Annotated in this window: 47 protein-coding genes and 1 pseudogene (2 of these 48 only partly in view); 18 read left to right on the top strand and 30 right to left on the bottom strand. The window is 70.9% G+C overall.

Annotated elements, in window-relative coordinates; all coding sequences use genetic code 11:
- The 3 genes in view from PZC42_RS07970 to PZC42_RS07960 are tightly spaced (at most 57 nt apart) and all read left to right on the top strand, a layout consistent with a single transcriptional unit that may run on beyond the window.
- On the top strand, positions 1-465 hold the 3' portion of the coding sequence (locus PZC42_RS07970; RefSeq protein WP_277209777.1) for a gamma-glutamyltransferase family protein. It extends 1356 nt beyond the left edge of the window; the window shows 465 of its 1821 coding nt (coding positions 1357-1821); its start codon lies off the left edge, out of view; the stop codon is at positions 463-465.
- A 57-nt stretch (positions 466-522) separates the two neighbouring features.
- A complete protein-coding gene (locus tag PZC42_RS07965) occupies positions 523-717 on the top strand; it encodes a hypothetical protein (protein ID WP_277209775.1) in 195 nt (64 codons plus the stop codon).
- Positions 718-728: 11 nt separating this feature from the next.
- The gene (locus tag PZC42_RS07960; RefSeq protein WP_277209773.1) at positions 729-1109 is read left to right on the top strand and encodes a type II toxin-antitoxin system death-on-curing family toxin; all 381 of its coding nucleotides are present in this window, start codon (positions 729-731) and stop codon (positions 1107-1109) included.
- 2 nt (positions 1110-1111) lie between these two features.
- On the opposite strand, the gene PZC42_RS07955 is transcribed toward PZC42_RS07960, so the two are convergent.
- The 6 genes from PZC42_RS07955 to PZC42_RS07930 form a co-directional block, all read right to left on the bottom strand.
- Positions 1112-2752 (bottom strand): ABC transporter ATP-binding protein, encoded by a 1641-nt coding sequence (locus PZC42_RS07955; protein WP_277209771.1) that lies wholly within the window; start codon positions 2750-2752, stop codon positions 1112-1114.
- Positions 2749-4437 carry an ABC transporter ATP-binding protein/permease gene (locus PZC42_RS07950; RefSeq protein WP_277209769.1) on the bottom strand — a complete coding sequence of 563 codons (1689 nt, stop codon included), beginning with the start codon at positions 4435-4437 and terminating at the stop codon, positions 2749-2751. Before PZC42_RS07950 ends, PZC42_RS07955 begins: the two co-directional genes overlap by 4 nt.
- A 3-nt stretch (positions 4438-4440) precedes the next feature.
- Positions 4441-5454 carry an ABC transporter substrate-binding protein gene (locus tag PZC42_RS07945; RefSeq protein ID WP_277209767.1) on the bottom strand — a complete coding sequence of 338 codons (1014 nt, stop codon included), beginning with the start codon at positions 5452-5454 and terminating at the stop codon, positions 4441-4443.
- Entirely contained in the window at positions 5451-6275 is an 825-nt protein-coding gene (locus PZC42_RS07940; protein WP_277209765.1) for an ABC transporter ATP-binding protein, read from the bottom strand. Before PZC42_RS07940 ends, PZC42_RS07945 begins: the two co-directional genes overlap by 4 nt.
- The gene (locus PZC42_RS07935; protein ID WP_277209763.1) at positions 6272-7402 is read right to left on the bottom strand and encodes a FecCD family ABC transporter permease; all 1131 of its coding nucleotides are present in this window, start codon (positions 7400-7402) and stop codon (positions 6272-6274) included. The genes PZC42_RS07940 and PZC42_RS07935 overlap by 4 nt, the downstream gene beginning before the upstream one ends.
- Positions 7403-7464: 62 nt before the next feature.
- A complete protein-coding gene (locus PZC42_RS07930) occupies positions 7465-8712 on the bottom strand; it encodes a CDP-glycerol glycerophosphotransferase family protein (RefSeq protein ID WP_277209761.1) in 1248 nt (415 codons plus the stop codon).
- Positions 8713-8915: 203 nt separating this feature from the next.
- On the opposite strand from PZC42_RS07930, the gene PZC42_RS07925 reads away from it, so the two are divergent.
- From PZC42_RS07925 to PZC42_RS07910, 4 genes are all read left to right on the top strand, one after another.
- Positions 8916-10037: a phospholipase D-like domain-containing protein gene (locus PZC42_RS07925; RefSeq protein WP_277209759.1), complete on the top strand. Its 1122-nt coding sequence runs from the start codon at positions 8916-8918 to the stop codon at positions 10035-10037.
- A 339-nt stretch (positions 10038-10376) separates the two neighbouring features.
- Positions 10377-12386 (top strand): acyltransferase family protein, encoded by a 2010-nt coding sequence (locus PZC42_RS07920; RefSeq protein ID WP_368860264.1) that lies wholly within the window; start codon positions 10377-10379, stop codon positions 12384-12386.
- 73 nt (positions 12387-12459) lie between these two features.
- Positions 12460-13395 carry a hypothetical protein gene (locus PZC42_RS07915; protein ID WP_277209755.1) on the top strand — a complete coding sequence of 312 codons (936 nt, stop codon included), beginning with the start codon at positions 12460-12462 and terminating at the stop codon, positions 13393-13395.
- Positions 13392-14477 carry an ATP-grasp fold amidoligase family protein gene (locus tag PZC42_RS07910; RefSeq protein ID WP_277209753.1) on the top strand — a complete coding sequence of 362 codons (1086 nt, stop codon included), beginning with the start codon at positions 13392-13394 and terminating at the stop codon, positions 14475-14477. Before PZC42_RS07915 ends, PZC42_RS07910 begins: the two co-directional genes overlap by 4 nt.
- Positions 14478-14522: 45 nt before the next feature.
- On the opposite strand, the gene PZC42_RS07905 is transcribed toward PZC42_RS07910, so the two are convergent.
- From PZC42_RS07905 to PZC42_RS07870, 8 genes are all read right to left on the bottom strand, one after another.
- Positions 14523-16721 (bottom strand): CDP-glycerol glycerophosphotransferase family protein, encoded by a 2199-nt coding sequence (locus PZC42_RS07905; RefSeq protein WP_277209751.1) that lies wholly within the window; start codon positions 16719-16721, stop codon positions 14523-14525.
- Between the two features lie 44 nt (positions 16722-16765).
- The gene (locus tag PZC42_RS07900) at positions 16766-18025 is read right to left on the bottom strand and encodes a nucleotide sugar dehydrogenase (RefSeq protein WP_277209749.1); all 1260 of its coding nucleotides are present in this window, start codon (positions 18023-18025) and stop codon (positions 16766-16768) included.
- A gap of 67 nt (positions 18026-18092) precedes the next feature.
- A complete protein-coding gene (locus PZC42_RS07895; protein WP_277209747.1) occupies positions 18093-20252 on the bottom strand; it encodes a CDP-glycerol glycerophosphotransferase family protein in 2160 nt (719 codons plus the stop codon).
- 175 nt (positions 20253-20427) lie between these two features.
- Entirely contained in the window at positions 20428-21513 is a 1086-nt protein-coding gene (locus tag PZC42_RS07890; RefSeq protein ID WP_277209745.1) for a sulfotransferase family 2 domain-containing protein, read from the bottom strand.
- Positions 21514-21646: 133 nt separating this feature from the next.
- Complete coding sequence (locus PZC42_RS07885) at positions 21647-22360, bottom strand: sulfotransferase family 2 domain-containing protein (RefSeq protein ID WP_277209743.1); 714 nt, start codon at positions 22358-22360, stop codon at positions 21647-21649.
- Between the two features lie 16 nt (positions 22361-22376).
- Positions 22377-23687, bottom strand: a complete 1311-nt coding sequence (cysN, locus tag PZC42_RS07880; protein WP_277209741.1) for a sulfate adenylyltransferase subunit CysN — start codon at positions 23685-23687, stop codon at positions 22377-22379.
- 3 nt (positions 23688-23690) lie between these two features.
- Positions 23691-24593 carry a sulfate adenylyltransferase subunit CysD gene (gene cysD / locus PZC42_RS07875; RefSeq protein ID WP_277209739.1) on the bottom strand — a complete coding sequence of 301 codons (903 nt, stop codon included), beginning with the start codon at positions 24591-24593 and terminating at the stop codon, positions 23691-23693.
- On the bottom strand, positions 24590-25489 hold the full coding sequence (locus PZC42_RS07870; protein WP_277209737.1) for an inositol monophosphatase family protein: 900 nt from the start codon (positions 25487-25489) through the stop codon (positions 24590-24592). The genes cysD and PZC42_RS07870 overlap by 4 nt, the downstream gene beginning before the upstream one ends.
- Positions 25490-25663: 174 nt before the next feature.
- On the opposite strand from PZC42_RS07870, the gene PZC42_RS07865 reads away from it, so the two are divergent.
- Positions 25664-26614 (top strand): sulfite exporter TauE/SafE family protein, encoded by a 951-nt coding sequence (locus tag PZC42_RS07865; protein WP_277209735.1) that lies wholly within the window; start codon positions 25664-25666, stop codon positions 26612-26614.
- Positions 26611-27834 (top strand): adenylyl-sulfate kinase, encoded by a 1224-nt coding sequence (gene cysC / locus PZC42_RS07860; protein ID WP_277209733.1) that lies wholly within the window; start codon positions 26611-26613, stop codon positions 27832-27834. Before PZC42_RS07865 ends, cysC begins: the two co-directional genes overlap by 4 nt.
- A 16-nt stretch (positions 27835-27850) precedes the next feature.
- On the opposite strand, the gene PZC42_RS07855 is transcribed toward cysC, so the two are convergent.
- Both PZC42_RS07855 and PZC42_RS07850 read right to left on the bottom strand, forming a co-directional pair.
- Positions 27851-28801, bottom strand: coding sequence for an ABC transporter ATP-binding protein (locus PZC42_RS07855; RefSeq protein ID WP_308199830.1), 951 nt, complete (start codon positions 28799-28801; stop codon positions 27851-27853).
- Entirely contained in the window at positions 28794-29801 is a 1008-nt protein-coding gene (locus PZC42_RS07850; RefSeq protein ID WP_277209731.1) for an ABC transporter permease, read from the bottom strand. The genes PZC42_RS07855 and PZC42_RS07850 overlap by 8 nt, the downstream gene beginning before the upstream one ends.
- 141 nt (positions 29802-29942) lie before the next feature.
- On the opposite strand from PZC42_RS07850, the gene PZC42_RS07845 reads away from it, so the two are divergent.
- The gene (locus PZC42_RS07845; protein WP_277209729.1) at positions 29943-31202 is read left to right on the top strand and encodes a CDP-glycerol glycerophosphotransferase family protein; all 1260 of its coding nucleotides are present in this window, start codon (positions 29943-29945) and stop codon (positions 31200-31202) included.
- Here PZC42_RS07845 and PZC42_RS07840 read toward each other — a convergent pair.
- Both PZC42_RS07840 and PZC42_RS22515 read right to left on the bottom strand, forming a co-directional pair.
- Positions 31192-32454 carry a CDP-glycerol glycerophosphotransferase family protein gene (locus PZC42_RS07840; protein ID WP_277209727.1) on the bottom strand — a complete coding sequence of 421 codons (1263 nt, stop codon included), beginning with the start codon at positions 32452-32454 and terminating at the stop codon, positions 31192-31194. The genes PZC42_RS07845 and PZC42_RS07840 overlap by 11 nt on opposite strands.
- An 18-nt stretch (positions 32455-32472) precedes the next feature.
- Complete coding sequence (locus tag PZC42_RS22515) at positions 32473-33942, bottom strand: glycosyltransferase (protein ID WP_277209725.1); 1470 nt, start codon at positions 33940-33942, stop codon at positions 32473-32475.
- Between the two features lie 112 nt (positions 33943-34054).
- Here PZC42_RS22515 and PZC42_RS07830 point away from each other — a divergent pair, with 112 nt between their 5' ends.
- Both PZC42_RS07830 and PZC42_RS07825 read left to right on the top strand, forming a co-directional pair.
- Positions 34055-35104, top strand: a complete 1050-nt coding sequence (locus PZC42_RS07830; RefSeq protein WP_277209723.1) for a hypothetical protein — start codon at positions 34055-34057, stop codon at positions 35102-35104.
- Positions 35101-36324, top strand: a complete 1224-nt coding sequence (locus PZC42_RS07825) for a DUF6716 putative glycosyltransferase (protein ID WP_277209721.1) — start codon at positions 35101-35103, stop codon at positions 36322-36324. Before PZC42_RS07830 ends, PZC42_RS07825 begins: the two co-directional genes overlap by 4 nt.
- A 91-nt stretch (positions 36325-36415) precedes the next feature.
- On the opposite strand, the gene PZC42_RS07820 is transcribed toward PZC42_RS07825, so the two are convergent.
- The 5 genes and pseudogenes from PZC42_RS07820 to PZC42_RS07800 all read right to left on the bottom strand — a co-directional run.
- On the bottom strand, positions 36416-37501 hold the full coding sequence (locus PZC42_RS07820; RefSeq protein WP_277209719.1) for a glycosyltransferase family 2 protein: 1086 nt from the start codon (positions 37499-37501) through the stop codon (positions 36416-36418).
- Positions 37494-38963: a polysialyltransferase family glycosyltransferase gene (locus PZC42_RS07815; protein ID WP_277209717.1), complete on the bottom strand. Its 1470-nt coding sequence runs from the start codon at positions 38961-38963 to the stop codon at positions 37494-37496. The genes PZC42_RS07820 and PZC42_RS07815 overlap by 8 nt, the downstream gene beginning before the upstream one ends.
- Complete coding sequence (locus PZC42_RS07810; RefSeq protein WP_277209715.1) at positions 38960-39931, bottom strand: glycosyltransferase family 2 protein; 972 nt, start codon at positions 39929-39931, stop codon at positions 38960-38962. The genes PZC42_RS07815 and PZC42_RS07810 overlap by 4 nt, the downstream gene beginning before the upstream one ends.
- A gap of 53 nt (positions 39932-39984) precedes the next feature.
- Positions 39985-40884: an N-acetylneuraminate synthase family protein gene (locus PZC42_RS07805; RefSeq protein ID WP_277209997.1), complete on the bottom strand. Its 900-nt coding sequence runs from the start codon at positions 40882-40884 to the stop codon at positions 39985-39987.
- Between the two features lie 63 nt (positions 40885-40947).
- A pseudogene (locus PZC42_RS07800) lies at positions 40948-42108 on the bottom strand (cytidylyltransferase domain-containing protein); the annotation flags it as partial.
- A gap of 198 nt (positions 42109-42306) precedes the next feature.
- On the opposite strand from PZC42_RS07800, the gene PZC42_RS07795 reads away from it, so the two are divergent.
- Entirely contained in the window at positions 42307-43185 is an 879-nt protein-coding gene (locus tag PZC42_RS07795; RefSeq protein WP_277209713.1) for a hypothetical protein, read from the top strand.
- Positions 43182-44120 (top strand): hypothetical protein, encoded by a 939-nt coding sequence (locus PZC42_RS07790; RefSeq protein WP_277209711.1) that lies wholly within the window; start codon positions 43182-43184, stop codon positions 44118-44120. The genes PZC42_RS07795 and PZC42_RS07790 overlap by 4 nt, the downstream gene beginning before the upstream one ends.
- Here the strand turns inward: PZC42_RS07790 and PZC42_RS07785 are convergent.
- The gene (locus PZC42_RS07785) at positions 44072-44848 is read right to left on the bottom strand and encodes a hypothetical protein (protein ID WP_277209709.1); all 777 of its coding nucleotides are present in this window, start codon (positions 44846-44848) and stop codon (positions 44072-44074) included. The two genes, PZC42_RS07790 and PZC42_RS07785, sit on opposite strands and share 49 nt — an antisense overlap.
- Before the next feature lie 79 nt (positions 44849-44927).
- Between PZC42_RS07785 and manA the strand changes: the two genes are divergently transcribed.
- On the top strand, positions 44928-46160 hold the full coding sequence (gene manA, locus PZC42_RS07780) for a mannose-6-phosphate isomerase, class I (RefSeq protein ID WP_277209707.1): 1233 nt from the start codon (positions 44928-44930) through the stop codon (positions 46158-46160).
- Between the two features lie 104 nt (positions 46161-46264).
- On the opposite strand, the gene PZC42_RS07775 is transcribed toward manA, so the two are convergent.
- The 4 genes from PZC42_RS07775 to PZC42_RS07760 form a co-directional block, all read right to left on the bottom strand.
- The gene (locus tag PZC42_RS07775; RefSeq protein ID WP_277209705.1) at positions 46265-47335 is read right to left on the bottom strand and encodes a hypothetical protein; all 1071 of its coding nucleotides are present in this window, start codon (positions 47333-47335) and stop codon (positions 46265-46267) included.
- 167 nt (positions 47336-47502) lie between these two features.
- Positions 47503-48639, bottom strand: coding sequence for a UDP-galactopyranose mutase (gene glf, locus PZC42_RS07770; protein ID WP_277209703.1), 1137 nt, complete (start codon positions 48637-48639; stop codon positions 47503-47505).
- 22 nt (positions 48640-48661) lie between these two features.
- The gene (locus tag PZC42_RS07765; protein ID WP_277209701.1) at positions 48662-50521 is read right to left on the bottom strand and encodes a glycosyltransferase; all 1860 of its coding nucleotides are present in this window, start codon (positions 50519-50521) and stop codon (positions 48662-48664) included.
- Between the two features lie 10 nt (positions 50522-50531).
- Positions 50532-52355, bottom strand: a complete 1824-nt coding sequence (locus PZC42_RS07760; protein WP_277209699.1) for a glycosyltransferase — start codon at positions 52353-52355, stop codon at positions 50532-50534.
- 105 nt (positions 52356-52460) lie between these two features.
- Between PZC42_RS07760 and PZC42_RS07755 the strand changes: the two genes are divergently transcribed.
- From PZC42_RS07755 to PZC42_RS07745, 3 genes are all read left to right on the top strand, one after another.
- Positions 52461-53774, top strand: a complete 1314-nt coding sequence (locus PZC42_RS07755) for a SpoIID/LytB domain-containing protein (RefSeq protein ID WP_277209697.1) — start codon at positions 52461-52463, stop codon at positions 53772-53774.
- A gap of 87 nt (positions 53775-53861) precedes the next feature.
- Positions 53862-54908, top strand: coding sequence for a glycosyltransferase family 2 protein (locus tag PZC42_RS07750; protein ID WP_277209696.1), 1047 nt, complete (start codon positions 53862-53864; stop codon positions 54906-54908).
- Complete coding sequence (locus PZC42_RS07745) at positions 54905-56260, top strand: polysialyltransferase family glycosyltransferase (protein WP_277209694.1); 1356 nt, start codon at positions 54905-54907, stop codon at positions 56258-56260. The genes PZC42_RS07750 and PZC42_RS07745 overlap by 4 nt, the downstream gene beginning before the upstream one ends.
- A gap of 21 nt (positions 56261-56281) precedes the next feature.
- On the opposite strand, the gene PZC42_RS07740 is transcribed toward PZC42_RS07745, so the two are convergent.
- Positions 56282-56482 (bottom strand): Trm112 family protein, encoded by a 201-nt coding sequence (locus PZC42_RS07740; RefSeq protein ID WP_277209692.1) that lies wholly within the window; start codon positions 56480-56482, stop codon positions 56282-56284.
- Positions 56479-57671 carry the 3' portion of a phosphomannomutase/phosphoglucomutase gene (locus PZC42_RS07735; RefSeq protein ID WP_277209995.1) on the bottom strand. It continues 256 nt past the right edge of the window, so 1193 of the gene's 1449 nt are visible here — the last part of the coding sequence; the start codon falls outside the window, past its right edge; it ends in the stop codon at positions 56479-56481. Before PZC42_RS07735 ends, PZC42_RS07740 begins: the two co-directional genes overlap by 4 nt.

The raw sequence follows: 57671 nt of genomic DNA, 5'->3' as shown, positions 1-57671 counted from the left end.
TGGTTGGACGATTCCTCGCCGTCGCGGCTGGAGCCGGGACGCAGGCCAAGGACCACGCTCTCGCCCACGCTGGTGCTCGAGCCGCGGGACGACGGCGGCAGCACCGCGGTCATGGCGTGCGGCACCCCGGGCGGGGACCAGCAGGACCAGTGGCAGCTGCCGTTCCTGCTGCGCGTGCTGGTGGGCGGGTACAGCCCGCAGCAGGCGATCGACGCCCCCACCCTGCACACGACCTCGATGACGGACTCGTTCTGGCCGCGCACCTGGGTGCCCGGCGGCGCGGTGGTCGAGTCACGGCTCGGCGCCGACGTGCTCTCCGGGCTGGCGGCACGCGGCCACGTGCTCACCGAGGCCGGGCCGTGGGCGCTCGGGCGGCTCTCGGCGGTGACGCGTGACCCGGCGACCGGCCTGCTCGGCGCGGCGGCGAACTCCCGCGGGGCGCAGGGGTACGCCGCCGGGAGGTGACGCAGTAGTACCGTGGCAGTACCACCCAGGCCGAGTACTCGCGTGAGGGAGGATCTCATGCCCCGGACCATCCGCTTCGAGCCGGAGACCGAGCAGGCGCTGAAGCAGGTCGCCCGCGACGAGAACATCTCGGAGAACGCCGTGATCAACCGTGCCGTGCGCGAGTACGTCCACAAGCGGACCGCGCTGCGCGACGAACTCATCCGCCAGATCGTCACCGAGGACAAGCCGCTGCTCGACCGCCTGGCCTGACCGGACGCGCCGTGACCACATACGTCGACGAGGACGATCTTCTCGCCGCGGCAGCCGCCGTCCCTGGTGGACCACCCGCCGTGCGCGATGCGGGGCTCCTGTCCTCGGCTGTCGGCCGCCCCCAGGCCAGCGTGCTCGGCACCGAGGCATACCCCGGAATCCACCAGAAGGCCGCGGCCCTGCTCGACTCCGTCGTCAAGAACCACGCCTTCGTCGATGGCAACAGACAGGTCGGCTGGGTCGCCGTACGGCTGTTCTACGCCTACAACGGCCACACGCTGCGCATGGACCACGACGAGGCGTACCAGCTCGTCATGGCGATCGCCTCGAGCGAGCCGAATGACGTCGCAACGATCGCAGCGCGCCTCTCCACCTGCGCGACGCCGGGCTGACCTCAGCGCACCGGCACGGGTTCCAGGGTGACCTGGCGGTCGGCGGCGGCGATCGTCGCGGGCCGGTGCGCGATCAGGAGGGTCGCGCGGTCCTCGGCCCGGCCGAGCAGCTCCATGAGGGCGGTGTCGGCCTCGGGGTCGAGAGAAGCGGTCGGCTCGTCGAGGACGAGGACGCGCGGCTCGCGCAGCAGCGCGCGGGCGATCGCCACGCGAGCGCGCTGGCCGCCTGAGAGCCCGCTGCCGTGCTCCCCGACCAGGGTGTCGAGTCCCTGCGGGAGCCCGGTGGTGACCTCCAGCAGCCCCGCCGCACGAGCGGCGGCGTCGACCATGGCGTCGGTGGCGTCGGGGTCACCGAGCGTGATGTTGGTGCGGAGGGTGCCGCGCAGCAGCGGCGAGGACTGCGGGACGACGGCGACGCGGGCGCGCAGCTCCGCGTCGGGCAGCGAGCGCAGGTCCGTCCCGTCGACCCGGACGGCCCCGCCGTCCGGGTCCCACAGCCGCAGCGCGAGCCGTGCCGCCGTGGTCTTGCCCGCACCTGACGGCCCGACGAGGGCCACGACCTCCCCCGGGCGGACATGCAGGCTGAACCGATCGAGGACCGGCCGCGCCGGGTCGTAGGCGAAGGTGACCCGGTCGAGGACGAGGCCGGTCTCGCCGGCTGCGGGGGTGCCGTCGTGCCCCGTCGTGCTGTCGTCCACCGCCGGCGGCATGTCGAGCACGTCGCCGATGCGTTCCGCGGAGGCGCGCAGGGTGCTGGCGCCTCGCAGGAGGTCGGCGATCTGCGCGGCCGGACCGAGCCCGGCGACGGCCACGGTCACCGCGAGCGGGATGTCGGCCGGGGCGATCGCCTCGCGGTCCAGCAGGACGATCCCGAGCGCCCCGAGCGCGGCGAGGGCGAGGGTGAGGTCGGCGATGCCGCGTTCCAGCCCCAGCCGGGCGGACTCCCGCACCTGGGTGCGGGCGAGCGCCCGCGTGTCCTCGGTGAGGCGGTCGAGCTGCGTACCGAGAGCCCCGGCACCGGTGAGCTCGCGCAGCCCGCGGACGGTGTCGAGCAGCTCGGACCGCACCGTGGCAGCGCCGACGGCGAGGGCGTCGCTGTCGCGGCGCGCGCGGCGCGCGGTCGCCAGCGGTACGGCGACCCCGATGACGAGCAGCGGGACCCAGACGAGCAGCAGCAGCGGGTCGAGGGTGACGGACACGACGGTGCTGACGGCGAGGACGAGCAGGGCGCTGAGGCTCTGGGCGGCGGTGTGCGCGTAGAGCCACTCGAGGGTCTCGATGTCGGCGACCGTCGTGGTGACGAGCTCCCCCGTGCGCCGGTGCCGGGTGCGGGAGGGCAACGCCCGGCGCAGGGCGTCGAAGACCCGGGCCCGCAGGAGCCCGATGAGCCGGTAGGCCAGGTCGTGGGAGACCCACGACTCGCGCCACGCCGCCGTCGAGGCGACGACGCCCAGCGCGCACAGCGCGAGGGCTGGCGCGAGCAGCGCCGGCGCCTCGCCCGCGACGACCCGCCCGACGACGGCAGCCAGTCCGAGTGCGATGGCGAGCACCGCCACGTGCGCGACGACGCTCCACACCACGGTCTCGACGAACCGGCCGCGGTGCGTGGCGACCACCGGCAGCAGGCGCAGCACCGCCCTCATCGGGCACCTCCGGCGACCATCGTGCGCGACGACGGCGCACCGTCGCCCGCCGCGACGACCGCCCCGCCCCGCAGGGCGATCCACCGGTCCGCCTGGGTGCAGGCACTCTCCCGGTGGGCGATGACGATCAGGGTGCGTGTGGCGGTGGTCGAGGCGACGGCGTCCATGACCCGCCGCTCGGTGTCGGCGTCGAGCGCCGACGTGACCTCGTCCAGGACGAGCACGGGTGCCGGGGACAGCAGCGCCCGGGCGATGGCGAGCCGTTGCCGCTGCCCGCCGGAGAGCTGTTCGCCGTTCTCCGCCAGCACCGTGCTGTACCCGGCCGGCAGCGAGCTGATCACGTCGTGGACGTCGGCGGTGCGGGCGGCCTGCTCGATCTGCGCGTCGGTCGCCCCCGGCCGGTACAGACGAAGGTTCTCCCGGACGCTCCAGGCGAAGAGCGTGGGGTCCTGCGGGACGACCACGATGCTGCGGCTGCGTGCCTCCGGGGTGTAGTCGCGCACGGGGACGTCGTCGATGCGCAGGTGCCCGCGCTCGGGATCGACCTCCCGTTCCAGCAGGCGCGCGAGGGTGCTCTTGCCCGATCCGGAGGGGCCCACGACGGCCACCGTCTCACCGGGGGCGACCTGCAGGCTGATGTCCGTCACGCCCGTCGTCGTGCCGGGATACCGATAGGTGACGTCGACGAGCTCGACGGAGCCCGACGCCGCAGGAGCCCGGTGCTCCCCGTTCTCGGTCACCGCCGGACGCAGCGACAGGAGCCGGTCCAGCCCGTCCACGGCAGTCAGGCCGAGGTACCCGGCGTGCCACGTCGTGCCCAGGTCCTGCACCGGGCGGAAGCACTCGCGTGCCAGCAGCAGCACGGTCACCGCCACCGACGCGCGGACGTCACCGGTGAGCACCGCGGACAGCGCGGCGACGACGGCCAGGACGGTTCCCAGGTGCATGGCCAGCGCGCTGACGACGGTCTCGACGAGCGAGACCCGGAGCTGGGACATGGTCGAGCGGCGCAGGTCCTCGGCACCCGCGGCGAGCCGCGCGGACACCCGGCCGGAGGCGCCGAAGGCCCGGAGCAGCGGAACCTGTTGCAACGCCTCGACGAAGCCCGCCGACAACCGGGCGAAGACGTCCCAGCGATCGCGCCCGTTGCGCAGCAGCCGGGCGTCCCAGACCCGGGGGGCGACGACCGCGACCGCGGCGGCGACCCCGAGCACGACCCCTGCCGCCGTCGAGCGTGCCGTCACGAGCACGACGACGGCGGCTGGGACGACCAGCACGACGACCAGCTGCGGCAGGTAGCGCGTGTAGTAGGCGTCCAGGCCGTCCACCCCGTCGATCACGGTCGCCGCCACCTGCCCCGCCTCCCGCTCGGCGGCGGGCACCGCGCCGAGCTGCGCGAGCAGCCGCCGTCGCAGCCGGATGCGCACCGATGCCCCGACCCGCGTCGCGAGCGGCTCACGCGCCCAGATGACGACGCCGCGGGCCGCGGCGAGCGCGACGAGCACCGCCAGCGACGGCAGGGCCGAGGACGGGGCGGCGTCGTCGCGCACCAGCGCCGCGATCACCGCACCAGCGGTGATCGCGAACGCGACGTGCAGGGCGGACAGCACGATGCCGACGCCGGCCAGGGCGAGGATCGCTCCTGGTACGGCACACGCGAGCTGGAGCAGACGGCGGTGGACCACCGGTCAGAACGCGTCGGGGTAGAGCTGCTCGGCGATGTCACGGACGATCGCGATGTTGCCCAGCGTCCCGGGGAACACGTCGGAGCTGGAGACGACGATCAGCCGGTCGTCCTGCACGGCCGGCATGTCCGGGAACGTGGTCGTCAGGTAGTCGCGGGTCGCGGCCTCGTGCTCCTCGTCGTAGACCGCGAACACCAGGGCGTCGGGCTCCTCGGCGGCCAGTGACTCCGGGGTGATCGTCGCGGCGAAGAACTCGGCGAACATCGGCTCGTCGGGGCCGTAGACGTTGTCGGCGCCGGCCAGCCCGAGGATGTCGTGCTCGATGCCGGCGCCGATGGCCTGGAGCGTGGTGCCCTCGACGTAGACCTGGGCGACACGCAGCGGCTCGACACCGTCGATCGCCGCGGCGACCTCGTCCAGCTCCGCCTGGCTCTCGGCGATGAGGTCGGCGGCCTCGGCCTGGACACCGAAGATCTCGCCGAGGTTCTCCAGGTCGACGAACAGGTCCGTCACCTCACCGGTCATGCGACGGTCGAAGCACCCGCCGGTGGCGACGTAGACGGCCGCGTCCGCCTGCTCGAGCTGCTCGATGCTCGCGAAGCCCTGCTCCGCGGTGAACTCGTACGTGGTGGGCGAGTAGACGAAGTCCGGCTCGACGGCGAGGAGGTCCTCCCGGCTCGGCGGCATGACGCCGCCGATCACCGGGACGTCCTCGGCGAGCGGGGCGACGTCCTCCGGCAGCGCCTGCGCCGCGGCCTGCGCCTGACCCGCGAGCCGGTCGGCCAGCCCCAGGCGCAGCAGCAGCTGCGTCTGGGCGGGGTGCATGCCGACGGCGGCCTCGGGGGCGTCCGCGATGGTCACGTCCCGGCCGCAGTTCTCCAGCGTCACCGCGGTGCCGGCGTCGGCGTCGCTCTGGCCCGCTTCCGGGGTGACGGAGGACCCGCACCCGGCCACCAGCAGTGCCGTGGTGGTCAGCGTGGCGATCGCGACGGAGCGAGGGAGAGGTCGGGAGGTCATGAGGAGATGCTGCTTTCTGCTGGGAGATCGATGGGTGGAGCGAGGGTGAGGTCGTCGGCCGTGTCGAGCCGACGGAACGCGAACACCGGGTCGTCGTGGCCGCCGAGCACCCGCACGTCGACGCGGAACGTCGAGCGGATCAGCTCCGGGGTGAAGACCTGCCGCGGCGGACCCGCGGCGACCACCCGGCCGCCGTCGAGCACGACGACGCGGTCGCAGTACTGGGCCGCGAGGTTCAGGTCGTGCAGGGCGGCGATCACGGTGCGGCCCAGGCCCCGCACCGTGCTCAGGAGCTCGTGCTGATGGCTGATGTCCAGGTGGTTGCTCGGCTCGTCGAGCACCATCACGCTGCTCTGCTGAGCCAGGGCCCGCGCGAGCATCACGCGCTGCCGCTGCCCGCCGGACAACGTCGCGACCATGCGGTCGGCGAGGTCGGTGACCTCGGCGCGGCGCATCGCGTCCGCCACCACCTCCACGTCCTCGGTGGTGTCCCTGCCGAACGAGGCGTGGTGCGGGACCCGGCCGAGCATGACCGTCTCCTCGACGCTGAGGTCGAAGTCGGTGGGCGGGTCCTGGAGCATCACCGCCACCGCCCGGGCCGCCTGCCGGCCGCTCAGGTCCCGGACGTCGCGCCCGTCGATCCGGCAGGCGCCGCGCCGCGGTCGCACCGCGCGGTAGAGCGCGCGCAGCAGCGACGACTTGCCGCTGCCGTTCGGCCCGACCAGGCCGACGACGGTGCCCGGCTCGACCACGAGAGAGGCCTGTCGCACCACGTCCCGGCCACCGAGGGCCACGGTGACGGCGTCGAACTCCACCCTCATCGGCCGAACCCCGCACGTTCCGCCCCGCCCCGGCGCATCAGCCACAGGAAGAACGGCGCGCCGACGAACGCCGTGAGGATCCCGAGCGGGATCTCGGTGGGCGACGCCACCGTGCGCGCCAGCAGGTCGGCTCCCATGAGGAACGCCGCACCGCCGAGGACCGTGACCGGCAGCATCCGCCGGTGGTCGGCGCCGACCACGATGCGGGCGACGTGCGGCACGACGAGCCCGACGAACCCGATCCCGCCCGCCACCGAGACCACGGTGCCCGTCAGCAGCGACGCCACCACCAGCAGCAACCCGCGCAGGCGGGTGGCATCCACCCCCAACGACACCGCCGACTCGTCCCCGGTCATCAGCGCATTCAGGGACCGGGCCAGCAGCGCGGCCACCACGACCGCCGCCGCCAGCGCGAGAACCGGGCCGGTCAGGCTCGACATCGTCGCCGCCGACACGCTGCCGAGCAGGAAGAACAGCACGCTCACGACGTTCTGGGCGCTGGTGGAGATCGTCAGGTAGCTCGTGATCGCACTGAACAACGTTCCCAGGGCCACCCCGGCCAGGATCATGCGCGTGGGCGACAACGCGCCGTCCTTGCGGGCCAGCGCGGCGACGCACAGGCACGCCCCCAGCGCGCCGGCGAACGCCGCGAGGTTCAGCGACAGCCCGCCGAGCGCGGCGGAACCGAAGACGATGACCAGCACCGCACCCACACTGGCACCGGACGACACCCCCAGGATGTAGGGCTCGGCCAGGGGGTTGCGCACCGTGACCTGCATCAGGGCGCCCGCCAGGGCCAGGCCGGCGCCCGCCAGGCCTGCCAGCAGCGCCCGGGGCAGGCGGAACTGCCACACCGCCTGGTCCTGCAGCGGGGTGAGAGAACCGTCCGACATCCACGGCATCCCGGGCACGAGGTGCCCGATCACGATCTGGGCGGCCTGGGTCGTGGTGACCGCCACCGACCCCACGGCACCCGAGACCACGACGAGCAGACCCAGGGCCAGCACGAGACCGCCGCAGACCAACGACGTCCGGCGCGTCAGGCGACGACGAGCGCTACCGGGGGCGGGGCGCCCGGCAGCGAGGTCGGCAGCGCGCGGACGTCGCAGCGAGAGTGGGGACGGCACGCGACGGAACCTTACGGAGAACGATTCTCATGCGCAACCAAACCCCGCTCCCCGCCTGGGTTCTAGTGCCGCCTGATGCCATTGGACGCCTCGCCTCCCTCGCGCCGTCCGGAACCGTCGTCACTCCTCACCTCGTCGAGCCGTTCCAGCTCATCCTCGTGACCCTCGATGGCTGCCTCACAGGCCATCACGAACCGCTTCAAGGACGCCCCCGGTGTCACGTCACCGAGGTAGTACTCGACGAGCCGACGACGTTCCTCCCGCCCTGGATCCTCAGCCGTCTCCGTGCGCAGCAGCGCGGCGACGTCCTCGACGTCGTCGACGCGCAGGCGGGGAGCGACCTGGAGCAACGGCGTCGATGCCACGGCTGCCCAGGGCGCCGCGACGTCGGTGACGACCAGCGGCCGGAGCGTGGGCAACCACTCCGTGGCCGCGGCCGAGATGTCGCAGACGAGCGCTTCGGCCTCGGCGAAGGCGGCAGCCAGCTCGCCCGTGGTGCGCACGGCGTGCCCCGCGCCCGGGTCCGCCGCGGCGGCTGCCGCGACGATCTCCCGCACCTCGGCGTCGGCCGCGGCGTAGGCCGGCGAGCGCACACCGGTCAGCGGGTGGGGCCGGTAGAGCAGCCTGAGTCCGGGTTCCGCGACCACCGCGCGGGCCAGCTCGGGCCCCAGGACGTCGATCGAACCGTAGGCCACCGAGGGGTTGGCGCCCTCCCACGTGGGCGCATAGAGGATGGTCGACCGTTCCGTCGACGCGCGGGAGACCGGGTCCGGGCCGAGTGCGTCGAGCTGCGGACGCCCGACGAGCACGCACCTCGCCTCGGCGTCGAAGTACGGCAGGTGGCGGGCGAAGCGGTCGACGGCGGCGCGGCCGGCCACGAAGACGAGGTCGTACGCCTTGTGCTGATTCGACACGGAGACCGTCTTGTCCGAGTCGCCGTGCAACAACGAGACGTGCACCAGACCACCAAAGCTCAGCATCGTGAAGTTCTGCGGGCTGTGGTTGACGTAGAGGGCGAGCCGCACGTCGCTGCCCGTGAGGATCTCGTCGAGGGTGGCGTGCTGCGCCACGACCACCACACGGAGCGAGGACTCGGCACGAAGAAGTCTGGCCGTCCGCGAGTCGCCCGCGACGACGACCAGGGGGACGCGCTGGTCCAGGGCCTCCAAGGCGGTGTACCACTGACGGATCTGGTACATGCTCTCGGGCGGGTCACCGAAGAACACCACCGCGCGCGCCGAGAGCGTCGTGCCCTGCAGCACCTCGTCCTCGCCCAGGCCGTCCGGCACGCCTCCCGGGAGCAAGCCCATCCGGCGGATCAGCCTGCCTCCGGTCGAGCGGAGTTTCCGACGCGCGTCCGAACCTAGCGGCGAACCGACCATGTGCACCCCTCACATCAACGGGCGACCATCACCCGGCCTTTTATCGTACGTCGACAACACGCCACGGCAGGCTCGCGCAGCCCATCGGTCGCCACTAAACTCTGGCCACCCTACAGAGGAGACCTCGAACAATGACGACGACGTCCCGAAAATCCATCGTCAGCGCAGCACTGACAACCACCCTCGCTCTTGCACTCGCCTTCACGACACCTCCCCCGGAGGCACTTGCAGATTCCGGCTGCTCTCGCAGTGGCGCCTACGAGACTTGCTTCACCGATCCGCCACCTGGCGGCGAGGATCGAACGATTGTTCATCGCCTGCGTGAACTCGTTTCGTCCACGAAGCGCGGCGACAAGATCCGCGTGTCGATGTATCTCTGGAACCAGACCGGAATCGCACGCGACCTGGTCGAGGCGAAGGACCGTGGGGTCAACGTCCAGGTCGTCGTCGACGACGCCGCCGAGCCGGAAAGGCCCTACAAGATCTTGCAGGCCGGGGGCGTGCCCGTTCGAGTATGCGTCGACGGATGCCTCGGCGACAAGATCAACCACACAAAGTTCTTCCTCCTCGAAATTGGCCCCGACCGGTATGTCGCGCAAACGTCAAGCAATCTCACGGACTCGATGCTCAAGAGAACCAACGACCTGGTCATCGTGAAGAACAACGCCTCGATCTACGAATTCTATCTCGGGTACTGGAACCGGATGCGAGGCGGATCTTGGACCCACGCGGGCGACACATGGTCGAACTCCGACCGCACCGCTACCGGAAGCCGGGTCAAGGCGTACGCGTTCCCGCGCACCGACTTCGACGTCTACCTGGCGATACTGAGGAACGTCACCGAATGCCGGGACGGCGACAAGAAGATTTGGGTTACCGCCAGCCTCTTCACAGGGCCCCGCGAGGAGGTGCGCAATCGCCTCGCGTACATGGAGGACGTCATGGGCTGCAACGTCAAGGTCCTCGTGCGCAAGCAAGACCACGAGCTGTGGGCTCAGGTCAACACCTCAGGCGGCTACAACCTCAACAACTCGAAAGTTCGGCGGGTGCCGAACCTGCACAACAAGATCCTTATCATCGATGCGAAATACAATGGTCGCTGGCAAGAGACGGTCATCACCGGATCGCACAACCTGACGAGCCCTTCGCTGCTTCGCAACGAGGAAGCGATGCTGCGCATCGAGGACAGCTTCGTCTTCAAGCGCTACCGCTCGTACTTTGACGACCTCTACGATGGATCGGTCAGCAGCTAGACATCAAGCGGCCCACCGATACCACGCGTCCAGGTCGGCCAGCGCGGTACCCTGACTACGTCACAGACCTTCGCCAGGTCACTGGATCGCCGCGAGCCACGGAGGGCCACACGGGCTCCTGCGTGGACCACCTTCCAGCCGACCGGCCACCTCGCCGATGGCGTGCACGGGTGCCCAGAGGGAACTTGTAGGATGTCGGGCGCACGACGGGCCGGGCGACGAGAGTTCCTGTCCGGTTGACCGAGCCAAGAGGATCTCAGCGACTTGACCAGTAGTGACACCAGTTCCGGTTCCGCCACTGGGCGACCGGCTAACGTCTTCCGGCCCGACATCGAGGGCATGCGTGCCATTGCCATCGGGCTCGTTCTCGTCTACCACGCAGGCGTGCGGCAGCTCCCGGGCGGATTCGTCGGCGTCGACGTCTTCTTCGTGATCTCGGGCTTTCTCATCACCGGCCTGCTGATCCGGGAGCTCGAGAGCACGGGTCGGATCTCGTTGTCGAGGTTCTACGCGAGGCGAGCCAAGCGGCTTCTGCCGGCGACCGGCCTCGTGCTCGTCGCCACGGCGATCCTCACATGGTGGACCGTCTCGGCCGTGGACTGGCGGGCTTTCGGGATGGACATCGTCTCGGCAGCCCTCTACGTGGTGAACTGGCGGCTCGCCGACCGCTCTGTCGACTATCTCGCGGAGGACGTCGGCGCCTCGCCCGTGCAGCACTTCTGGTCCCTCGCCGTCGAGGAGCAGTTCTACATCGTCTGGCCGCTGCTGCTCGTAGCGCTCGCGTGGTGGCTGCGCCGCCGGGGACACCTGCGACTCCGTCCGGTGCTGACGGTCGGCATCATGGCCGTGATCGTCCCGTCCTTCGCCTACTCGGTCTATCTGACGGCGAGCAGTCCGGCCACCGCCTTCTTCGTCACGCCCACCCGCTTGTGGGAGCTGGGGATCGGTGCCCTGGCAGCGATCGGGGCCACGACCTGGCAGCGAGTGCCCCGCCCTGCTGCCATCGCCCTCGGCTGGACCGGTCTCGCCGCGGTCGTGACGAGTGGTGTCGCGTTCACCACCAGTACAGCGTGGCCCGGGTACGCGGCACTGGTCCCGACACTCGGCACGGCGGCGATGATCATCGCTGGCTACACGTCGGGCCGTGCCGGGGTCGCCGGCATCCTCTCCTGGCGTCCCGCCGTATGGATCGGCGGACTGTCGTACTCGCTGTACCTGTGGCACTGGCCGCTCATCGTCACTGCAACCGCCTACTGGGGTGACCTCGGCGCACGCCGCGGCCTCCTCGTCGTCGCCGCGTCGTTCATCCCGGCCTACCTCTCGTACAGGTTGGTCGAGAATCCCGTCAGGTTCGCGCCTGCCTTGAAGTCCAACCGCCTGAGCCTGTCTGTCGGTGCGAACTTCACCGCGATCGGAGTGGTGGCCGGTCTGGGCCTCGTCCTCCTCGTCCCGTCGAGCAGCGGCGGTGGGGCCGACCGGCAGGCACAGGGAGCATCGGTGATCGGGTCCGGCGCTGAACCCGAGCCCGGAACCACGGCCAGCCTGGCCGCCGTCGACTGGTTCGTCCCCGACGCCGTCCTCGCCGTGGACGATGTTCCCCCCTACCCGCGGGAGTGCCAGGTCGACCAGGAGTCGCCTGACCCCGTGCCGTGCGAGTGGGGTGACGTCGAGGGCGACCTCACGATCGCCGTCGTCGGCGACTCGAAGATCATGCAGTGGTACACGGCCCTCGACGAGATCGCCCAGGACCAAGGCTGGCGGATCGTCTCCTACACCAAGTCGGCGTGCGGCTTCCACGACGGTATGCAGGTCAACAAGGGTGAGCCCTACGAATCCTGCGCCGCCTGGAACGATGCCGTCTTCGACAGGGTCGTCGAGCTGGACCCGGACCTCGTCCTCACCTCGCAGCGCGTCAACGACGTCATGGCTGACCAGGACGACGTCGAGAGCCGGTCCGTCGATGCGATGGTCGAGGCGATGGTGAGGCGATGGACTGCGCTCACCGAGACCGGCATCCCACTCGTCGTGTTGCTGGACAATCCGAACCCGAGCATGGCGGTGTACGAGTGCGTCACGGAGCATCCGGACGACCTCTCCGCCTGCGCCTTCGACCTGAAGCACGGCATCAGCCGTAGCGGTGCCCTAGCTCAGGAACCTGCCGCGAAACAGGTGCCCGGAACCCAGGTGATCGACATGCGCTCGGAGATCTGCCCCGACGACCCGTGCGTACCGGTCATCGGCAACGTCTTGCTCTACCGGCAGACCTCGCACCTCACCGACACCTATGTCCGCACACTGACCGACCGAGTACGCGCCGAGCTGGTTCCGATGGTCGAACAGGTCTCTTGACCTGGTCGGGACACCCTTCCCGCCAGCGACCCGCATCATGGAAGGTGCTCGTTGGCTGGCACCCTTGCTGATCATGAGCGGCACCGGACAACTGGGTGCGCTGTATCATGTGGCTTTCTTCGATACCGACGTGAGGTGGGAATTGCCGACCCGATCAAACAGGTTCCTGCGCTGGCTATCGAAGGATCGGCAGCAGTCCGCCGACTCTCGCAGCACTGTTCCGCCCATGCCCGACAACGAGCTGATCGAGACCAAGCAGCAGGTGACCGACGCCCGGGAGGAACTGTCTGCACTGGACGCCGAGCGATCGGAACTGCTGGCCGAACGACGTCGGCTCCAGCAAGTTCTCGGAGAACGCGCAGGCCGGCGGACGATGCCCCGCTCCCGGGTCGAGAAGACCACCGGCGTTCCCAGCTTCGTCGCCGGCGCACGGCTCTTCCAGCGCATCCACCGCCGGGCTGAAGACCCCTTGGCCGGGCTCGACGGTGCAGGCACGATCTTCTCCGACCCCGAGCGCACGGCGCAGTTCGCTCGATCCCACGGCGTACCGAGCAGAGTCTCGTCAGCGCCCGCGCCTGGCTCTCCAACGATCGTGGTGCACGCGTTCCACGGCACCGTCGGGCTCGTCGAAATTCGACAGGACGACCTCGTCCGGCACCTCGACAACATGCAACAGGATCTCGGCGACATCCGCGCCGCTTCGAACCACAGCCAGGAAATCCCCCTGATCGCTGCGGTGGCAGAGCTGTGCAAATGGTCCGCCACCTTGTCTCAGCACATCCCCCGGCCTTACGTGCAGGTGCTGTGGCACGAAGGAGTCGAGGGGCCCGTCCTCAGTCGCATCGACGTCGACCCCGACCGCATCCCTGTCCTGGTCCCCGAGTGGGATCTTCGACTCGGTCAACTCTTCGACAGCGCCCACGCCCGGATGCTGCTCCAGCCGTACCGCGCGGGCGCGTTGGACAATCGCGTGCCCGGGGGAACATTCATCCCAGAGGAGTCCTCGTGAACGCAGACAGGTCTCGTCCGTCGACGCTGGAACGTGCACGCGCGAAGCTTGACCGGACCCGTCGCGCGACGCAGCGGCGGCGCGACCAGATCGAGACTCTAAGGGCCCAGGTCACGATTCTCACCGAGGAGACCAAGTCGCCGATCGAGCGGACGGTCGGTGACGCGCCTGACCCGGAACTCGCGCTCGGCGTGCCGTCGTACTCTCTCGCAGCGCGTATGCACAGGCGGCACAACACACGGGGCGTCAACGACCGCGAAGGGCTCGACGAACCGATCCTGCAGCTCTACAGCAAGCTGACGGCCCAACGGTTTGCTGCTCAGCACGGCGTCCGCGTGCCACAGGTACTCGGACGATGGCCCGACCCTGACACGGTCGACTGGGACTCCCTGCCGGACCGATTCGTCATCAAGAGCAGCGTCGGCGGCGGCGGTGTGAACGTGTTCCCACTCGTCCGGGACTCCGCCGACGGCTATACGGACATGTTGACCGGCGAGCGCACCACGCGCGAGGAGGTCACCGGCAAACTGTGGGCCAAGCACCAGAGCCGCTCCCAGTACTTCGCCGAAGAGTTCCTCACGGCACAGGGCGCAGGTCCTGGATCGATTCCCAGTGATATCAAGGTCTTCTGCTTCTACGGAGAGCCCGTATACCTCGAAGTGCGCACCGGCGACTGGTCCCGCGCAAAGGAGGTGACCTCGCAGGCCAGAACCTTCCTCGCGGACGGCACCGAACTGTTCAACGTTCGAGCCCTCATCGACGCGGGTGACCAACTCCGGAAGCCGGCCGACCTCGATGAGGTCATCAACGTCAGCGCCAAACTCTCAAAGGCGATCCGACGACCGTTGGCACGACTCGACTTCTACGAGACCGACGACGGCCTCATCTTTGGAGAAGTCACGCAGAACCCAGGCCACCTGCCTGCCCTCGTGCCGGAGTGGGACCGGCGACTCGGTGAGGCTTATGAGAGGGCCTACGCCCGGCTCCTCCTTGACCTGTCCGCAGAGGGCGCTCTCCGCGTCGAGTTCGGGGACGCCGATCCCCGAAACACTGACGGTGAGCAGGCAGTCACCTCTCGCTGAGAACTCCGCGACGGACGGGAGATCTCCACGGTCACGCTACGGTCTTCACTGTTGCGCGACGTGCGAGTCGATCGCAGCGACGGTCCGGGCGCAGTTCTGCTGGTCCCGCGAAGGGAATGCGGCATTCACGCGTGCCGCGTAATACGAATCGGGCGCGCAACCCTGCTCCAGCAAGTGCTCGACCGCGTCCAAGGTCTGGTCGAGGCTGCGGACGACGGGGCCGAAACCATCGGTCTCGTAGTCAAACCAGGACGGCGACGAGTGCTTGGTCTCGAACTCCTCCTCGTCGAAACGGGCATAGACGATCGGTGTCCCCACATAGGCGACGTCGAAGTGCACCGATGAATAGTCCGTGATGAACGCGTCACAGCCGCGGATGAGATCTTGAAACGTCACGTTGTCGGCGTCCGCGATCTCGATGCGATCGCCAGCGACGGCAGCACCCTCAAACCGGGAGGCCATGTTGTAGTGCGGTAGGAACGTAAGCCGGTAGTCGTACTTTTCGAGCAGCTCATGCAATCGTCGACTCTCCAGGAAGCCCGTCATAAAGCGCTCGTAGGTCGAGCCCTCGTATGGCATCTCTCCCTCCTCTGCCCCGTCGAGAACCTTGGTCACGAGGTACTTGCGCCACGTCGGCATGAAGAGCAGAGTGCGGCTTGGCGGGGTGGGCGTCAGCGCGTCATAGCGGGGCATCCCAACTTCGACGAGCTGCTTGTCGTACCCGGACGACGCACGCAGCGCTGCAGTCTCTCCTGGCATGACCGTCAGGCACAGGTCGTAGCCGGTGGTCCCCCGCTTCACGGCGTTGGGGCTCAGGTGCACGCCGTGCTTGAGATACACCCGGAGCGCACCGACCCGCCAGACGAGGTGGCGCGTATAGCTGCCCGCACCCCAGCTTGCCGGGATGAGGTAGCGGATCGAGTAGGCATTAGCGAGCACGGCGGCGTGCAACATCAGCAACTGATGTTGCCAGGACGAGTGGGCGACGACGTTGCCGTACGTCGCCACACGCTCGTACTGCGGGCTGGCCCTGTCGATCACGTAGTAAACGGCCCGCTTCGGGTGCGCCTCGCGCATGTGCTTAAAGAGATGCAGCCCATTGTCCTGCGCGGTGTCCGTCCGCTCCCCGATCAACCAGATCTGTCGTCCGGCGAGGATGGGGCTGGTCACGAGCCGCACGAAACGCAGCCAGCGCATCTGCCGACGCTTGGGCCCACGAAGGATGAAACCCGCATCCTTTTTGAGGAGCGTCGCTGCCCAGCGGACCTTGGCGCGCCATCCGGTGCCGATCTGCGACGTGACATACGCGGCACTGCCGTCTCCGGTGGTATGAAGCAGGTAGCGCACGGTCACCGGGTGCTCGGAATCGCCACCCGGTGCGGACGGCACCGGCATGTGCACCGTGCGCGCGCTGATCAATGCACCGCGGCGGGGCCTGAGGTTCCGTCGCAGCCGCAGCAAGGGCTCCTCGGTGTCGACCTCGACGATGAACCTGCTGTGACCGTTGCCCGCGATGCTGAGCGAGAGGCTGGTCGTCAGCTCCTCCCACCGGACCACACCGCGAGAGTCGATCCGAGGGGTCAACCGCGTCGGCTCAGAACGGACGATGTCGCCAGCCGGGCCCGTGAGGACGAATCGGTACCGCCACGGTGGTTCCACCATGCCTGGAACAAACTGCGCCGCGAAGAAAGCCAGCACCTCGAGATCGCCGTCCCGCGGGTCCACCGCTTCGAGCAGGGGGGTGGCAGCCGCCAACGCCAACCGGCCAAGGTACGCGGCCAGGAGGGAGCCCTGCTCAACCCGCTGGCTCGCCAGCACTTGATGGACGTATTGCGCAGCGATCTGCTTGGTGCAGTATTCCGTCCAGACGAGCAACGGCACGTCACTCACCAGGGAGACCTGGTCAAGACGGTCGATCTCTCGCAGAAGCTTGCGCGTCCACGAGGGCACCTTCGACGGGCGAGGGACCACTGCAACGCAGGCATACCTCGTCGAGGCTTCGACAGCCCGCCCGACCGCTGTAGAGTCCAAGTCCGACAGCGCCACGGCAGCGTCGATTTCCCACCCCTCCTCCAGCATCTGTGCGGCATCGAAGCCGGGCTGGTGGACGATCGTGATCGGCACTCCCTGCAGCCTCGGCACCAGACGGAGGTTCTCGAGCACGCCCGACAAGGACTCGGCGTTCCATTCGTCCACGACGAGGACGAGCGAAACGTCCGCTACAGGTTCTTCGATGTCAAACAAGGCAACTCACAATGGTGCGGGGGGTGAAGACGGGCGTTCACGCGTCACAACCGGACGGCGCGAGGATCGCTCGAAGCCCCCTTCGTGTCGAAGAAGCGCCGAGACTGGGCCACCAGGGCGTCGACGTCGTACGCCGAGTGGTCCTGGACCAGGATGACCAGGTCGGCGTCGCGGACCGAGGCCTCGAGGTCATCGACGCGCGTCAGGACCGACCCGTTCACGTGCCACTCCTCGACCGCAGGGTCGTGGAAGCGCAGGTCCGCACCGCTGGACAGCAGAGCGTGAGCCAGCGGGATCGCCGGCGACTCGCGCTGGTCGGCGATGTTCCGCTTGTACGTCACGCCCAGCATGAGGACCTTGGAACCGCGCAGAGCCTTCGAGTCCTCGTTGAGGGCGTCCTGCGCACGCCGCGCGACGTACGACGGCATCGTCGCGTTGATCTCCTGGGCCAGCTCGACGAAGCGGAACGGGTACCCGAGCCGCGAACGCACGTTGTGGCTGAGGTAGTTCGGGTCGATCGGGATGCAGTGACCACCGACGCCAGGCCCCGGATAGAACGCCTGGAAACCGAACGGCTTGGTCTTCGCGAGCTCGATGACGTCCCACAGGTCGATGTCGAGCTCGTGGCAGAACCGTGCCATCTCGTTCACCAGCGCGATGTTGATGTGCCGGTAGGTGTTCTCCAACAGCTTCGCCGTCTCGGCCTCACGGGCGCCCTTGGCCTCGACCACCGTGTCGACGAACCGACCGTAGAGGTCGGCGGCGCGCCGCGTCGCCGCCTCGGTGGTACCTCCGACGACCTTCGGCGTGTTCTTCATCCCGTACACCGGGTTGCCGGGGTCGATACGCTCGGGCGAGTAGGCGAGCAGGAAGTCCGTCTCTGCGCTCAGCCCTCCCTCTTCCAGGAGCGGGCGCAGCACCTCCTCGGTGGTCCCCGGGTAGGTGGTCGACTCGAGCACGACCAGCATACCGGGGTGGAGCACCTCGGCGGCCGTGCGGGTGGCCGAGACCACGGCTCCGAGGTCCGGCCCACCGTCCGGGCTGAGCGGCGTGGGGACGCAGATGACGACGGCGTCGGTGTCGCGGATCTCCTCGATGTCGGAGGTCGCCGCGAAACCCGCGTCGAGCATCTCCTGCACGTCGTCGTCCGACAGGTCGTCCACGTGAGACTTCCCCGCGTTCAGCCCGTCGATGATCCGAGGACTCACGTCGAACCCGCGCACCGCGAGCCCGGCGCGCGCAGCCTCCTGGGCCAGCGGCAGACCGACGTATCCGAGACCGACAACTACGAGGTCAAGCGACATTTCTTGCTCCAGTCCTTGAAAGGCATGATGAGTTCCGGTGAGCGGCGAGCACGATCCGTCAAGATCGTTAGGTCGAGTCGTGGGCAGGATGCTCACGCGCTCCTCGCCGGTCTTGCAGCCGCCACCACTGCACGACCGGTCCACCCGCGCTCCGCACCGATGTCGCGACGCGCTCACAGTTCCGGCGGTCATGGTAACGAACCATGCTCTCGGAACGCTCCGCGTACTCCGGCTCCATGGCGAAGCCGGTGGCCACGACGCGCACGACCTCGTCGACCAGAGCGTCGACGTCCTGCACGATCGGACCAGGCAGGTCTCGCTCGAGGTCCAGGTGCGAGCCGTGGGGACCGAAGAACCGTTCCTGGTCGAACTGGAAGTAGACGACCGGACGATGCTGCAGAGCGAAGTCGAAGGCGACCGACGAATAGTCGGTGATCAGAGCAGCGTGGTCGCGCAGGAGTGTCTGGACGTCGATCTCTCCCTGCTGCAGCACCTGCACGCCGGGCGCATGGAACATGTCGGTGAAGTGACGCATGTTCGGGTGCAGGATGAAGGTCACCCGCAGGCCGCCACGTATCGCCTCGGCGAGCTGCGAGTGCGACAGGAACGCCTGCCAGCGGTCGCGGTACTCGCTCGACCCGAAAGAGTCGCGATGGCCCAGCCATTCGCGCCACGTCGGGATCACGAGGATCCCCGACGGCGAGTGGTCCGACGGAGCCAACAGCTGGTCGAACCGCGGGAGCCCGGTCACCCTGACCTGTGCGGGGCGGTATCCGAACTCTTTGATGGCGACCTGGCGTTCGCGGTCCGAGCTGACATGGAAACGATCCGTGAAGAAGCCTGGGGCGAACCGGCCGTAGTTGGCGACCATGTTCTTGGTGCCCGAGATCCCGTGCCGGAGGAACACCCGGATGCCGCGGGCACCGGCAATCACCTGGGGGTCCCTCGATGGCAACAGGTACTCCGCGTGGTGGGTGCCGACCAGCCTGCTCGCGAGAAAGGCGATACGCACGTGATCGCGGGAGTTCCGAAGGACCACGTTGCCCAGGCCCTCCACGCGCCCACGGTCGGGTGAGTCCGGATCGATCACGTAGTAGGCCGGACGCCGCGGGTGGTGCTCACGGATCCACCGGAAGAGGTGATACCCGTTGTCCTGCGCCTTGTACGGGAGCTCGCCGATCAGCCAGATGCCGAGAATCGGGCGTACCAACGGCAACCACGGTGCGAAGCGGGACCAACGCTTGATCTCGCGGTATACGTCCTCGCTCATCCGCTCGACGCGGTACGACCGGTTCGCCCCGCGGAACGTCGTGTGAGGGACCAGCTGGACCACCTCACTGCTGCGGTGCGTCGGACCCCACGGACGAGTCCGGTCATCGGGTTGACTCTTGATCCGCATCGACTGCACGTGGCCGTCCGCGTCCTCGACCTCGGTGTAGAGGTCCAACGTCTCGTCACGAGCATCGAGACGTGGCACGAGGTCGTCGACGTCGACGATGATCGACGCCGCCTGCACGAAGCGTCCACGGGCGGCACGTGACTCGTCGACGAGGTCGACGAGACGGCCGCCGTACGCGTATCGGTTCCCGCTCTCACGGGAGATGGCGACGACTCGGACGTCCACCGCGCGCCTGTCTCCGCAGCGGAGGACCACCTCGAACTCTGGCATGGGCTCGGCGTGCGGGCTCTCCCGGACCTCGACGTGGAACTTCCGGCGGGTGCGGTCGCCGAACGAGAGGCTCAGGTTGCCGTTCTCCGTGACGACAACCTGCTCCGACGCTGTTCTCGACTCACTCGGGCGCGCCCGACGCACCGTCTCCTCGAAGTTGCCGAGGCGTACCGGCCCCTGGGCCTCGGACGAGCTGCCCGGCGCCGCGTCCCGACCGTTCGGCACCAGGTGCATCCAGAGATCGGCGACGTCACCGCTGCGCGCCGCACGGTGGCGCAGCTCCACAAGGGGAAGCACGACGGCAGACTCGGTGTCACCGTCCACTCGTGCTCGAACCACCGTGCCGCTCTCACGCAGGACAGCCGAGACCTCGCCGACCCGCCACCCCTGCCGCACATAGTGAAACGTGAGGTGCAGCGCGTCGTCCGTCAGCGTGAGCTGAACGCTCCTCTTGCGCGATCGGCGTAGCGCGGTCGCGGGCGTGGCCCGGCGCCGCGCTCGGCCGGGCACGAACCTGCCGACCTGTCGCCGTAGCCACACGGAGAACGGTGCCGTCATGACGAGTTGCGCTCCGGTGCGGGCAACTCGTGGTTGCCCAGCCCTCGTGCAGAGCCGATCATTTCCCCATCCTTCTCCCCGTGTGCACCCGGTCGTGTTAGGCGGTTCATCATAATGTGCTACGCCAGGTCACTCGGCGGCATCGTCGGGAGATCGCACAGTGCATGAGTCGGCGTCAGGCGCCGGTAATCGTCCGGCGCACACGCCCAGCGACGGCACCGGGGAACCCTCGAAGTGTCCTGCGTTCCAGTGCCGCCTCGAGATCGGCAATCCTGGTCTGGAGCCGGCCGATCTCCCGCTGGTCCGCGCGCTGGGCCCTCTCCAGGTCACGGACGCTGTTCCTGAGCTGCTCCGCCCCCAGCGCAAGGTCCGCGATACGCTGCCCCGTCGCCACCCGGCCCGCGATGTCGCGGAAGGCTTCCTTCGACCACGTCGGGTCCTTGGCCAGCACGGTGTCGAAGTCCCAGAGGTGACCAAAACGCTCGATGTCGGCGGCATAGACGCTGTCCAGGACCTCCAGCACGTCGCTGCCGAAGACCCGACCAGAAACCGAGAGCGGCGTCTCGTTCTCTCGGGTGAGGCCGTACGTCCCCGGCAGGCCCTGACCTTCGAGATGGGTCCGCAGGTCCTCCAGCATCAGCGGCAGCTCGGCGACCTCGTACAGGTGGCTGTACGGGACCACGTCCTCGTTGAGCAGCTCGGTCTGCGGCTTGAAGTGGGAGTCGCTGAGCAGATCCTCACCGGCGGGGGTGCTCAGTGCCTGCACGAACCGGGTGAAGTCGTCGACGACATCGCCGTCGTTCTCCGGGACCCGAGGCATCCACGGAGCGTCGCGGAACTTGTGCCAAGCGTGCCGAGGGTTGCCGATGAGGAACTTGGACTGCCACGCGGACCAGAGCCTGAGCCGGGGATCTCGGACCACCCCGAACACGAACCAGCCGTTCTCCGGCGAGATCTCACCGAGAGTATCCTCGTCGAGGTCCGACAGCTTGGGCACCCCGACCCATGACGCGCGACGGTGGATCGTCTGCTGACGTGTCGGTGCCAGTCCCATCACGGAGTGGAAGGTGGCGGGGTCCTGACCGCTGATCTCGGCCGTCAGCCACTTCAGGCTCGTGCTCGCGTTCTTGGACACGTTGACGAAGACGACCCGGCACTCAGGCACGACCATCGAGTTCCATACACGGCCTGAACCCGCGGCGTTCTTCGGCCGATCGGGGGACAGCTCGACGCGTCCACGCTGGGCACTGCGCACTGACATGTTCTGTCGTACTCCTCTTCGTCGCCGCGGACGTCCCAGCGCTCGCGGGACCACGCGGGGTCAGCCTACGGCACCTGCTTCCTCCAGCGGGCCGAGAGCCCAGACCGAGAAGCGGGTCGCGGACGGCAGGGAATCAGCCGCGCTCCCCGCGCCCGGCCAGCCCGCGCGACGCCCGCTCCAGCACCCGTGTCGCGAGCGTGGTCACCGGGCTCGGACCGGGGACGTCTCGATAGCCGAAGCGCCGGAAGTCCTCGGCGTAGAACCTCTCGAGACGCGCGTCGAGAGTCTCCGACACCTCCACGTCCGCGCTCGAGATGCCTCGTGTCTTCTCGCTGGTGCGGACCTTCGCGATCTCGGTGGGCACACCGAGGTCGAACCGCGCGTTCAGGTCCTCCATCGCGGCGTCGAGCCCGTCCTCCAGCCGGTAGACCTGTGCCTTGCGGACCAGGAACTCGACCTGTGGCCGGATGTGGTTGTCGTGGACGAACGGATTCCGCTCGAAACGCTCGAAGCTGTGCTCCGCCCACGCCTCCACGGCGTCGGCCGTGGTCGAGAGCTCCTGCTTGTGCCGCATCACGTACTCGGACCGGAAGCGCGCGACGGGGTCACGGACCACCATGAAGATCGCGTCGAACCGACCGAGTCGTAGCGTCTCCTGCAGGAGCTGCCCGTGCATGTGCTGGGGCGTGCAGGTCCGCAGATAGTTGGGCTTGCCCTTGCCCATCCGGCCGTCGTGGTAGGACATCTCCCAGCCCGCGCCAACGAAGTGCTTCTCGACGGAGGAACCACCCGTCTTGGGCACATGGATGAACAGGACGTTGCGCTCGTCCTTGGTGAAGACCGGCATGCCGATGTATGTCCCGTCAGGCGCTGTGCGGCAGGCCGCCGACCATGCCTGCGGCGACGGTCTTGTTCGTGGACTCGTCGACCAGGATGAACGACCCGGTCTCCGGGTTCTGCTGGTACGGGTCGACGAACAGCGGCTGGGTCACCCGGAGCTGGATGCGACCGATCTCGTTGAGCTTGATCTCGGTCGCGTCCTCGTCCCGGTGCAGGGTGTTGACGTCCACGCGGTAGTTGATGTTCTTGACCATGGCACGGGCCCAGCGCGTGGTGTGCTTGATCGCGTACTTCTTGCCGACCGTCAGCGGGGCCGACTCGTCCATCCAGCAGATCTGCGCGTCGATGTTCTGCAGCGAGGCCGGCGTGTTGTTGGGGCGCGCGATCATGTCACCGCGGGAGATGTCGATCTCGTCGGCGAGGCGCACCGTGACCGCCATGGGCGGGTAGGCCTCCTCGACCGGGCCGTCGGCGGTGTCGATCGACTCGATGGTCGTCTCCAGGCCGGCCGGCAGCGCGATGACGCGGTCGCCCGGCTTCATCACGCCTGAGGCGACGGTCCCCGCGTAGCCGCGGTAGTCGCGGGACTCGTGCGACTGGGGGCGAATCACATACTGCACGGGGAACCGGACGTCCACGAGGTTGCGGTCCGAGGCGACGTGCAGGCGTTCGAGGTGGCTCAGCAGCGGCGAGCCCTCGTACCACGGGGTGTTCTCGGAGCGGTTGACGACGTTGTCGCCCTCCAGCGCGGAGATCGGGATGAACGTCAGGTCCGGGACCCGCAGGCGCGAGGCGAACTCGGTGAAGTCCCGGCGGATGCTCTCGAAGACCTCCTCCGAGTAGTCCACGAGGTCCATCTTGTTGACGCAGACCACGATGTGCGGCACGCCGAGCAGCGTCGCGAGGAACGTGTGCCGTCGCGACTGCTCGATGACGCCCTTGCGCGCGTCCACCAGGATCAGCGCGACGTCCGCCGTCGAGGCACCCGTGACCATGTTTCGCGTGTACTGGGTGTGGCCCGGGGTGTCCGCGATGATGAACTTGCGCTTCGGTGTCGCGAAGTAGCGGTAGGCGACGTCGATCGTGATGCCCTGCTCACGCTCGGCCCGCAGGCCGTCGGTCAGCAGCGAGAGATCGGTGTAGTCGTTGCCGCGATCCTTGGAGACGCTCTCCACGGAGTCCAGCTGGTCCTCGAAGATCGTCTTCGAGTCGAACAGCAGGCGGCCGATGAGGGTCGACTTGCCGTCGTCGACCGACCCCGCCGTGGCGAAGCGCAGGAGGTCGGTCGAGCCGCTGGTCAGGGCCTCGGCCAGGTTTTCAGTCGTGGTGCTCATGGCTTAGAAGTAGCCCTCTCGCTTGCGGTCCTCCATGGCGGCCTCGCTCACCTTGTCGTCGCCACGCGTGGCGCCGCGCTCGGTGATGCGCACCGCCGCGGTCTCCTCGACGATGGCGGTCAAGGTCGAGGCGTCGGACTCGACGGCGGCCGTCAGGTTGGCGTCGCCGACCGTGCGGTAGCGCACCGAGCGACGCTCTGACGTCTCGCCTTCCTTGAGCGGCGTGAACTCGTTGACGGCGAACAGCATGCCGCCGCGGTCCACGACCTCCCGCTCCCGGGCGAGGTACAGGTCCGGGATGTCGATGTCCTCCGCGGCGATGTAGGACCAGATGTCCAGCTCGGTCCAGTTGGACAGCGGGAAGACACGGATCGACTCGCCCTGGTGGACCCGGCCGTTGTACAGGCTCCAGATCTCCGGGCGCTGGTTCTTGGGGTCCCACTGACCGAAGTCGTCACGGAACGAGAAGACGCGCTCCTTGGCCCGTGCCTTCTCCTCGTCGCGGCGGCCGCCACCGAACGCCGCGTCGAAGCCGTGCTTCTCCACGGCCTCCAGCAGCACCGGCGTCTGGATCCGGTTCCGGGAGCCGTTCGGCTCCTCCTTCACCAGGCCGCGGTCGATCGCGTCCTGCACGGAGGCGACGACGAGCTGGACGCCGAGCCGCTCGACCCACCGGTCACGGCAGTCCAGCACGGTCTGGAAGTTCAGCCCGGTGTCGACGTGCATGATCGGGAACGGGATGCGCGCGGGGGCGAAGGCCTTGGCCGCCAGGTGCAGCATGACGATCGAGTCCTTGCCGCCGGAGAACAGCAGCACGGGCCGCTGCATCTCGGCGACCACCTCACGGATGATGTGGATGCTCTCCGCCTCGAGGCTGCGGAGCTGGCTCAGGACGTGAGACGTCACGACTGGGCACCTTCCTTGATCGCCACGCCGACCTGCTGGAGCGCCGCACGCAGGTGCGCGGCCAGGGCCGGGTGGCAGACGAACAGATCGGGGAGCCAGGGGTCCTGGCGGTTGTACTCGAGCGGGGTCCCGTCGAGCCTCGTGCAGTCGTACCCGGCGGCGAGCGCTACCGCGACCGGCGCCGCGGAGTCCCACTCGTACTGGCCACCGCCGTGCACGTAGGCATCGACACTACCGTCCACGGCGGAGACCACCTTCACCCCCGCCGAGCCCATGGGCACCAGCTCGACGTCGTCGCGCTCGGCGAGCTCGGCGACGAACGCCGGAGGGCGGCTACGGCTCGCGGCGATGCGCAGCGGCCGCTCCCCCGCCAGCACGGCGCGGGCGTCAGCCTCTCGCTCCGCGGCCGCCGACGGCGCACCGGTCGCGTGCACGACGTCGCGGGCGGGCAGGGCCACGGCGCCAGCAGCCAGCCCACCGGGGCCGACCGTGCCGCCGTCGGCCCCACGGACCCACAGGGCGACGTGGACGGCGAAGTCGTCGCGCCACTCCCCCGGACCCTCCGCGCCGTCGGTCAGGCGCTCGGCGAACTCTCGGGTGCCGTCCAGCGGGTCGATGATCCAGACACGGTCGGCACCCGTCCGCGCGGCGTCGTCCTTGGCCTCCTCCGACAGGACGGCGTCGCCGGGCCGTGCGTGCGCGAGCGCCGCGGCCAGCCACGACTGGGCGGCAGCGTCGCCCGCGTCCTTGAGCCGGCGCGGGTCGAAGGTGCCACCGGCGGCGTCGACCTCGGCGCGCAGGGCGAGCAGCACGGCCCCCGCGCCCTCGGCCAGCGCGGCAGCGAGTATGGCGTCGTCGAGCACCGGTTCGGGGTAGACCGGGGTGGTCGTGGACATCGAGCTCCTTGACGTCTCGGGAGATGGCGCACCGCGGCCCTGGGACGCCGCTGAGGCTACCATTCCCACCATGCCTGCCACCTGGAGCACCCGACGGCCGAGACGCACGCGCCGCGTGGTCCTCTCGGGCTGTCCGCGCGCCCGCACGGCGCGGGACGGTGGCGGCGACCAGGCATGATCGACATCGATCCCGGTCTGATCGTCGGAGGTCTGCTCGTCGGCTTCATCGTCGGCCTGACAGGGATGGGCGGCGGCGCGCTCATGACACCGATGCTGATCTTCGTCTTCCGCATCGACCCGCTCGTCGCCGTCTCCAGCGACATCGTCGCGAGCCTCTTCATGAAGCCCGCCGGGGCGATCGTCCACCTGCGCCGCAGGACGGTCAACCTCCAGCTCGTCCTGTGGCTGTGCGTCGGTTCGGTGCCGGCCGCGTTCTGCGGGGTGTTCCTCATCCGGGCGCTGCCCTTCGGCGACTCCCTCGACGAGGCGCTGCAGGTCGTCCTCGGCGTCGCCCTGCTGCTCGCGGCGACCATGCTCGTCGTCCGCGCCACGCTCGGCATGGTGCAGCATCGTCGGGCGCTCGGCGAGGGGCCGGCGCGCCCCTCGAACGCCGAGGTCGTGGTGCGCAAGGCGCCCACAGTGCTTCTCGGTGCCGTCGCCGGCCTCCTGGTCGGGATGACGTCGGTGGGCTCGGGCTCCATCATCATCGTCGCGCTGCTGATGCTCTACCCCGCGCTCAAGGCGTCGAACCTGGTCGGCACGGACCTCGTGCAGGCCGTCCCTCTGGTGGCCGCTGCCTCCCTCGGCCACCTGCTCTACGGCGAGTTCTCCCTCGACCTCACCACGTCCCTGCTGCTCGGCGCGATCCCCGGCGCCTGGTTCGGCGCCCAGGTCTCCAGCCGCGCTCCCGGCGGGCTCATCCGCCGCGCGCTGGCGATCCTGCTCCTCGCCTCTGGTCTCAAGCTGCTCGGGGCGCCGGTCGCGGTCGTCGCCGCTGCCGCCGTCGCGGCCCTCGTGCTCGGCAACCTCGCCTGGGTGGTCGTGCGCGAGCAGCTCAGGAAGCGCCCGCCCCCGCCGCCCGCCGCGGCGGTCACCGTCACGAAGGACAGCACCGAGAACCCATGAACCTGCCGACCTCCACTCACGTCCTCACCCCCGACGAGCTCGACCTGCTCGAGCTCCACCTCGGCGGTGGCACCGCGACGATGGACCTCCCGGGTCTGCCGGACGGCCCCGTCACCCTGACCGACGCGGAGAACACCCCGCTCGCCGTCCGGGACGCCACCGGGACGGCGACCGGCGTCAAGCCCTTGGCCGGTGCCGCCGGCCCGCACTGGGACCCCACGCTGCGTCGCACGGCCCACGACGTCCACGACGCGGTACGCCGCGCCGTCGGCCCGGACGCCGACGTCCTCGCACTCGTCGTCGACGAACCACCCACCCTCGACGAGCTGGCCGCCCTGGGCGACGTCACCGCCGGCGCCGCGACGGTCCTCGTGCTCGCACCGGCCGCCCGTCGCCCTCCGGCGCCCGGCACGCTCGGCGGCCCTGGGCTCGCCCGCGCCGCCACCGTGGTGCGCGACGCCGTGCTCGACGGCGGCGCGCCACGCGTGATCGCCGCCGTCGTCCCGTGGGCGCCCGACGCCGGGCTCGCCTGGGAGGACGTCGCGGCGCGCTACGGCGCGGACCGGATCGTCCGGCTCGCCGACCGCCGGACGCCGGCGACGCGCGAGCGCCTGGCCCGCCTCGCGACGCTGTGGGACGACGAGGTCGCCGCGCTGTACCCCGGACCGGTGGCGCGCGAGGTGAGCCGTGCCGCGCACGGCGCCCGGCAGGAGGGCACGGTCGTGTTCTTCACCGGCCTGTCCGGCTCGGGCAAGTCCACCGTCGCGCGCGCCCTGGCCGCCGAGCTCGACGACGAAGGCCTCCACACCACGCTGCTCGACGGCGATGAAGTGCGGCAGCACCTGTCCAAGGGGCTCGGGTTCGACAAGGCCTCGCGCGAGCTGAACGTCGAACGGATCGGCTACGTGGCCTCCCTCGTCGCGTACCACGGCGGGATCGCCGTCGCGGCGCCGATCGCGCCGTTCGCCAGCGGCCGCGCCCGCGTGCGCGAGCACGCCGAGGCCGCCGGACGCTTCGTGCTGGTGCACGTCTCGACGCCGCTGGAGGTGTGCGAGGCCCGCGACCGCAAGGGGCTCTACGCCAAGGCGCGTGCCGGGGAGATCCCCGAGTTCACCGGGATCTCCTCGCCGTACGAGGAGCCGGACGACGCCGACCTGGTCGTCGACACGTCGGTGACGTCCGTCGAGGACGCCGTGGCGCAGGTGCGCGCGATCCTCTGAGCGACCGGCGCCGTCCTCAGTCCTTCTCGTTGCGCTTGCGCCGCCTGCCGCCCGCGCGGCCGCCTGACCGGGCCTGGCGGTGCGCCCGGACGAACTGACGGTAGGCCGCGGTGACCTCCTCGACGGGGCCGTCCATGACGACCTTGCCCCGGTGCATCCACAGCACACGCGTGCACATCGCCTCGATCGTGGAGATCGAGTGGCTCACCAGGAACACGGTCCCCGCCTGCTGGCGGACCTCCTCGATCCGCGCCTTGGAGCGTGCCTTGAACGCGGCGTCGCCCGTGGCCAGCGCCTCGTCCACCATGAGGATGTCCGGGATCGCGGCCGAGCTGATCGCGAACCGCAGGCGGGCCGCCATGCCGGAGGAGTACGTCTTCATCGGCAGGTCGACGAAGCTGCCGATGTCGGCGAACTCCACGACCTCGTCGAACTTCTCGTCCACCTGCTTCGGCGTCATGCCCAGTGCGAGGCCGCCGATCTCGATGTTCTTGCTACCGGTCATCTGCGGCATGAGCGCCGCGTTCACGCCGAGCAGGGCGGGCTCGCCGTCGACGTAGACCGACCCGGAGTGCGGCGGGATCAGGCCGGTGATCGCACGCAGCAGCGTCGACTTGCCGGACCCGTTGACGCCGACGATCCCGATGGACTCGCCGTGCCGTGCGGTGAAGGACACCCCGCGCACGGCGTGGACCTCGCTCACCGCCCCGACGTGCTGTCGCCCGGCACCGAGCAGGCGCTTGACGACGCTGCGCTTGACCGGAGCGGGATCCTTGACCGGCGCTCCCGAACGCTTCGCACGTGCGTGCTGCTTGCCACCGAACACGCGGAAGACGATGTGCAGGTCGTCCACGACGAGACAGGGAGTACCCAGCGGGATGTTCTCGGCGTGCTCGCCGGCGTCGTCGTCCTCGAGCTCCATGTCGAAGTCGAGGTCGGCGTCGGCCTCGCTCACGTCGTCAGTCACGTCCGTACCTCTCTTCGCCACGCCAGAAGATGATGAAGCCCACCACGAAGAAGAAGATCGCCCACACGACACCGAGGATCCACATGACCGGATCCTGGACGAACGCATCCTCCTCCATCAGCGACGAACGCCCCAGATAGAGGTAGACGGCGATCGGCTGGTAGGTGAGCACCGGCTCCAGCCAGACCTGCACGGACTCCGGCAGCCTGCCGACGTAGTGCGCCAGCGGGAAGATCACGCCCGAGCCGTACATCGCGAAGCGCAGGACGAACGAGATGATGTTGTCCAGGTCGGGCGTGATGGCCACGGCGCGCGCCATGATGAAGGCCAGCCCCATGTTGAAGACCCACATCAGCGCGACCGCCGGGAGGAGGAGCAGCCACTGCCAGGTGATGTACACGGGGTCGTAGTCCGCCAGCAGGCCCGAGGCGAGCACGATGAGCCCCATCACGACCAGCGCGGGCAGGAGCGTCGCGAGGTGCGACACGACGTTGGAGATCGGCAGCACCGCGCGGGGGAAGTGCAGCGAACGGATCAGGTTCGTCCGCTTGTTGATCGACTGCGCCCCGCCGTTGACGGACTGCTCGACGAACCGGAACAGGAAGACACCGATCACGATGAACGCGATCGTGTTCTCGACCCCACGGCTCGTCCGGAGGATCAGCCCGAAGATGATCACGTAGACCGCAGCGTTCAGCACCGGGTTGAGGATCGCCCAGAGCTGCCCGAGGTAGGTGTTCTGGTTCTTGGCGTACGCGGTCGCCGTGCCGAGCACTCGGATGAAGGCCCATCGGGACGCGACGTCCTTGACGTACGACCACAACGGCGGTCGGACGCCCATCTTTGTCAGGCCGTGCTGCTCGGCCAGAGCGCGACGCTCCGCGGCAGTGGTACCGGGAACGATCGGTGGCGGTGGTTCCGGCAGGGGCGGCCGTTCGGCGCCGCGGCCTGGGGTCCCGCGGTCACCCGAGGTGGCGCTCGTGGTGGAGTCGGTGGTCACGGACTTTGCATACCTGTCTTCTGGAGTACGGCAGAGTGCCTTCCGGCCCGTCGATCCTACCGTGGCCAGCGGACACGGTGACCTGCCCGAACGTGAAATACTCGGCGTGCCGCCGGCCTCTGCCCACTCAGGAAGGTAAGGATGTCCCACGTCAGCTTGCCGCGTCGTTCGATCACCGATCGCGGCCGCGCCCGTGTCGGCCAGTTCCTGCTCCGGGTGGGGAACGTGGCCAACCGCCTCGTCCGGCAGTCGGTGGTCGGCGAGCCGCCGCTCTTCGACCCTGAGCTCGAGGAGCTGCCCCGCTACCCCGTGGTGGCCTACTTCGCCGACCCGCCCGAGCTCGGCTACCAGATCCAGCAGTGGCTTCCGGTCCTCGAGCAGGTCGCGCAGCACCGCCCGCTGGCGATCGTGACCCGGAACTGGGCGACGACGACGATGCTGCGCGCCTCCACCAGCCTCCCGGTGCTCTTCACGCGCAAGCTCGACGGGCTGCGTCGCATCTACGACCAGGTCGACACCAAGACGATCATCTACGTCAACAACGGCATGCGGAACTTCCAGTCGCTCATCTACCAACGGGCGCTGCACGTGCATGTCAACCACGGCGAGTCCGACAAGATCTCGATGGTCTCCAATCAGGCGAAGGCCTACGACCACGTCGTCGTGGCCGGCCAGGCCGCCGTCGAGCGGCACCGTCGCGCCCTGATCAATTTCGACCACGACAACCTCGTGGTGTGCGGGCGGCCCCAGCTGGACCTGGAGGTCGCTCCGCTCCTCTCCCCCGTCGACGGGCGGCGCACCGTGCTCTACGCGCCGACGTGGTCCGGGGAGGACGAGGCCAACAACTACACGTCCCTCGACCGCTACGGGGTGGAGATCGTCCGGGCTCTCGTGGCACGCGACGACGTCCGCGTCGTCTACAAGCCGCACCCCCGGGTGTTCACGACCGACGACAGGCCCGTGGCGGCCGCCCACGCCGCAATCAAGCGGCTCCTCGCGGAGCAGGGCCCTGTGGCCGGCCACGCCATGCCCTTCGAGGAGAACATCCTCGGCCTGTTCGACGACGTCGACCTGCTTGTCACCGACATCTCGTCGGTCGGTCTCGACTTCCTGTACCTCCGGCCCGAGGCACCGATCGTGCTCACCGACCGACGCACGGACCGCGAGCGGCTGCTCGCCGAGGCGCCGCTCGCCGCCGCCGTGGACATCATCGACGGCGGAACGGCCGGGGACCTGGCGAGGCTCCTGGCGGCGAACCTCGCCAACGACCCGCTGCGCGGGGATCGGGCCCGGATGCGCGACCACTACTTCGGCTTCGCCCGGGGTGAGAGCAGCCGCCGCTTCCTGGACTTCGTCGTCGGGTGCACGGACCGCCGAGACGCCCTGCTCCTCAGCGACTGAGCTCGCGCTCGATGCGGGCGACCTCGCGGTCCCGGACGGCCATGAGTTCCTCGCACGCGGCGACGAAACGGCTCGTCGCCGCCCCCGGGGACGTGTCGCCGAGGTAGTGCTCGCGCAACCGCAGACGCTCCTCGCGCGTCGTGTCGTCGTGCAGTTCCCGGTCGACGATCTCAAGAAGCTGCCCGAGTGCCTCGACGGACAGCGCGGGCGCCAGCTCGAGCAGCGGGCTCGTGGCGATCACCGCCTCGCCGGCGGGCCGGGTGACGACGATCGGCGCCCCCGTCGCGAGCCAGTCCATCGCGACGCCGGAGACGTCGCACACGAGCAGGTCTGCGGCCGCGAACGCCGGACCGACGTCGCGGTGGGTGTCGGTCGCGTGGGGGCTGCCCGACGCCGGAGCGGGCGCCCCGTCCAGATACTCCCGGATCGCCGCGTCGGCGTCGCCGTACGCGGCGTCGCGCACCCCGGTCAGCGGGTGCGGGCGGTACACCACGCGGTAGCGTCCCGACTCGACGAGGGTGCGGACGAGCCGCAGCCCGTGGGTGGCCACCGACCCGTACTCGGCGGACGGCTGGCCGCCCTCCCACGTCGGCGCGTAGAGGACGGTCGGTACCGTGCCGCGCTGCGTCTCGGCCCGCAGCCGCAGCTGCCCGTCGAGCTGCGGGCGACCGACCGGCACGCAGCGCGCGCGGGCGTCGTACAGCGTGCTGAAGCGCGCCATCCGCTCGACGGCTGCCTGCCCCGCGACGAACGAGAAGTCGTAGGCCTTGGTCTGGTTCGACACCGTCACGACCTTGTCGCTGTCGCCGTGCATCAGCGAGGCGTGCACCAGGCTGCCGAACCGCAGGCAGGTGAAGTTCTCAGGGTTGTGGTTCACGTAGAGCGCCAGCTTGGTCGTCGAGCGTTTCAGGACGTCGTCGAGCGTCGTGTAGTGCGCCACCGTGCGGACGGCCAGCCCGGAGTCGCGGCGCACCGCCGCAGCGGTCCGCGAGTCGCGGGTCACGACGACGACGGGATGCGTCTCGTCGAGCGCTCTCAGCGTCTCGTACCACTGTTCGAGCTGGTACAGGGCCTCAGGGGTGTCGGCGAAGTAGACGAGCACCTCGTACGGCCAGGACCTGCCGAGCAGCGCCGCGTCCTCGCCGCGACTGTCCGGGGTACCGGCGGGAAGCAGGCCGAGCCGGCGGATCAGCCGTCCGCCGAGGGACCTGATCCGTCGACGGAACGTGGCACCGCGAGGTGTGGCGGGCATGGGACTCCTGGGCTCGGGTCAGCGGGGGGCGCGGCGCAGCATACCGGCCGCACGGCGAGCCAGGCTCGTCGTCGCCGGCGTCTCGGAGGCAGGCTCCGGACGGCGCCTGACGACGTCGGCGAGAAGGTCGGCCCACTGGTTCACGACGGCCGGGGCGGCGTACTTCTGCGCCGTCGCCATCGCGGCACGTCGCATGCCCTCCATGGCGGTGTCGTCAAGCGTGACGAACCGTTCGATCGCGGCGGCCAGAGCGTCGATGTCACCCGAGGGGACGAGGAACCCGTCCACCCCGTCCGTGATGATGTCCCCCGGTCCGTACCGGATGTCGTAGGCGATCGGGACGCAACCCCGCGCCATCGCCTCCGCGAAGACGAGCGGGAGCCCCTCGGCGCGGCTGGTGAGCACCAGAAAGGAGGCGTCGGCGAGCCGGTCGGCGGCGCCGCGGACGAAGCCGTGCATCGTCGCGCCCGGAATCTTGGCAGCAACCCTCTCCAGCTTCTCGCGGTCGGGGCCGTCCCCGTAGATGTCGAGGGTGATGCCGAGGCCGGTCCGGGCGGCCGCCCGCTGCACGCCGCGGAGGGCGTGCGGGACGCGCTTGCGCCCGTTGAGACTCGCAAGCATGGCGCCAGCCAGGCGGTCGGGCCGCGTCGGCGCGGTCCCCGCCGGCAGCTCGGTGCTGTTGGGGATGACGTACGTGTTCTCGCGTGGCCCGACGCGCTCCAGCACGTCGCGTCGCTGGCCCTCGGTGAGGAACACGATCGCGTCGAAGTCGTCGATGTGCTCGATGAGCGGCGCCCGGGTCCGCGCGAGCGGACCGTGCGGGTCGGTCGCCCGAGCGGTCAGGTGGGCGCCGTGCACGAGCTGCGCCGTGTAGATGTTCGGGCGCCGCAGCGAGGCGAAGAACTTCGTCAACGACTTGCTGTCGACGATCAGGTACGCGGGCTCGTCCGCGAGCACGTGGTCGATCCACTTGCGGTACACCGCCCAGACGGAGGTCCACGAGCGCCCCTCGCGCCCGTCGCGGGTGTACAGCGTGACCTGTCGTCCGGCGAGCCGCCGTTCGTCGACGGCCGCGAGCGTGCCGTCACGGCGGAAGTGCAGCTCCCGCAGGGAGTCGCCCTGGTCGTCCTCCTCGACCCGCACGAGCTCTCCGGGGGTACCTCGCGGCCGGACCGCCGGGGCGGCGCCGGGCTGGGGCCCGACCCGCTCGTCGGACAGCGCGCGGATGTCCTCCCAGACGTTGCGCAGCGTGACGCCGGGCACCAGCTCGCCCCGCTCCAGGAGCCTGGCCTGCGTCTCCTCGACGTCGAGGGTGGCGGAGAAGGTCAGGATCTGGACCGGCACCCCCGCCTCCTCGACGAAGGTTCGGGAGCGGCGCAGCAGCGCCGACGTCATGCCACCGTAGTCCGACGGGATCGACCAGGTAGCGGCGGCGTGACTTCCCTGCGGGAACGTGGTGTCCGTGCGGCGTCCGGAGGTTCTGGGCACCGCTCCATCGTAGTGGCGGGTGCACCCCGGCGTCACACGCTCGACCTGCGTGTTCACCCAGGCTCAACCCGCTGGCCACCGCACCGTCGCTCCTCCGTGCTTCCCTGAGGACGTGAGCGCACTGGTCGAGTCCCCGCTACAGCTGCTGTGCGCCGTCGAGGCGTACGCCGCGGGGCACGTCACACCGTCCGCCGGGTCGCGCACCGAGATCGTGGCGCGCTCCGACGTCGCCACGCTCGCCACCACCGTCGGTGCCGTCCGCGACCTCGGGCTGCCCGACGGTCTCGACGTCACCGCGGGGCCGGCGAGCCGGACGCTCGGCCGCGACGCCGTCCACCTGGTCGGTGACCCGTTCTCGGGTGTCCTCCAGACCGCGCTGGCCCGCGGGAACACGTCCGGCCGGATGGTGGTCGTCGACGACGGCCTGGCGACGCTCGACGTGGCCCGGCGACTCGTCGACGGCGAGCCGATGGTGCGACTGTCCAGCCCCCCGGGCCCTCTGCGGTACGCCCTGGGCGCGGCGACCACGCGTCGGCTGCGCCGACTGGCCCGGTCCGGGCGCCTGACGTGGTGCACGATGCTCCCCCTCGACGAGGACCTCACCGACGGGCTGGCCGCTCTCGGCGTCGAGGTCGTGGAGCACTCCTTCGGCTGGCTCGCCTCCCGCGAGGCCGACCTGGCCCCGCACGAGGCGATCGACGAGCCCACCGTGGTGGTCGGCTCCGGCCTGGTCGCCGACGGGCTCGTGCACGCCGACCAGTACGCCGCCTGGCTGACCGGACTCGCCGCCGACGGCCCGGTCCGCTACATCCCGCACCGCCGCCACGACCCGCTCGTCACCGCTCTGTTCGAGCGGCTGCCGGGCGTCCGGGTCGATGCTCCGGGCGCCCCGGTGGAGATCCGGCTGCGCCGCCTCGGCCCCGAGCAGCGCGTCGTGTCCCTGCCGTCCACCTCCGCCGTGACTCTCACCCGGCTGCTCACCCCGCGCGGGGTCGGTGTGCTGCCGCAGGACGTGCCCGACTCCTGGTGGACCGCGCGCGCCACCCCGGCCCTGCGCGAGCATCTCGGCCTCGCCGCGGACCTCGCACGGTCGGCGGACGCGCGCCACCCCGGTGGGCAGCCCGCCCGCCGCTCGGAGCGGCGTACCCGCTCCGTCGCATGACCGACGCGCGGGTCCTCGCGGTCGCCGACGCCGACTCCTACCTCAAGTGGGCGGCATGGAGCCTCGCCCGCCTGCGGGACGACGGCGGAGCCCCGGCCGTCGAGCCGGCTCTCGTGACCCTCCGGTCCCCGCTGGCGCCGACACCGCAGCAGGCGAGGGCCGCCGTCGCCGGGACCGGCCTTCCCGTCCCTCCGGTCCTGTCTCCCGGGGCGTTGATCCGGCTGGTGCGCACCCACCCGCCCGACGTGGTGCTGGTCGCCGCGACCGGGCCGGTGGCCGAGCTCGTGGCACGCCGCGTGCTGAGCGCCACCCGGCCCGGCCGACGCCCGGCCCTGATCACCGGGCTGCCCGGCATGGCCCTGCCCGCGACGCAGCACGGCACCGGATGGCGACGCTGGGCCGACGCGTTCGTGGTGCACGGCCGCCGTGAGGCCGGCCCCTACCGCACGGCGTTCGCGCGGCACGCCAGCGCCCCGCAGATCGTGCTGTCCCGGCTGCCGTTCCTCGACGCAGCAGCCGTTCACCCGGCCGGGGCGCCGCCGTGGGGCACCTCGCCGCGGCCTGCCCCCGGTGTCCCGCACCGCGTGGTCCTGGCGGCCCAGGCGAAGGTGCCTGCGACCCGCGACGACCGTGTCCGGCTCCTCGACGACCTCGCGCGGCTCACCGACGACGGCCTCGAGGTCACCGTCAAGCTGCGGGCGCGTGCCGGCGAACGCCAGACGCACAACGAGCCCTACCCGCTCGACGCCCTGTGGACCGCCGAGCACCAGCGGCTCGGTCGGTCCGCCGACGCGGTGAGCTTCGCCGTCGGGCCGATGGCCGACCACCTCACCCCCGGCACCGCGCTGCTCACCGTCAGCTCGACGGCCGGGCTCGAGTCGCTCGCGCGCGGGCTGCCCACGGTCTTCCTCACCGACTTCGGCGTGGGCGCCGCGCAGCTCAACGAGGCCTACGTGGGGTCCGGCTGTCTGCGCCGGCTCGACGAGGTCGCCGCGACCCTGCGGGCCGGTGGCCCGAGGCCGGAGCCCGCCTGGTGCGAGGACGGCTACCTGCACGACGGTGACGAGCTGGGAGCGGCCGTGCGCGAGCTCGCCGAGCGCGCCCGCGCCGGGACGCTCGAACCGCGTCCCGCCGTCGTGCCCTGGTCATGGCCGCGGCACCTCTGGTCCGCCGCGCGCTCCACCCTGCCCACCACCCTCTCTGCGCGCCTCACCCGCTAACCCCTCCGCCCCTGTTGCCGAGCAGGAGGTTGGTCCCGCTGACAAGCCCGAATGCGGGACCAACCTCCTGCTCGGCACCCCGGGGTGGGGGTTAGGCGCGGTGGTCGGTTGCGGCCTTCGGTGTCAGGCCACGGACGAACCCCGCGCCCCAGCACGTGTGCATCACGACCAGCAGCACCGGCAGCGTCAGTGCCGCACGCCACCGCAGCGCGGGGCGCCGCGACGCCGCGTGGCCCGCGGCGACCAGCACGCCGAGCACGTAGGCGCTGGGCACGGCCAGGCCTGCGCAGAGCACGAGCGACGAGCCCAGCGCCGCCCCGCACAGCGTCAGCACAGCCGACATGGCCAGCCCCAGCACCAGCGCAGGCGGCGCGAGGTAGCGCAGACCGGCCGTGGACGGGTCGCGTCGGACGACCTCGCGACGCCACATCCCCGTACGCCAGAACTGCTTCGCGACCGCCCGCAGCGTCCGACGCGGGCGGTACTCCACCACCAGCGACGGGTCGAACCACAGCAGGCCGCCGGCCCGTCGCAGCCGCAGGCACAGGTCCCAGTCCTCCGCCCGGAACAGCGTGGGGTCGTAGCCACCCACGGCCTGCACGGCCGTGCGACGGAACGCCCCGAGGTAGACCGTCTCCGCCGGGCCGGCGCGGCCACCGGTGTGGAACGACACCGGGCCGATGCCGGCGGGATGGCTCATCGCGCGGGCCGCCGCCTCCTGGACCGCGCCGCGGCCCAAGGGGGCCATCACACCGCCCACGCCCACCGCGCCGGTGGTCCGCAGCAGCTCGACGCAGCGCCGCACGTAGTCGGGCGGCAGCTCCGTGTGGCCGTCCACACGCACCACGACGGCGTGGTCCACCGACCCCGGCGCCCCGGCCGCGTGCTCGATCGCCAAGTTCAGGCCGATCGACCGCGAACCCGTTGGGTTGTCCACGACCGTGATCCGGTCGTCCTCGGCGGCGAGCCTCGCGGCGATCGACGCCGTGGCGTCGTGCGACGGCCCCACGGCGAGCACTAGACGCAGGTCGCCGTCGTGCTCCTGCGCCAGCACCGACCGGACCGCCCCGGCCAGGTAGGCCTCCTCGTCCCGCACGCACGCGACGACGGTCACCCCGCACACCGGCGGGAGGTCTGCCGCGAGACGCAGCGTGCCCGTCTCGTCGGGCTCAGCCATCCATCTCACCCTTCACCGAGCCGACGGCGGCCCGCAGGTCGTCTCCCGCCCCGGCGTAGCGGCGCTTCACGAGCCGCCGCAGCCGACCGCCCAGCACCCGCCGGTCCACGGCGTCGACCAGGGCGATCACGCGGGCGGAGCGCCAGCGCGGCACCGGCAGCCCGCCCGGCAGCCCGAGCGCGGTGAGCCGCTTGCGACGGAACCACAACCGCAGGCTCGCGTCGTCCAGCTCGCGCAGCAGGCCCGCCGTCTCGTCCCGGAAGCGGGCCAGCAGCTGCGGCTGCTGGCAGTACGACACGGCACGGACCAGCCGTTGCATGGCTGCAGGATCCTGCCACCGTCCGTCCGACCGCCCGAGCGCGTCGACGACGACGGCGGGCACCCGGTTGGAGTTCGGGTACGGCTCGAGGCGGTCGAGCAGCATCCGGGTGCCGACGTTCTGCGTCGGTACGTCGTACAGGGCGCGAGCCGTGGCGAGCGCCGTCGAGAAGCAGGAGACCACCAGTCCCGGTGCCGACTCGCCGTACAGCGACTCGGCCAGCACCGCGGCCGGGGCCACCTCGAGCTCCACCCCCAGGGTGCGCGCGTGCTCGACCAGCTCAGCGGTGCCCTGACGAGGTGCCGACGGGTGCGGTTTGAGCAGCACCCGCGTGAACCCGCGGTCGGCGGCGGCCTGCACCATGCGGCGGTGCAGCGCCGCCTCCTCGTCCTGTGTGACGAGGCCGATCGCCGCCAGGTACTGGCCCAGCAGCAGGGCGTACGAGCCGGCGTCGGGCAGCCGTTCGGCCAGGGTGCGCGGCACGACGGCGGCGTGCCCGTTCGTCGGCCCCTCCCGCTCCGCGCGGGCGACGTCCGCCGCGACGGCCTGCTCGGTGAGCGCACCGACCACCTTGCGGAACGACTCGGCGGGGACCACCGCGCCCGGGACGTCCCACTCGGCGAGCAGCGTCGGGCGCACACCGGGCAGCAGGTCCAGGTGCAGCAGCCGCTCCACCCGCCCGCCGACCTCGTGGCGCAGGTCGAAGCGCGTCGGGCCGTAGACCATCAGGCCGTCCGCGTACACGCTGACGGCCGCCGAGGCGAAGATCGCCACCAGCGCGCCGGTCGGCGGGGTGGCCAGCGACTCCCCCACGACCTCCAGCGGACCGTCACCCAGGTCCCATCGCTCGCGCAGCAGCAGCTCCCACAACGGGGCGTCCACCGGCCGCGGCTTCCACTCCTTGGGGTGGTGCGGGGTGACCACGTCGTTCCAGGCGACGACGTCGTCGAACCGGTCCGCGAGCGCCGCGAAGGCGGGTCCCGCGGTGAAGTCGTCGGTGCACTCGGGGGCCGGCACGTTGTGCTGGACCACCAGGACGGTGCGGTCGCGGCGGGGCAGGACGCCGGCGTCCCACGCCGCGGCCACCGTGGCGGCGCCGAACAACGTCGAGGCGGTCACCACCTGCGTCGTCACGTGACTCACAGCGACACCCCCTGCTTGCGGACGGTCCGCACCCGCTCCGGGCCGAGCGCCGCGACCTGCTGCGCGACGACCCGCTCGTCGAAGCGCCCGAGCACCTGCCGGGCCCGGACCGTCAGGGGCTTCCAGACGTCGGCCGGGTAGGCGCTGCGGCGGGCGGCGTGGTGGTGCAGCACGGCGAGGACGTCGCGCAGCACCTTCGGTTCGTACTGCGGCAGGTCGTCCCGGCGCAGACGGTCCAGCACGGTGTCGTAGGCCTCGAGGAAACCCAGCTGGCGGGCGTCCCCGACGTCGGTGAGCGAACCCGGCACCGCCCGGCGGTACACGTACCCCGGCGCGTCCACCACGGCGTACCGCTCGGTGCCCAGGAAGAGTCGCCAGGCCCACTCCCGGTCCTCCGCCGTCGGAAGCTGCTCGTCGAAGGCGGCCAGACCGCCGTCGACCACCCGGCGCGAGAGGAACCGGGAGGAGACCTGCACGTAGTTGACCATCGTGGACCGCGAGGTGGGCAGGATCCCGGTGCGGGGGTCGAGCGGCACGTGCCGTCGCGGCTCGGGCGCGCGCACCCGGCGTCGGTCGTTGCCGTACGCCTGCACCTGGTCGCACACGAGGAAGTCGACGTCGTACCGCTCGGCGGCGGCGAGCATCGCGGCCAGGTGACCGGGGTAGTACCAGTCGTCCGGGTCCAGGAACGTCACCCACCGGCCGCGCGACTCCCGGATGCCCCGGTTGCGGGCGGCCGACACCCCCTGCGGGGTGCGGTGGTGCACCCAGCGCAGGGCCGGCAGCCGGGAGGAGGCCTCCTCCAGGACTGCGAGCGTGTCGTCGGCCGACCCGTCGTCGACGACGACCACCTCCAGCTCGCACAGGTCGAGGTCCTGGCGCTGCAGGCTGCCGAGGGCGTCGGGCAGGTGCCCGCCGGCGTCCCGGGCGGGGACGACGACGGACACCTGCGGTCGTGTGACGGTCATGCGGTCCTGTCCTTCGCGGTGCGTCGGGCGTGGTGGCGCCTGCTCGGGCCTGCTCAGGCGTCGACGCGGCGCAGGCGCGACATCGGGGAGAGCTCGCCCGGCATGACCCGCTTCTCACCGTCGCCCAGCGCGTCCTGCAGGATGCGGATGTCGCGCACCAGGTTGGTCAGGCCCTTCGGCTCGAGCGACGCCGCGTGGTCCGAGCCCCACATCGCGCGGTCGAGGGTGATGTGCCGCTCCACGGCGACCGCGCCGAGCGCGACGGCGGCCAGCGAGATCTGCAGACCGGTCTCGTGCCCGGAGTAGCCGACGGGCACGCCGTACCGCTCGCGCAGCGTCTCGATCGTGCGCAGGTTGGCCTCCTCGGGAGGCAGCGGGTAGGTCGAGGTGGAGTGCAGGACGACCAGGCCGTCGGTGCCCAGGATCTCCACGGCCGCGTCGATCTGCTCGAGGGTGGACATGCCGGTCGACAGGATGAGCGGCTTGCCCGTGTCGGCGAGCGCCCGCAGCAGCTCGTGGTCGGTGACGGACGCCGAGGCGATCTTGTGCGTGGGCACCCCGAACTCCTCGAGGAACCCGACCGAGGGCACGTCCCACGGCGAGGCGAACCACTGGATGCCCTGCGCCTTGGCGTACTGGTCGATCTCGGAGTACTGCTCGTGCTCGAACTCGACCTTGTACTTGTACTCCAGGTAGGTCATCTCGCCCCAGGGCGTCTGGCGGATCTTGTCCCGCTGGTCCTTCGGGGTGGAGATCTCCGGGGTGCGCTTCTGGAACTTCACGGCCTGGCAGCCCGCGGCCACCGCGACGTCGATCAGCTGCTTGGCGATCTCGACGTCACCGTTGTGGTTGATGCCGATCTCCCCGATCACGTACACGGGCTCGCCGGCGCCCACGGCGTGCTCGCCGATCTGGACGTGCTGGGCCGCGGGGGCGGTGGAGGTGGCGGTCATGACGGGGTCCTTCCGATGGGTGGTGATGCGGTCGCAGATCTCGCGGACGGCACCGTGGCCGCCTCGCGCTTCGGTGACGACCCGCGCGGCGGCGAGCACGTCGGGGTGGGCGTCGGCGACGGCCACGGGCCAGCCGACGACGCGCAGGGCAGGGAGGTCGTTGACGTCGTTGCCGACGTAGGCGACCCGGTCGGGGTCGAGCCGGTTCGCGGCGCACCAGTCGCGCAGGGCCGTCTCCTTGTCGTCGATGCCCTGCAGGACGTCGACGCCGAGCTTGCGGGCCCGGGCGGTCACGACCGGGTTGGTCTCCTTGGACAGGATGAGCAGCGGGATGCCGGCGGCGCGCAGGAGCCCGACCCCGAGGCCGTCCCCGCGGTGGACACGCACCTGCTCGATCCCGTCCTGGGAGACGTAGACGCCGTCGTCGGTGTGCACGCCGTCGAAGTCGGTGACAAGCGCATCCACATCCACCACCTCTGCCGAACGTCCGGGTTCGGCACGGTTTCGCCCGTCGAACCGTGTCGAACCCGGACGTTCGGCGCCGGCGGGCTGGTCCTGCAGGGTGCGGGCGAGCCACAGGTCGCGGGGGTCGTCGATCTCCACGGCCCACTCCGGGGCGACCGGCTGCAGGCCGACGGACCCGAAGAACCGCGTGCCGTGCTCCCGCAGCCCCGCGGTGCGCATGACGTAGAACGCGCCCGTCTCGCGGTAGTGCGGCGCCCGGTCCTGGCGGCGAGGCCGGTGGTCGGTGGTGTGACCGACCGGGACGGGCCCGCCAGCGTCCACGCGCCACTGGAAGTCGTGGGTCGGCGCGACGGCGACGACGACGTCGTGGCGACCGTCGAGCACCTGGCGCACCGCGCCGTCGAGGTCGGCCGGGTCCACGAACGGGCTGGTCGCCTGCAGCAGCACGGTGACGGCGGGAGCCGGGACACCCTCGGCAGCGAGAGCGTCGAGGACGTGCAGCACCGCCGACTCGGAGCTGGCGGTCGCGCCCGCCAGGTCGGCGGGACGCTCGATCACCCGGGCGCCGTGCGTGGTGGCCTCCCGCGCGATCTCGGCGTGGTCGGTCGAGACGACGACGTCGGTCACCGCCGGCGCAGCGGCCGCCGAACGCACCGCGCGGGCTACCAGGGAGCTCCCCCCGACCCGCTGCAGGTTCTTCAGGGGCACGCCGGCCGACCCGCCACGGGCGGGGACCACGACGAGCACGGATTCGTTCATGGCGGCGACACTATGAGCCCAAGAAGACGTGGTCGGCCATTTCCAGGAAACTGTCGAGGAACATCCCGTGACCCGATGGTGAACACTTTCTCTTTTCCGTCGCGCATTGTGCTCGTGCGCCATGAAGATGTCACTTCCGAGGCGCTGAGGGGACTACCGTTCCCCTCGTCCAGCAATTGGCGAGAAGGAGCACGACAGATGTCCGAGGCGATACCGCCGGTGGCCGTCCACCTCGGCACGCACCGGCCCACGGTGCGGGCCGTGCGAGCGTGGTGCGGTCAGCACCGCAGCACGCTCACGGCGCACGGGGTCACCCCCAGGACCTCCTGGTCCGCGCTGCGCGAGGCCGTGCCAGGCCTCGACTGGCGGTCGGACAGGGGTCGCGACCGGCTGCGCACGCACCTCACGGCCGACGGCCCGGTGCTGTTCTCCTCCTCCGCACCCCTCGGACCCGCCTACCTGCCCCGCGGGGGCGCCCTGTACCCGCACGCCGACGCCGGTGTCGACGCGCTCGCGGCAGCACTCACCGGCACCCCGTGGAGCGTCCAGCTGTCCCTGGCCGCGCACGCCGATGTCGTGACCGCCGCCTGGGTGGCCGCCGTCCGGCACGGCCACCTGACCGACCTCGACACGTTCTGGCGAGAGCTCGAGGACCCGTCCTGGGTCCCCCTCGTCCAGCGGCTCGTCGCCGCCGTCGGTGCCGACCGGGTCAGCGTGCACGACGCCACCACCGTGCGCACCGCACCCGACCCCGCGCACGCGACCGCCGCCGTCGGGCGCTCCGTCCTGGAGGCGGCGCTGCCCCCGCTGACCCACGGCGCGGGCTCGCTGCCGCTCACGGACGTCGCCGGTGTGCGTGAGGCGCACTGGAGCGCGCGCCAGATCGAGGTGGCGCTCACCGCGCTGCCGCACCTGCGCTCCCACGACGAGCGCCGGGCGCTGCAGAAGTTCGTCGACCGGCAGGTGGACGACGGCGGCACGCCCGCCCAACCCCTGACCCCCGCCCGGGAGGCCGAGCTCGCCGAGCGCGACCTCGCCGACCTGGCCCGGCTGCGCGACCTGGTGGAGATCCGATGAACCTCGCCCAGCGCGTGCGGCAGGCCGTCGCCGCCCGCCGTCCCCTGCCGGCCGGCCGACAGGTGGTGCTGCACCTCGGCTCGCAGAAGACCGGCACCACCGCCGTGCAGTCGTGGTGCCGTGAGCACACCGCCGAGCTGACCGCCGCCGGAGTCGTCGCCCGCACCACGCAGCCCGAGATCCGTGCCGCGCTGGACGGCTGGTACGACGTCGCCCGGCCGGGCGCCGACGACCTGCTGCGCACGTTCCTGGAGTCCGCCTGGCGCACCACCCGGGCGGCCGGGCTGTTCTACTCCTGCGAGTCCAACACCGGGCCCGCGTTCGCTCCCGGCATCGCTGACCTGTACCCGCGGATCACGGAGAACCTCGCCGGGATCGCCCGCGCCACCGCCGGCGTCCCCCGGCACGTGCAGTTCACCGTGCGCGGGTACGCCGGCTTCCTCGAGTCCGCCTACCAGCAGCAGCTCAAGCACGGCAAGGTCGTCCGGTTCGACGAGCTGGCCGGACGTGTCGGGGCGACGATGTCGTGGCGCGGGGTCGTGGAGGAGATCGTGCGCACCTTCGGTGCCGAGCACGTCACCGTCTACGACTACGACCGCGACCGGACAGGCACCCTGCCGCTCGTCGGTCAGATCCTCACCGACGCGCTCGAGCGGCTCGGAGCCCCCGGCATCGAGGTCGGCAGCGAGACGTCACGGCGCAGCAACACGCGCTACACGCAGCGCATGGCCGAGCTCTCCCTCGACGTGCTGCCCCTGCTGCAGGGGGCGGACGAGCGCGCGAGCTTCCACCGGTTCGTCACCGACGCGCTCGGCCGCCACCCCGCACCGGGCGACGTCCCGGCGTCGTTCCTGGACGCCGCCGGGGCCGCCGCCCTGACCGAGCGCTACGCCGAGGACCTGGCGTGGATCGGCTCGCTGGTGGAGCTGCGATGACCGTCCTCGTAGCCGAAGACCTCCGTGAGCAGCCGCTCGCGGGCGGCCACCCGCCGGCGGGCGTCGGCGGGCACCTCGAAGCCGCCGGCGTCGTCGAGCCGCCGGCTCGTGTTCAGCCGACGCTGGGCACGCAGGGCCTCCAGCGCGGCCTGCCGCGACGGGCGCCACGCCAGGTCCTCGCGCAGCACCAGCGCCTCCAGGTCCTCGGTGAGCGACTCGTTGCGCAGCACCACGTCGACCACGCTGTTGCGCCGGTACCGGGCCACGAAGTCCTCCGGCGACGTGGCGCGGCGGATCCAGCGCAACGGCCGCGGGCTCGACAGCCGGGCGACACGGAAGGACAGCAGCCCCGTGTGGGGCGCGACGCCGGAGCGCAGGTAGCTGCGAGGGTTGAGCGCCGGGGCGTACGCCGGATCGAGCACGATGTCGAGCCAGCGGTCGAACCCCTCCGCGGTGCCGTCGTACAGGTGCCCCAGGCCCGCCTCGCGGACCGTGCCCGACAGGCCCCCCTTGCCCTGACAGCCGTAGGAGTACAGGGACAGGTACGTGTCCAGGGGGTCGCGCACCGAGATGACGTGGACCCGGCCCGACGGCGGCCGGTCCTCGAGCTCGACGTGCTTGCGGAACGCCACCTCGTCGTCGTCCAGGAAATCACGCAAGAAGTGCGAGACGTAGGTCGAGCCGGACTTCTCGACGTCGAGATAGGCCAAGGAATGGAAGGCGTGCACGAATTCTCCGGTCGGTCGAGGCGCGATGATCGAGCGCCGAGTGAATCACACCCACCTGCGGAAAGTCGATGAAATGCCGATGAACACCTCACCAACAACGGCGGTCGACCTGGCGGCCCCTCACCTGATCGAGAACACTGTCCAGCCTTATGACTGGGGATCCCACGAGCACATCCAGAACCTGCTCGGCCTGCCACGCGACGGCCGGCCCGCCGCCGAGCTGTGGCTGGGGGCGCACCCCTCCGCGCCGTCGCGCCTGGGCACCGGCGCCTCCCTGGCCGACCTGGTCGCGGCAACGCCGGTCGAGGTGCTGGGACGCCGGGTCACGGACCGCTTCGGCCCGCGCCTGCCCTACCTGCTGAAGGTCCTCGCCGCGCGGCGGGCACTGTCGCTGCAGGTGCACCCCCGACCGCACGCGGCGCGGGCGGGCTACCACCGCGAGGCACGGGCCGGACTGCCCGCCGGGGCGGCGCACCGGTCGTTCCACGACACCGAGCACAAGCCGGAGATGCTCGTCGCCCTGACGCCGTTCGAGGGCCTGGCCGGGTTCCGCAGCCCGCGCGCCGTCATCGAGCTGATCGACGGTCTGCAGGGCGGGCTCGTCGCCCGGATCCGAGAGGCGCTGGAGGGCACCCGGTCCTCGGCCGGGCTGCGCTCCGCCCTGGAGCTCCTGGTCGCCGCGCGCGGCGCTCCCGGCTGCGCGCAGGACGTGGCGGCGACCGTCGCGTCGGTGCGGGCCCGGGCCGCGGAGGGTTCGCCGTCGGCCCGCGCGGACGCAACCGTGCTGCAGCTCGCTGCCGAGCACCCCGGCGACCCCGGCGCCGTGGCGTCGTTGCTGCTCAACCGGGTGTCGCTGGAGCCGGGCGAGGCGATGTTCATCCCCGCCGGCGAGGTGCACGCGTACCTCTCCGGTCTGGGCGTGGAGATCATGGCTGCCTCCGACAACGTGCTGCGGGCCGGCCTGACGACCAAGCACGTCGACGCCGACGCGCTCGTCGAGTGTGCGGCGTTCGCCCCGCGCCCACCAGCGCGACCGGACACGGTCGTGGCCGGGTCGGAGAGCCTGGTGACGAGCTACCGGGCGCCGGTCTCCGAGTTCGCGCTCATGACGGCCGACGTGCATCCGGCCGAGCCGGTGGCACTCGCCCCGGACGGCCCGCGGATCGTGCTGGTGCTCGACGGCTCGGTACGGCTGCTCACGGCGACCGGCGAGGTCGATCTGCGCCGCGGCGAGTCGTGCCTGGTCCCGGACGCCGCCGGGCCGGTGACCGCCGACGGCGCCGCCCACCTCGTCTGCGCCTGGGTCCCCTAACCCCCGCCGCTGCCGCTGCCGCTGCCGCTGCCGCTGCCGAACAGGATGTTGGGCCCGCATTGCCCGCGCAATCCGGGACCAAGCTCCTGTTCGGCGCGCCTTGGTTAGTCGAGGAAGGCGCGCACGCGCTGGCCGACGACGCCGTCGCGCACGTGTCGCGCATCGAACCGGAGCACGTCGACCCCCGCCACCTGTGCGAACGCGTTGTCGCGGTCCCGATCCCGCCGGCCACCGTCCGGGCCGCCCTCGTGCCAGGCGAGTCCGTCCATCTCCACCACCAGGAGCCGCCCTCCGCGGCGGCGCCAGACCATGTCGGCGATGCCCAGCACCCGTCCGTCGGCGAGTATCGGATGCTGCAGGACGTCCGGCGGCACCCCCAGCTCGATGCACTGCCAGCGCCCGAACGACTCGAGCGGCGACTCCGCGCGAGGGTCGGCCCAGCCCCAGAGGACGTGCCGAGCGGCCACACCACGCCGACCCCGTGCGTGGTCGTGCGCCGCGACGAGACCGGGGCGGTCGACCAGCTCCAGCCGGAGCGCCGAGTCCAGCACAGCCAGGCCGTTCCCGCAGGGCAGCTCGGGCACGGCCTGGGCGAGCGCCCACGGCACGGAGGCGATCCTGCGCGCACCGGTCCGAGGGTCGACGAACGGGACCGCCGTCATGCCGTCGTCGAACTGCCGCAGCCGGATCCCTGGTCGGTGAGGGCGTCGCGCACCGTGCGGCAACGCAACCTCGGGCACCAGCGAGGCCGGGAGCCCTTCGACCCCGTGCAGTGCCAGAGCACTCGTGCCGACCGCGATCGACTCGGGTCCGTGCGCCAGCAGGCCGGTCCACGCGGCACGTCGACGGCGGTGGTCGTAGACGAGGTCCGCGTCGGAGCGAGAGCGTCGGGCAGTCCGCCATGCTGTGAGGGACCTCGGCCGCGTGGCCTCGCCGCGGCGCGCGAGCGTCACAGCAGGTCGTGACGGGATGTCCGCCGGGGTGCGCTCGCGCGGAGCCACCGGGATCGTGTCGACGACTCCTCGTGTCACCGCTCGCCAGTGGCTCGAGCGGACGAGACGGGATCTCCGCGACGAGCCGACGCCGTGGCTCTCGCACTGCTCGGCGCTGAGCAGACCCTCCTGCGCCTCGGCGACAGCGAGCAGGGACGGCGGCACGGGGGCGAAGGTTCGCATGGGTCCACGTGAGCAGACCACCGGGGACGCTCGCCGCGCCGTCATGCCCCCCGGTGGACCGTCACCCCCTGTGGACGGCCTCCGCCGCTGCCGCTGCCGAACAGGAGGTTGGTCCCGGATTGCGCGTGCAATGCGGGACCAACCTCCTGTTCGGCGCGGAAGGGGGGTCAGGTGAGGTGGTTGTCGACCATGGAGAGGGCTGCGCCGATGGCCATGTGCATGTCTAGGTACTGGTACGTGCCCAGGCGGCCGCCGAAGTGCACCTGCGGCTCACCGCCCGTCAGCTGGCGGTACCGCTTCAGGCGCGCGCGGTCCTCGGGGGTGTTCACCGGGTAGTACGGCTCGTCCTCGCGCGCGGCGAACCGCGAGAACTCCCGCATGATCACGGTCTTGTCGCTGGGGTAGTCCCGCTCCGGGTGGAAGTGCCGGAACTCGTGGATCCTCGTGTACGGCACCTCGGCGTCGGCGTAGTTCATGACCGTCGTGCCCTGGAAGTCGCCGACGTCGAGCACCTCCTGCTCGAAGTCCAGCGTGCGCCACGACAGCTCGCCCTCGGCGTAGTCGAAGTAGCGGTCCACGGGACCGGTGTAGACCACCGGCACCTGCCCCACCACGGCGTCCTTGTGCACGGGCTGCGAGGCGTCGAAGAAGTCGACACCGAGCCGCACCTCGATGTTCGGGTGGTCCGCCATCCGCTCCAACCAGGCCGTGTACCCGTCCACCGGCAGGCCCTCGTACCGGTCCGAGAAGTAGCGGTTGTCGTAGGTGTACCGCACCGGCAGCCGCGAGATGACCGACGCCGGCAGCTCACGCGGGTCGGTCTGCCACTGCTTGGCCGTGTAGTCGCGGATGAACGCCTCGTACAGCGGCCGCCCGATGAGGCGGACGCCCTGCTCGTCGAGGTTCTCCGGCTCGGCGTCCCCCAGCTCGGCGGCCTGCTCGCGGATCAGCGCGCGCGCCGCCTCGGGCCCGTGCGCCGACCGGAAGAACTGGTTGATGGTGCCCAGGTTGATCGGCATGGGGTACACCTCGCCCCGGTGGGTGGTGTACACGCGGTGCTGGTAGCCCGTGAAGTCGGTGAACCGGTTGGCGTACTCCCACACGCGCTCGTTCGAGGTGTGGAAGAGGTGTGCCCCGTAGCGGTGCACCTCGATACCGGTGGTCGGCTCGTCCTCGGAGTACGCGTTGCCCCCGAGGTGGTCACGGCGGTCGATCATCAGCACGCGGCGCCCGGCGGCGGCCATCCGCTCGGCCACGGTGAGACCGAAGAACCCGGTCCCGACGACGACGAGGTCGGCGTTCATGGTCATCTCCTGGAGGTCGGGTCTAGAGGTCGTCGGGGACGTAGCCGCCCCGCTGACGCGTGTAGCGGCGGTACCCGGCCTGCCGGACACGCTGCGGCACGAGCCGGTAGCCCGCGCGCACGACGACGTTGCGCACCATCTGCGGCGTGGACACGAACCCCTCCTCGTGCAGGGTGCGCTGCAGCGCCAGCTCGGAGGCCAGCAGCCGGCGCCCGCCCCGACGGGCGTACGCCCCGGCGCCGACGCGGTAGAGCACGAGCGGCTCGGTGATGTTCTGCGCGTGCGCACCGGCGGCCAGCATCCGCGCGAACAGCAGGTAGTCCTCCATGAGGTCGAGGTGCTGGTAGCCCCCGACGGCGGCGACGGCGGACCGGCGGTAGACGACCGACGGGTGGTTGAACGGGTCGCGGAACCGGGCGGCCTCGGCGATGCCCTCACCGGTGGGCGGGACCCGCACCATGCCGCGGTCGTCCTCGTCGTCCTCGAACTCCCAGATCGCCGACCCGACGATGTCGTAGCCCTTCGCCACGAGCGGCACCTGCACGGCGAACCGTTCGGGCAGCGAGATGTCGTCGGCGTCGGCGCGGGCGACGATCTCGTGGCGGCAGACGGCGAGGCCCTCCTCCAGCGCCCGCGCGAGACCCAGGTTGTGGGGCAGCGCCACGACCCTGACCGGGACGTCGGTGATCTCCGTGAGCCGGTCGAGCACGGCCGCGATGTTGTCGCCGACGGGACCGTCGCGCACGACGACCACCTCGTCGGGGCGCAGCGTCTGGTCCACGGTCGCCGAGCGGAAGCCTCGTTCGAGGTGCGCCGCGTCGTCACCGCGGTACACGGGCAGCAGCACGGAGAAGCGCTGGTCGTCCAGGGGTTCGCCCGCTGCGAAGGTGCCGGCCGACGCCGCGGTGCGGTTGACGTGCACGGGCGCGGGCAGCGAGGCCCCCGCCTCCAGGCGCGCGACCGTCAGGGCCGCGGGCCCGACCCCGGAGAGCACCTCGGTGTCCGGGCGCGGTCCCCGGGTGATGCCGTGCCAGAACCCGCGCCACCCGGCGCCGACGAGCGTGCGCCGGTCGCTCGAGCGGGCAAACGTGCGCAGCCAGCGCCGCACCGTGGACCCGCCGTACAGCACACGCTCGCGGAACGACAGCGCCCCGGACCGGGAGAACATCCAGATCTTGTTGCGCACCTCGTAGTAGAAGCGTGGCCCGGGGTCGGCGTCCGTCGCCCCGAGCTTCTTGGTCCGGTGCTCCACGACGCTGCCCGGCACGGACAGCCCCACGCGGTGGCGCAGCAGGCGCGTCGCGTACTCGAAGTCGTCGTTCCAGATGAAGTAGTCGGTGACCGGCAGACCGGCGCGCTGCACGGCCTTCGCGTCGATCATCATCGACACGAACGACATCGACCGCACCGGCATCGCGCCGGCCGCCTGTGCCCGCTCGAGCTCGTCGGCCGATACCCCGGGACGGCGGCGTGGCGTGTTCATCGGGTGGTCCGTGCCGTCGGTCCACACGACCCGGCTGCACAGCGCGGCGACCTCGCCGTCGTAGGCGTCGCGGGCGGCGAGCAGCGCGGACAGGGCCGTGGGCGTCGGGATCGTGTCGTCGTCCATGACCCAGACGAGGTCGGCGCTCAGCTCCGCGACGGCGGTGGCGATACCGACGGCGAACCCACCTGCTCCCCCCGTGTTGCGCGCCAGGGCGACGACGTGCGGCGAGGTGGGGTGGTGCTGCGCGACGGCGAGCGCCTCGTCGGTCGAGGCGTTGTCCACGACGACGATGCGGTCCACTGGGCGGTTCTGGTCACCGAGAGCGTCGAGCGCGGCACCGAGCAGCTCGGCTCGGTTGTACGACACGACGACGGCGACGACGACGGGGGCTGGCATCCGGAACATCCTAGTCGGGGTGACCAGGTGCGAAGTCCGCCCGCCAGGTCTCGGTCGAGACCAGTCCGGGCGCGGCCGCACGCCACGTGCGGGTGAGCGTGCGCCAGCGCAGCGCCAGGCGGGCGTGGCTGACGACGGCGGCCCACGCCAGGCGCCAGAACGTGCGGCGGTCGCGGCGCAGCCACACGCCGGAGGTGCCGTCGGCGTCGAGCACCAGCACCGAGTCGTGAGCGGGGACCTGCCACCAACCGGCCTCTGAGCGGGGCAGGGCCGCGGTCGGCGCCCTGCGGGCGGTGGCCGGCACGGGTCGCAGGGTCCGCAGGAGACTCCGCAGGGTGAACCCGACGAGGCCGAGGGCGCCCGCAGGACGCGCCGGACCGGAAGGGCCGGGTGCCGCCGTCGTGCCCTGTGCCGCGACCGCGTCGAAGGCCGGGTCGCCCGCCCGGTGCCGGACGGTCTCCGGGTGGTCGGCACCGACGGCACGCACCCGCCCGACGACGGAGCCGAGCTCGGGGTGCAGCCGGCCCGGACCGGCGAGGACCTCGTGCAGCGCGCGCACGTGCAGGTCCACCGGGTAGTAGCGCATGGCCAGCAGCAGCTTGAGGTCGGTGGCGAGGAGCGAGGCGGGCAGCAGCCCGGCGCGGGGGGCGTGCAGCAACGCCGTGATCACCCGGTTGCGCACGTGGAGGTAGGCCTGCCACTCGACGGTGTCGTCCTTCTCGGTCCAGGCCATGTGCCACAGGCACGCGCCCGGCAGGGAGACCGTCGGGAAGCCGGCGGCGCCGGCGCGCAGGCAGAACTCGGCGTCGTCCCACTTGAGGAACAGCGGCAGACTGAGACCCACCTCACGCAGGACGGCGGCCGGGATCAGGCACATCCACCACCCGTTGAAGTCGGACTCGGCGCGCTCGTGCAGCCACGGCGTGGCACGCAGGCCGCCGGCGAGGTCGTGCCACTGGCGGTCCATGACGGGTGGGCCCCAGTTGAAGGTGCGTCGGTGGATCACCTCGCTGAACGAGTTGAGCACCGTCGGCCGGGCGATGTCGAGCATGTGCCCGCCCACGACGACCGGGGAGACCGCCGCACGGTGCAGCCGCACGGCGCGCAGCAGCGCCTCGGGCTCGACCTCGACGTCGTCGTCGCAGATGAGCACCGCGTCGGCGCCGTCGTCGAGCGTCTCGAGCATGCCGCGCGAGAAGCCCCCGGAGCCTCCCAGGTTGGGCTGGTCGATGACGCGTAGCCGGTCGCCGAGGGCGGCCGCGGCCTGGGGGAACGCGGGATGGTCGGCCGCCTTGCGGGTGCCCTGGTCCACCACCTGCACCCGCACGCCCTGCTCCGTCAGCTCCGGCGCGGCGGCGAGGGTCGCCAGGGTCGCGACGCAGTACTCGGGCTTGTCCATCGTGGTGATCGACACCACGACGTCGCCGTCCCGGCGGGGCGGGACGTCGACGGACCAGGCGCCGCCGGAGACGACGACGCCGTCGGCGGCAGCCGTCACCTCGCACCACAGCCAGCCGCCGTCCGCCGCGAGTCCGGCCTCGAGCGGCTCCGCGAGCGGACCGGAGGCGACCTCGGCGACCCGGCCCGCGGCGTCGGAGCGCAGGAGGCGGACCGTGCCGTCACCGGTCGCATCGAGGTGGACGCGAGCCCGCGTCGCTCCGGTCCAGCGGGCCCAGTACGAGGCCGGGAAGCCGTTCAGATAGGTGCCCAGGCCCTGCGTCGTCCCGGACGCCAGCCGCAACGTGCCGCCGTCGAGCTCACCGGGCCCGTCCTCGAGGCACAGCGGTCGCCGCGCGGGCCGGTCGGAGAGGATCAGACGGTGGGCGAGGTGCACGACGGCGAGCCTACTGGCTCTCCTCTTCGCGCCGACGCGCGTTGGTCGAACTTCTCGAGATGCCGCCGTTGGATGCCTGAGGCACAGTGGGCGAGGGGGTTTCACATGAAGCAGCAGAAGTGGTATCAGCGCACCGTGGCGATCGTCACCGGAATCGTCCTCGCCGCCGCCGGCGGGATCGCCGCCGGCGCACCGGCAGCGGCGGCGAACTATCCCGACCGGTTCACCATCTCCGGGTCGGGCTACGGCCACGGGGTCGGGATGAGCCAGTACGGCGCCTACGAGCTCGCCCGGCAGGGCAAGAGCGGGGTCGGCATCCTCAAGCACTACTACACGGGGGCGAAGGCGCCCTATACGTCGACACCCAAGCGGATCCGGGTGCAGGTCCACGGACCCGACCCGTACAGCTTCTCCGGCTACGGCGACTCGGGTCGCAACACCTGGGTGACGATCCGCGGCGGCGACTGGCGCGTCATGAAGCCGGGGACCGGCATGGTCGCGAAGGGCTCGGGCGACGTGCGCATGAAGGTGCGCATCGGCAACAGGGGAGCAGTGCGCGTCAACGTCAACGGCAAGGTCTACAAGGGCAAGATGATGCGGATCCAGTGGTCCGGCACCACGTTCTGGCGGCCGAACGGCAAGAAGGCCGTCGCCACCATCGACGGGACGCACGGTTCGTACCGGCACGGCCGGATGACGATCGTCAACCGAAAGTCAACACCCAACATCACCAACGACGTGCTGCTCAACACCGAGTACCTCTACGGCATCGCGGAGATGCCGTCGTCGTGGGGCCTCAACGGGGGCGCCAACGCCCTGCGCGCCCAGGCGATGACCGCCCGGTCGTACGCGATTTCCAAGCACAAGGGCAAGCCGGCCTGCCGTTGCCACGTCGTCGACGACGTCCGCGACCAGTACTTCAGCGGGTGGCGCAAGGAGAACGAGGGCACCGGCGGCTACTACGGCGCGGTGTGGAAGAAGGCGGTCGACGCCACCACCCGCAGCGCGACGACGGCGCGGGTGCTCCAGGTCGGCGGCCGGGCGGTGGCTGCCTACTACTTCTCCTCCAGCGGTGGCCGGACGGCGAACTCCGAGGACGTGTGGTCCGCCAAGCTGTCGTACGCGCGCAGCGTCAACGACCCGTACAGCCTGCGCGCCCCCGGCAACTCCTACTCCTCGTGGACGCGCACCATGACCCAGCAGCAGGCACGCAACCTGTTCGGGCTGAACAACGTCGCCAAGATCGAGGTCACCCGCACCTGGTCCAGCGGCCAGGTCCGCACCCTGACGGCCACCCAGCCGAACGGGCGCACGGCGACCCTGAGCGGCAAGGCGGACCAGATGCGCGCCTGGGTGGGGCGCGCCACGACCAGCGGCAGCATGCCGGCGTCGTGGATCACCCAGATCCGCGGATCGTGACGTTCTCGACGAGGTTCACTGACCGTTCATCCCGCCTTCACGCGGCGGGCGGCGAGGCGCTTCAGCAGGCCCATAGTGTTGCCCTCCATGACACGCCGCCCTCAGTTCTCCGTGGTGGTGCCCGCCAAGGACGCCGGTAGCTACCTCGCCGATGCTCTGACGAGCCTGACACGACAGGTCGAAGATCCCCGGGAGGTCCAAGTCGTCGTCATCGACGACGGCTCCGCGGACGACACGGCGCAGATCGCCGAGCGGTTCAAGGCGCGCCTACCGGCACTCGAGCTCATCGAGAACCCACGTCCGGTCGGGCTCGCCAGCGCGCGCAACCAGGGCTTGGACGCCGCTCACGGACGCTGGCTCGCCTATCTCGACGCCGACGACTGGATGGCACCAGGCAGGCTCCCCGCACTGGCCCATGCCGCCGAGAGTCTGGGATGTGCCTGGGTTCGGACCGACCACATCACCGTGGCAGGGCGGGACCGCCGCCTCGTCCGCGCGTGCGAGCCACGGCGCGGCGTCCCGTTGGCACCGACGACCTCGATCCTTCCGCCGGACGTCGCCACCATGGTGGACTACCCGTACGCGTGGGCCGGCGTTTTCGACGTCACGATGGCACAGGACGGACTGCTCACGTTCGACGACGGGCTCCACACGGCCGAGGACAGGCCCTGGATCTGGAACCTGCATCTCAACGGCCCGACATATGCCGTGGTCGACGCACCGTCGCTCTGCTATCGCCGAGGGATCGCCACCTCGTTGACGCAGGTGTACGACCGTCGCCAGCTCGACTTCGTCCGCGCATTCGAGCTCGTTGGCGCGACGCTCGTTGCGCACCCTCGGAGCGCGACCTTCCTCCCCAAGCACGTGCGAACCGTGCTGGCCATCACAGCGCATCATCTTCTGCGCGTGCAACGCGCGATCGACTCGCCCGACGGTCCTGAGCACGCCGAACAGGCCCGCCTCCTCGCGCCAGACCTCGTCACGGCGTCGTCACGGCTGGTGTCGTCCCTGCCAACTGAGATGGTGAGCGACCAGATGACTGACCTCGGCGAAGAGCGCACAGCGGTCTTGGAGACCATCCTGCCGGGAGGCAGCGGTCAGCGGGCGACGATCAAGGAGGGTGGGGCACGATGACCGCACGGCACGTGACGCAGATCGTCGTCGCATCAACGCTGTTCTCGGCCATCGGCGCTGCCGCCGCTGTCGACACCGGGCTGCTGGGCGCGCCACGACGCCGCTTCTGGCTCAGCGTCAACAACGCCGTCGCGCCCGAGCTCATCCACGCGCCGCACGAGATCGCCGGGGCTGATGCCGTGGCACGGCGGTTCGATGGTGTTCTCACGCTCACCGACGTCGTGGCACCCACGCACCCGTCGCAGTGGTCTCCACGGGATCGGGACCTTCCGACGTTCGAACGACTCCTTCGCGGCTACTGGGGTCTCGGCGACGACCGCGTCGAGCTCGTCCTCGAATCCATCGCCGTCGACCCGGCCAAAGCACTGGCCCGTGTCTTCGACGACGCGACGATCGTGGTGCACTCCGAAGGACTCATGAGCTACGGCCCGACACGCGACCCTGTGCCCTGGCGCATTGCACAGCGCATCGATCGTATGGTGCACGTCGATCTGGTCCCCGGGCTGGTGCCACGCCTACTTGCGGAGCACGGTGTGTCCAGCACGCCGGTGAGTGCTGCGGCGGTCCGGGCGGTCTTCGACGACGTAGCGTCGAACGCCTCGTCCGACGCCTCAGGGCCCCGTATCGACGCCGGCGGATCCCGGCCTGCAGCCCTCGTCCTCGGACAGTACCTCTCGGCGATCGGTCTCATGAGCCGGGCAGACGAGGGGCAGCTCCACGCAACGATGGTGGAACGCGCCGCAGAGCGGGGCATCCGACACGTGGTCTTCAAACCACACCCGTCGGCGCCGCCCGTGATGGTCGAGACGATGGCCGGCGCGGCACGGGACCTGGGCGTCAGCTTCCAGGTGCTCGAGGACGACCGCCCGGCCGAGGTCTCGATCCGGGAGCTGCGGCCCGACCTGGTTGTGGGTTGCTTCTCCACCGCACTGGTCACCGCGCACTCGATCTACCAGGTCCCGGTCCTGGCGGTCGGAACCTCTACAGTGCTCAGACGCCTCACTCCCATGCAGAACAGCAACCGCGTCCCGTTGGCTATCGTCGACGCCGTGCTCGGCCGAAGTGCGCCGCTGAAGGAGCCTGCCGAGATTCAACGGCTCGTCGACTCCGTCGCGTACACCATGCAGCCCGAATCACTGCACCATCTGCGGCCCGATGTCGCGAACACCTTGGCCGAGATGTCATCGCAAGATCTCAGGCGGTACCACCGCATGTACCGACTGCGCGATCTCGGTCTTCCCGGACCCCAGCCCATGTCGGCTCCGGTGGCTGCCTCGCCCTCGACCACTCCGCCGAGCCGCCGTCAGCACCGACTGCTCGCACGAGTGCGCCGGCGGCTTCGACCTTCCTGAGAGCAGAACCGGCCACGCGGTTCAGAGCGCCCGCGCCTCCGTCTCGAGGAGCACCGGGATGCCGTCCCGCACCGGGTAGGCGAGCGGGCGCTCGGCGTCGGTGGAACGCAGCTCGGGTGCACCGTCCGGTCCGACGCCGTCGACCAGCTCGGCGCCCGTCACCGGGCACCGCAGCACGGAGCGCACCCACGGGTCGATCCAGGGGGCGTGGGTCTCGGTCATGCCTCGTTCTCCTCCCGCACGAGCGACAGCACGTCGTCGCGCACCTTGATCATGATGTCCTCATCGGCCGCCTCGACGTTGAGGCGCAGCAGGGGCTCGGTGTTGGAGGCCCGCAGGTTGAACCACCACTGCGGGTGCACCCCGTCCCAGTGGGCCACCGTCATACCGTCGAGGGTGTCGACGACCGCCTCGGGGTAGGCGCGGACGTAGGCGCCGCGGACCCGTTCGACGACGACGGCGGCCTCCGCGGCGTCGGCGAGGACAGAGTTGATCTCGCCCGACGCGGAGTACGGGGTGTACATCTCGGCCAGCGCGGACAGCGGGTGCCTCTGCTCGCCGAGGGCGGCCAGCACGTGCAGCGCCGCGAGCATGCCGGTGTCGGCGAACCAGAAGTCGCGGAAGTAGTAGTGCGCCGAGTGCTCCCCGCCGAACACCGCGTCGTGCTCGGCCATGGTCTGCTTGATGAACGAGTGCCCCACCCGGGTGCGCACCAGGTGCGCGTCGCCGGCGCCGAGCAGGTCCGGCACGGCCCGGGAGGTGATGAGGTTGTGGATGACCGTCGCGGTGCGTCCGGAGGCCTGCTCCTTGGCGATCTCCCGCATGCCGACCAGCGCGGTGACCGCCGACGGCGAGACCGCCCCGCCGCGCTCGTCGACCACGAAGCAGCGGTCGGCGTCCCCGTCGAACGCCAGCCCGATGTCTGCCTCGTGCGCCACCACGGCCGCCTGCAGGTCGACCAGGTTCGCCGGCTCGAGGGGGTTGGCCTCGTGGTTCGGGAACGTCCCGTCCAGCTCGAAGTACAGCGGCACGATCTCCAGCGGCAGGTCGGGCAGCCCCGCGGCGGTGCCCAGCACCGCCGGCACGGTCAGCCCCGCCATGCCGTTGCCCGCATCGACGACGACCTTCAGGGGCCGCACGTCCGAGACGTCCACGAGGTCCCGCAGGAAGGCCGCGTAGTCGCCCAGCAGGTCGACGTCGCTCACCGAGCCCGGCCGGGCGTCGCCGTCCGTCACGTCCCCGTCGAGCAGCCCCTCGGCCAGCTCGCGGACCTGGGCCAGCCCGGTCTCCTGACCCACCGGGCGCGCTCCCGCGCGGCACAGCTTGATGCCGTTGTACCGCGCCGGGTTGTGCGAGGCCGTGAACATCGCGCCCGGGGCGTCCAGCGAACCCGAGGCGAAGTACAGCCCGT

It is taken from the genome of Isoptericola croceus, from assembly GCF_029382255.1.
In the GTDB taxonomy this organism is placed as follows: Bacteria; Actinomycetota; Actinomycetes; order Actinomycetales; family Cellulomonadaceae; genus Isoptericola; species Isoptericola croceus.
This window is presented reverse-complemented; position numbering and strand designations above follow the sequence as displayed.

Coding starts and splice junctions, on each gene's coding strand:
- PZC42_RS07965 (WP_277209775.1), top strand. CDS start 523: ATGCCCCGGACCATCCGCTTCGAGCCGGAGACCGAGCAGGCGCTGAAG.
- PZC42_RS07955 (WP_277209771.1), bottom strand. CDS start 2,752: ATGAGGGCGGTGCTGCGCCTGCTGCCGGTGGTCGCCACGCACCGCGGC.
- PZC42_RS07945 (WP_277209767.1), bottom strand. CDS start 5,454: ATGACCTCCCGACCTCTCCCTCGCTCCGTCGCGATCGCCACGCTGACC.
- PZC42_RS07940 (WP_277209765.1), bottom strand. CDS start 6,275: ATGAGGGTGGAGTTCGACGCCGTCACCGTGGCCCTCGGTGGCCGGGAC.
- PZC42_RS07930 (WP_277209761.1), bottom strand. CDS start 8,712: ATGGGCTTGCTCCCGGGAGGCGTGCCGGACGGCCTGGGCGAGGACGAG.
- PZC42_RS07925 (WP_277209759.1), top strand. CDS start 8,916: ATGACGACGACGTCCCGAAAATCCATCGTCAGCGCAGCACTGACAACC.
- PZC42_RS07920 (WP_368860264.1), top strand. CDS start 10,377: ATGCGTGCCATTGCCATCGGGCTCGTTCTCGTCTACCACGCAGGCGTG.
- PZC42_RS07915 (WP_277209755.1), top strand. CDS start 12,460: ATGAGCGGCACCGGACAACTGGGTGCGCTGTATCATGTGGCTTTCTTC.
- PZC42_RS07900 (WP_277209749.1), bottom strand. CDS start 18,025: ATGTCGCTTGACCTCGTAGTTGTCGGTCTCGGATACGTCGGTCTGCCG.
- PZC42_RS07895 (WP_277209747.1), bottom strand. CDS start 20,252: ATGACGGCACCGTTCTCCGTGTGGCTACGGCGACAGGTCGGCAGGTTC.
- PZC42_RS07890 (WP_277209745.1), bottom strand. CDS start 21,513: ATGTCAGTGCGCAGTGCCCAGCGTGGACGCGTCGAGCTGTCCCCCGAT.
- PZC42_RS07885 (WP_277209743.1), bottom strand. CDS start 22,360: ATGCCGGTCTTCACCAAGGACGAGCGCAACGTCCTGTTCATCCATGTG.
- cysN (WP_277209741.1), bottom strand. CDS start 23,687: ATGAGCACCACGACTGAAAACCTGGCCGAGGCCCTGACCAGCGGCTCG.
- PZC42_RS07870 (WP_277209737.1), bottom strand. CDS start 25,489: ATGTCCACGACCACCCCGGTCTACCCCGAACCGGTGCTCGACGACGCC.
- PZC42_RS07865 (WP_277209735.1), top strand. CDS start 25,664: ATGATCGACATCGATCCCGGTCTGATCGTCGGAGGTCTGCTCGTCGGC.
- cysC (WP_277209733.1), top strand. CDS start 26,611: ATGAACCTGCCGACCTCCACTCACGTCCTCACCCCCGACGAGCTCGAC.
- PZC42_RS07845 (WP_277209729.1), top strand. CDS start 29,943: ATGTCCCACGTCAGCTTGCCGCGTCGTTCGATCACCGATCGCGGCCGC.
- PZC42_RS07840 (WP_277209727.1), bottom strand. CDS start 32,454: ATGCCCGCCACACCTCGCGGTGCCACGTTCCGTCGACGGATCAGGTCC.
- PZC42_RS07825 (WP_277209721.1), top strand. CDS start 35,101: ATGACCGACGCGCGGGTCCTCGCGGTCGCCGACGCCGACTCCTACCTC.
- PZC42_RS07820 (WP_277209719.1), bottom strand. CDS start 37,501: ATGGCTGAGCCCGACGAGACGGGCACGCTGCGTCTCGCGGCAGACCTC.
- PZC42_RS07810 (WP_277209715.1), bottom strand. CDS start 39,931: ATGACCGTCACACGACCGCAGGTGTCCGTCGTCGTCCCCGCCCGGGAC.
- PZC42_RS07805 (WP_277209997.1), bottom strand. CDS start 40,884: ATGACCGCCACCTCCACCGCCCCCGCGGCCCAGCACGTCCAGATCGGC.
- PZC42_RS07795 (WP_277209713.1), top strand. CDS start 42,307: ATGTCCGAGGCGATACCGCCGGTGGCCGTCCACCTCGGCACGCACCGG.
- PZC42_RS07790 (WP_277209711.1), top strand. CDS start 43,182: ATGAACCTCGCCCAGCGCGTGCGGCAGGCCGTCGCCGCCCGCCGTCCC.
- manA (WP_277209707.1), top strand. CDS start 44,928: ATGAACACCTCACCAACAACGGCGGTCGACCTGGCGGCCCCTCACCTG.
- PZC42_RS07775 (WP_277209705.1), bottom strand. CDS start 47,335: ATGCGAACCTTCGCCCCCGTGCCGCCGTCCCTGCTCGCTGTCGCCGAG.
- glf (WP_277209703.1), bottom strand. CDS start 48,639: ATGAACGCCGACCTCGTCGTCGTCGGGACCGGGTTCTTCGGTCTCACC.
- PZC42_RS07765 (WP_277209701.1), bottom strand. CDS start 50,521: ATGCCAGCCCCCGTCGTCGTCGCCGTCGTCGTGTCGTACAACCGAGCC.
- PZC42_RS07755 (WP_277209697.1), top strand. CDS start 52,461: ATGAAGCAGCAGAAGTGGTATCAGCGCACCGTGGCGATCGTCACCGGA.
- PZC42_RS07750 (WP_277209696.1), top strand. CDS start 53,862: ATGACACGCCGCCCTCAGTTCTCCGTGGTGGTGCCCGCCAAGGACGCC.
- PZC42_RS07745 (WP_277209694.1), top strand. CDS start 54,905: ATGACCGCACGGCACGTGACGCAGATCGTCGTCGCATCAACGCTGTTC.
- PZC42_RS07740 (WP_277209692.1), bottom strand. CDS start 56,482: ATGACCGAGACCCACGCCCCCTGGATCGACCCGTGGGTGCGCTCCGTG.